The sequence below is a fragment of the Arthrobacter sp. AFG7.2 genome, assembly GCF_002892835.1.
Taxonomy (GTDB): domain Bacteria; phylum Actinomycetota; class Actinomycetes; order Actinomycetales; family Micrococcaceae; genus Arthrobacter.
Genome location: NZ_PJMB01000004.1, coordinates 1 through 56,113, shown reverse-complemented (window position 1 = coordinate 56,113; position 56,113 = coordinate 1). Strand labels below are relative to the sequence as shown.

55 protein-coding genes (1 of these 55 cut by a window edge) are annotated in these 56,113 nt (G+C 64.3%); 30 read left to right on the top strand and 25 right to left on the bottom strand.

Translation table 11 applies throughout. The annotated features are described in order from the left end of the window. Positions 1-664, top strand: partial view of an aldehyde dehydrogenase (NADP(+)) gene (locus tag CXX84_RS08695; protein WP_102976319.1) — the 3' end only. 917 nt of this gene lie to the left of the window's left edge; 664 of the gene's 1,581 nt are visible here — the last part of the coding sequence; its start codon lies off the left edge, out of view; the stop codon is at positions 662-664. Positions 665-758: 94 nt separating this feature from the next. Then, positions 759-1,544 carry a 2-keto-4-pentenoate hydratase gene (locus CXX84_RS08690; protein WP_102976318.1) on the top strand — a complete coding sequence of 262 codons (786 nt, stop codon included), beginning with the start codon at positions 759-761 and terminating at the stop codon, positions 1,542-1,544. A 201-nt stretch (positions 1,545-1,745) separates the two neighbouring features. On the opposite strand, the gene CXX84_RS08685 is transcribed toward CXX84_RS08690, so the two are convergent. From CXX84_RS08685 to CXX84_RS08650, 8 genes are all read right to left on the bottom strand, one after another. Beyond that, positions 1,746-2,159: a CBU_0592 family membrane protein gene (locus tag CXX84_RS08685; RefSeq protein ID WP_102976317.1), complete on the bottom strand. Its 414-nt coding sequence runs from the start codon at positions 2,157-2,159 to the stop codon at positions 1,746-1,748. 697 nt (positions 2,160-2,856) lie between these two features. Next, entirely contained in the window at positions 2,857-3,774 is a 918-nt protein-coding gene (locus CXX84_RS08680) for a shikimate dehydrogenase family protein (protein WP_223253036.1), read from the bottom strand. After that, positions 3,687-3,947: an SDR family NAD(P)-dependent oxidoreductase gene (locus tag CXX84_RS19285; RefSeq protein ID WP_223253035.1), complete on the bottom strand. Its 261-nt coding sequence runs from the start codon at positions 3,945-3,947 to the stop codon at positions 3,687-3,689. The genes CXX84_RS08680 and CXX84_RS19285 overlap by 88 nt, the downstream gene beginning before the upstream one ends. A 161-nt stretch (positions 3,948-4,108) precedes the next feature. Further along, positions 4,109-5,107, bottom strand: coding sequence for a Gfo/Idh/MocA family protein (locus CXX84_RS08670; protein WP_102976315.1), 999 nt, complete (start codon positions 5,105-5,107; stop codon positions 4,109-4,111). Continuing rightward, positions 5,104-6,009, bottom strand: a complete 906-nt coding sequence (locus tag CXX84_RS08665) for a sugar phosphate isomerase/epimerase family protein (protein WP_223253034.1) — start codon at positions 6,007-6,009, stop codon at positions 5,104-5,106. Before CXX84_RS08665 ends, CXX84_RS08670 begins: the two co-directional genes overlap by 4 nt. Continuing rightward, positions 6,006-6,590: a VOC family protein gene (locus CXX84_RS08660; protein WP_102976314.1), complete on the bottom strand. Its 585-nt coding sequence runs from the start codon at positions 6,588-6,590 to the stop codon at positions 6,006-6,008. The genes CXX84_RS08665 and CXX84_RS08660 overlap by 4 nt, the downstream gene beginning before the upstream one ends. Further along, positions 6,587-7,582 carry a LacI family DNA-binding transcriptional regulator gene (locus CXX84_RS08655; RefSeq protein ID WP_102976313.1) on the bottom strand — a complete coding sequence of 332 codons (996 nt, stop codon included), beginning with the start codon at positions 7,580-7,582 and terminating at the stop codon, positions 6,587-6,589. Before CXX84_RS08655 ends, CXX84_RS08660 begins: the two co-directional genes overlap by 4 nt. Beyond that, entirely contained in the window at positions 7,575-8,555 is a 981-nt protein-coding gene (locus CXX84_RS08650) for a Gfo/Idh/MocA family protein (protein WP_102976312.1), read from the bottom strand. Before CXX84_RS08650 ends, CXX84_RS08655 begins: the two co-directional genes overlap by 8 nt. A gap of 172 nt (positions 8,556-8,727) precedes the next feature. Here CXX84_RS08650 and CXX84_RS08645 point away from each other — a divergent pair, with 172 nt between their 5' ends. The 3 genes from CXX84_RS08645 to CXX84_RS08635 all read left to right on the top strand — a co-directional run bounded on the left by CXX84_RS08645 (position 8,728) and on the right by CXX84_RS08635 (position 11,679). Beyond that, the gene (locus CXX84_RS08645; protein WP_102976311.1) at positions 8,728-9,375 is read left to right on the top strand and encodes a bifunctional 4-hydroxy-2-oxoglutarate aldolase/2-dehydro-3-deoxy-phosphogluconate aldolase; all 648 of its coding nucleotides are present in this window, start codon (positions 8,728-8,730) and stop codon (positions 9,373-9,375) included. Next, entirely contained in the window at positions 9,372-9,920 is a 549-nt protein-coding gene (locus tag CXX84_RS08640; protein WP_102976310.1) for an AAA family ATPase, read from the top strand. The genes CXX84_RS08645 and CXX84_RS08640 overlap by 4 nt, the downstream gene beginning before the upstream one ends. Before the next feature lie 346 nt (positions 9,921-10,266). Further along, a complete protein-coding gene (locus CXX84_RS08635) occupies positions 10,267-11,679 on the top strand; it encodes an MFS transporter (RefSeq protein WP_102976309.1) in 1,413 nt (470 codons plus the stop codon). A gap of 214 nt (positions 11,680-11,893) precedes the next feature. Here CXX84_RS08635 and CXX84_RS08630 read toward each other — a convergent pair whose 3' ends face one another. After that, positions 11,894-13,063: a hypothetical protein gene (locus CXX84_RS08630; protein WP_102976308.1), complete on the bottom strand. Its 1,170-nt coding sequence runs from the start codon at positions 13,061-13,063 to the stop codon at positions 11,894-11,896. A 287-nt stretch (positions 13,064-13,350) separates the two neighbouring features. After that, complete coding sequence (locus CXX84_RS08625) at positions 13,351-13,737, bottom strand: CBU_0592 family membrane protein (protein WP_102976307.1); 387 nt, start codon at positions 13,735-13,737, stop codon at positions 13,351-13,353. Positions 13,738-13,958: 221 nt separating this feature from the next. On the opposite strand from CXX84_RS08625, the gene CXX84_RS08620 reads away from it, so the two are divergent. The 8 genes from CXX84_RS08620 to CXX84_RS08585 all read left to right on the top strand — a co-directional run bounded on the left by CXX84_RS08620 (position 13,959) and on the right by CXX84_RS08585 (position 23,251). Next, a complete protein-coding gene (locus CXX84_RS08620) occupies positions 13,959-14,405 on the top strand; it encodes a helix-turn-helix transcriptional regulator (protein ID WP_102976602.1) in 447 nt (148 codons plus the stop codon). After that, positions 14,402-14,821 (top strand): VOC family protein, encoded by a 420-nt coding sequence (locus tag CXX84_RS08615; protein WP_102976306.1) that lies wholly within the window; start codon positions 14,402-14,404, stop codon positions 14,819-14,821. Before CXX84_RS08620 ends, CXX84_RS08615 begins: the two co-directional genes overlap by 4 nt. 46 nt (positions 14,822-14,867) lie before the next feature. Then, a complete protein-coding gene (locus tag CXX84_RS08610; RefSeq protein ID WP_102976305.1) occupies positions 14,868-17,258 on the top strand; it encodes an ATP-binding cassette domain-containing protein in 2,391 nt (796 codons plus the stop codon). 440 nt (positions 17,259-17,698) lie between these two features. Next, positions 17,699-19,102, top strand: a complete 1,404-nt coding sequence (locus tag CXX84_RS08605) for a tetratricopeptide repeat protein (protein ID WP_146031856.1) — start codon at positions 17,699-17,701, stop codon at positions 19,100-19,102. Then, on the top strand, positions 19,099-20,289 hold the full coding sequence (locus CXX84_RS08600; protein ID WP_189337542.1) for an MFS transporter: 1,191 nt from the start codon (positions 19,099-19,101) through the stop codon (positions 20,287-20,289). Before CXX84_RS08605 ends, CXX84_RS08600 begins: the two co-directional genes overlap by 4 nt. Before the next feature lie 2 nt (positions 20,290-20,291). Next, on the top strand, positions 20,292-22,034 hold the full coding sequence (locus tag CXX84_RS08595) for an alpha/beta hydrolase family protein (RefSeq protein ID WP_146031854.1): 1,743 nt from the start codon (positions 20,292-20,294) through the stop codon (positions 22,032-22,034). Between the two features lie 34 nt (positions 22,035-22,068). Beyond that, the gene (locus CXX84_RS08590; RefSeq protein ID WP_102976301.1) at positions 22,069-22,641 is read left to right on the top strand and encodes an MOSC domain-containing protein; all 573 of its coding nucleotides are present in this window, start codon (positions 22,069-22,071) and stop codon (positions 22,639-22,641) included. Between the two features lie 211 nt (positions 22,642-22,852). After that, complete coding sequence (locus CXX84_RS08585) at positions 22,853-23,251, top strand: VOC family protein (protein WP_102976300.1); 399 nt, start codon at positions 22,853-22,855, stop codon at positions 23,249-23,251. On the opposite strand, the gene CXX84_RS08580 is transcribed toward CXX84_RS08585, so the two are convergent. Beyond that, positions 23,248-23,538: a hypothetical protein gene (locus CXX84_RS08580; protein ID WP_102976299.1), complete on the bottom strand. Its 291-nt coding sequence runs from the start codon at positions 23,536-23,538 to the stop codon at positions 23,248-23,250. The genes CXX84_RS08585 and CXX84_RS08580 overlap by 4 nt on opposite strands. A gap of 188 nt (positions 23,539-23,726) precedes the next feature. Here CXX84_RS08580 and CXX84_RS08575 point away from each other — a divergent pair, with 188 nt between their 5' ends. Further along, complete coding sequence (locus tag CXX84_RS08575; protein ID WP_102976298.1) at positions 23,727-23,993, top strand: DUF3072 domain-containing protein; 267 nt, start codon at positions 23,727-23,729, stop codon at positions 23,991-23,993. A 49-nt stretch (positions 23,994-24,042) separates the two neighbouring features. Here CXX84_RS08575 and CXX84_RS08570 read toward each other — a convergent pair whose 3' ends face one another. Continuing rightward, positions 24,043-24,252, bottom strand: coding sequence for a hypothetical protein (locus tag CXX84_RS08570; protein WP_102976297.1), 210 nt, complete (start codon positions 24,250-24,252; stop codon positions 24,043-24,045). Positions 24,253-24,548: 296 nt separating this feature from the next. On the opposite strand from CXX84_RS08570, the gene CXX84_RS08565 reads away from it, so the two are divergent. Further along, on the top strand, positions 24,549-25,913 hold the full coding sequence (locus tag CXX84_RS08565; protein ID WP_411266204.1) for a glycosyltransferase family 87 protein: 1,365 nt from the start codon (positions 24,549-24,551) through the stop codon (positions 25,911-25,913). Positions 25,914-25,974: 61 nt separating this feature from the next. Further along, entirely contained in the window at positions 25,975-27,198 is a 1,224-nt protein-coding gene (locus CXX84_RS08560) for a glycosyltransferase 87 family protein (protein ID WP_189337541.1), read from the top strand. Here CXX84_RS08560 and mptB read toward each other — a convergent pair whose 3' ends face one another. Both mptB and CXX84_RS08550 read right to left on the bottom strand, forming a co-directional pair. Continuing rightward, positions 27,199-28,818, bottom strand: a complete 1,620-nt coding sequence (gene mptB, locus CXX84_RS08555; RefSeq protein ID WP_102976295.1) for a polyprenol phosphomannose-dependent alpha 1,6 mannosyltransferase MptB — start codon at positions 28,816-28,818, stop codon at positions 27,199-27,201. Between the two features lie 173 nt (positions 28,819-28,991). Further along, the gene (locus CXX84_RS08550) at positions 28,992-30,143 is read right to left on the bottom strand and encodes a sensor domain-containing diguanylate cyclase (RefSeq protein WP_102976294.1); all 1,152 of its coding nucleotides are present in this window, start codon (positions 30,141-30,143) and stop codon (positions 28,992-28,994) included. A gap of 145 nt (positions 30,144-30,288) precedes the next feature. Between CXX84_RS08550 and CXX84_RS08545 the strand changes: the two genes are divergently transcribed. From CXX84_RS08545 to CXX84_RS08535, 3 genes are all read left to right on the top strand, one after another. Continuing rightward, a complete protein-coding gene (locus CXX84_RS08545; RefSeq protein WP_102976293.1) occupies positions 30,289-30,525 on the top strand; it encodes a zinc-ribbon domain-containing protein in 237 nt (78 codons plus the stop codon). Between the two features lie 275 nt (positions 30,526-30,800). Further along, positions 30,801-31,952: a ribosome small subunit-dependent GTPase A gene (gene rsgA, locus CXX84_RS08540; protein WP_102976292.1), complete on the top strand. Its 1,152-nt coding sequence runs from the start codon at positions 30,801-30,803 to the stop codon at positions 31,950-31,952. 134 nt (positions 31,953-32,086) lie between these two features. Beyond that, a complete protein-coding gene (locus CXX84_RS08535; protein WP_102976291.1) occupies positions 32,087-33,133 on the top strand; it encodes a LacI family DNA-binding transcriptional regulator in 1,047 nt (348 codons plus the stop codon). On the opposite strand, the gene CXX84_RS08530 is transcribed toward CXX84_RS08535, so the two are convergent. From CXX84_RS08530 to CXX84_RS08500, 7 genes are all read right to left on the bottom strand, one after another. Further along, complete coding sequence (locus CXX84_RS08530) at positions 33,114-34,157, bottom strand: arabinan endo-1,5-alpha-L-arabinosidase (protein WP_102976290.1); 1,044 nt, start codon at positions 34,155-34,157, stop codon at positions 33,114-33,116. The genes CXX84_RS08535 and CXX84_RS08530 overlap by 20 nt on opposite strands. A 1-nt stretch (position 34,158) precedes the next feature. After that, a complete protein-coding gene (locus tag CXX84_RS08525) occupies positions 34,159-35,709 on the bottom strand; it encodes an alpha-N-arabinofuranosidase (protein WP_411266203.1) in 1,551 nt (516 codons plus the stop codon). A gap of 67 nt (positions 35,710-35,776) precedes the next feature. Continuing rightward, on the bottom strand, positions 35,777-36,427 hold the full coding sequence (locus tag CXX84_RS08520) for a YesL family protein (RefSeq protein ID WP_102976289.1): 651 nt from the start codon (positions 36,425-36,427) through the stop codon (positions 35,777-35,779). Further along, complete coding sequence (locus CXX84_RS08515; protein WP_223253033.1) at positions 36,424-37,839, bottom strand: arabinan endo-1,5-alpha-L-arabinosidase; 1,416 nt, start codon at positions 37,837-37,839, stop codon at positions 36,424-36,426. The genes CXX84_RS08520 and CXX84_RS08515 overlap by 4 nt, the downstream gene beginning before the upstream one ends. Before the next feature lie 3 nt (positions 37,840-37,842). Next, entirely contained in the window at positions 37,843-38,796 is a 954-nt protein-coding gene (locus tag CXX84_RS08510) for a carbohydrate ABC transporter permease (RefSeq protein WP_102976288.1), read from the bottom strand. A gap of 11 nt (positions 38,797-38,807) precedes the next feature. Beyond that, entirely contained in the window at positions 38,808-39,713 is a 906-nt protein-coding gene (locus tag CXX84_RS08505; RefSeq protein ID WP_102976287.1) for a carbohydrate ABC transporter permease, read from the bottom strand. A 144-nt stretch (positions 39,714-39,857) separates the two neighbouring features. Further along, positions 39,858-41,192 (bottom strand): ABC transporter substrate-binding protein, encoded by a 1,335-nt coding sequence (locus CXX84_RS08500; protein WP_102976286.1) that lies wholly within the window; start codon positions 41,190-41,192, stop codon positions 39,858-39,860. A 302-nt stretch (positions 41,193-41,494) separates the two neighbouring features. Between CXX84_RS08500 and CXX84_RS08495 the strand changes: the two genes are divergently transcribed. Beyond that, positions 41,495-42,982 (top strand): arabinan endo-1,5-alpha-L-arabinosidase, encoded by a 1,488-nt coding sequence (locus CXX84_RS08495; protein ID WP_102976285.1) that lies wholly within the window; start codon positions 41,495-41,497, stop codon positions 42,980-42,982. A 39-nt stretch (positions 42,983-43,021) separates the two neighbouring features. On the opposite strand, the gene CXX84_RS08490 is transcribed toward CXX84_RS08495, so the two are convergent. Both CXX84_RS08490 and CXX84_RS08485 read right to left on the bottom strand, forming a co-directional pair. Further along, positions 43,022-43,159, bottom strand: a complete 138-nt coding sequence (locus CXX84_RS08490; protein WP_102976284.1) for a methionine/alanine import family NSS transporter small subunit — start codon at positions 43,157-43,159, stop codon at positions 43,022-43,024. Next, complete coding sequence (locus CXX84_RS08485; RefSeq protein ID WP_102976283.1) at positions 43,156-44,730, bottom strand: sodium-dependent transporter; 1,575 nt, start codon at positions 44,728-44,730, stop codon at positions 43,156-43,158. The genes CXX84_RS08490 and CXX84_RS08485 overlap by 4 nt, the downstream gene beginning before the upstream one ends. 229 nt (positions 44,731-44,959) lie before the next feature. On the opposite strand from CXX84_RS08485, the gene CXX84_RS08480 reads away from it, so the two are divergent. The 3 genes from CXX84_RS08480 (at position 44,960) to CXX84_RS08470 (ending at position 48,600) form a co-directional block, all read left to right on the top strand. Further along, positions 44,960-45,679: an alpha/beta fold hydrolase gene (locus tag CXX84_RS08480; protein WP_102976282.1), complete on the top strand. Its 720-nt coding sequence runs from the start codon at positions 44,960-44,962 to the stop codon at positions 45,677-45,679. A gap of 78 nt (positions 45,680-45,757) precedes the next feature. Beyond that, positions 45,758-46,867 carry an agmatine/peptidylarginine deiminase gene (locus CXX84_RS08475; RefSeq protein ID WP_102976281.1) on the top strand — a complete coding sequence of 370 codons (1,110 nt, stop codon included), beginning with the start codon at positions 45,758-45,760 and terminating at the stop codon, positions 46,865-46,867. Then, the gene (locus CXX84_RS08470; RefSeq protein ID WP_102976280.1) at positions 46,864-48,600 is read left to right on the top strand and encodes an amidase; all 1,737 of its coding nucleotides are present in this window, start codon (positions 46,864-46,866) and stop codon (positions 48,598-48,600) included. The genes CXX84_RS08475 and CXX84_RS08470 overlap by 4 nt, the downstream gene beginning before the upstream one ends. An 80-nt stretch (positions 48,601-48,680) precedes the next feature. On the opposite strand, the gene CXX84_RS08465 is transcribed toward CXX84_RS08470, so the two are convergent. Beyond that, positions 48,681-49,970, bottom strand: a complete 1,290-nt coding sequence (locus CXX84_RS08465; protein WP_102976279.1) for a glycoside hydrolase family 27 protein — start codon at positions 49,968-49,970, stop codon at positions 48,681-48,683. 153 nt (positions 49,971-50,123) lie between these two features. Between CXX84_RS08465 and CXX84_RS08460 the strand changes: the two genes are divergently transcribed. The 4 genes from CXX84_RS08460 (at position 50,124) to CXX84_RS08445 (ending at position 53,273) form a co-directional block, all read left to right on the top strand. Then, the gene (locus CXX84_RS08460; protein ID WP_102976278.1) at positions 50,124-51,380 is read left to right on the top strand and encodes a D-arabinono-1,4-lactone oxidase; all 1,257 of its coding nucleotides are present in this window, start codon (positions 50,124-50,126) and stop codon (positions 51,378-51,380) included. 103 nt (positions 51,381-51,483) lie between these two features. Continuing rightward, on the top strand, positions 51,484-51,819 hold the full coding sequence (locus CXX84_RS08455; RefSeq protein WP_102976277.1) for a hypothetical protein: 336 nt from the start codon (positions 51,484-51,486) through the stop codon (positions 51,817-51,819). Between the two features lie 105 nt (positions 51,820-51,924). Further along, positions 51,925-52,140 (top strand): hypothetical protein, encoded by a 216-nt coding sequence (locus CXX84_RS08450; protein ID WP_102976276.1) that lies wholly within the window; start codon positions 51,925-51,927, stop codon positions 52,138-52,140. After that, entirely contained in the window at positions 52,137-53,273 is a 1,137-nt protein-coding gene (locus tag CXX84_RS08445; protein WP_102976275.1) for a Vms1/Ankzf1 family peptidyl-tRNA hydrolase, read from the top strand. The genes CXX84_RS08450 and CXX84_RS08445 overlap by 4 nt, the downstream gene beginning before the upstream one ends. 177 nt (positions 53,274-53,450) lie before the next feature. Here the strand turns inward: CXX84_RS08445 and CXX84_RS08440 are convergent, their stop codons facing one another. Continuing rightward, entirely contained in the window at positions 53,451-53,981 is a 531-nt protein-coding gene (locus CXX84_RS08440; RefSeq protein WP_102976274.1) for a MarR family winged helix-turn-helix transcriptional regulator, read from the bottom strand. Between the two features lie 270 nt (positions 53,982-54,251). On the opposite strand from CXX84_RS08440, the gene CXX84_RS08435 reads away from it, so the two are divergent. The 3 genes from CXX84_RS08435 to CXX84_RS08425 form a co-directional block, all read left to right on the top strand. Continuing rightward, entirely contained in the window at positions 54,252-55,109 is an 858-nt protein-coding gene (locus CXX84_RS08435) for a hypothetical protein (protein WP_102976273.1), read from the top strand. Beyond that, a complete protein-coding gene (locus CXX84_RS08430) occupies positions 55,106-55,537 on the top strand; it encodes a phage holin family protein (RefSeq protein WP_102976272.1) in 432 nt (143 codons plus the stop codon). Before CXX84_RS08435 ends, CXX84_RS08430 begins: the two co-directional genes overlap by 4 nt. Continuing rightward, the coding region (locus CXX84_RS08425; RefSeq protein ID WP_102976271.1) for a DUF3618 domain-containing protein at positions 55,534-56,113 on the top strand (580 nt) is incomplete at its 3' end. The genes CXX84_RS08430 and CXX84_RS08425, both read left to right, overlap by 4 nt.

Here is a 56,113-nt window from a genome sequence, read left to right as displayed (position 1 = left end):
GCTGCTGTTCGCCCCCGAAGGTGAGGCAGGGGACAAACTCGCTGCCGCCGTCGCACGCGCTGTTTCCGCCTGTTCCGGGCAGACCATGCTCACCGAAGGCATCGCAGGTTCCTGGAACGCAGGAACCGAAGCACTCGGCAGCGCAACAGGTGTCGACCTGATCGGGAAGGGGCTGGAAGGTGCGACCAGGAACGCCCCGGCGCCTGCCATTTTCGGCACCCAGGTCAGGGACTTCGTGACCAACCACGTCCTGCATGAGGAAATCTTCGGCGCTGCGTCCCTGGTCATCCGCTATACCAGCAGCCAAGACCTGATCGAGGCCATCAACAGGCTCGAAGGTCAACTCACCGCATCGCTGCAACTCACAGAGCAGGACTACCCCACCGCCGCGCCTCTTATCCCGGTGCTGGAGCAGAAAGTGGGCCGCATCATCATCAACGGCTGGCCCACCGGCGTCGAAGTCGGCCATGCCATGGTCCACGGCGGGCCATTCCCCGCCACCTCAGATTCCCGGACCACCTCGGTCGGAACGCTCGCCATCAACCGCTTCCTGCGCCCCGTCGCTTACCAGAACATCCCCCAGGAACTCCTTCCCGCCCCACTGCAGGACGAGAACCCCTGGAAGGTTAACCGCCTCGTCGACGGCAAACCGGAACACGGCTAGGCCCCGCTTCCCCGTATCTTCCGGCCCCGGGCCTGCCTCCCGCAACGAGTCGCCCGGGGCCGGATCCCCAATCAACCCTCCAAGTAAGGGCCCCATGTCTGTCATCACCCTCGAAGCCGTCGCTGATACTCTCCGCGCTGCGCGGCTGCAAGGCCAGCCCGTCACCGCCCCCACCAAGACCTGGCCCGCGCTTGACGCCGAAACCGCGTTCCAGGTCCAGAAGATCAATATTGAGCATGCTGTTGCCGGCGGCGACCGGCTCGTAGGCTACAAGCTCGGGAACATCGCCAAGGTCATGCAGGACACGTTCGGCCTGGACCAGCCAGATTACGGCCACTTGCTGGCAGGCATTTTCGAGTTCGAAGGCACCACCCTGAAGCGGGACAACTTCATCGCACCACACGTGGAGCTCGAGCCGGCGTTCGTGCTCCGTTCCCGGCTGGGCGGGCGGAACACCACCATCGCGGACGTCATCAACGCCGTCGACTATGCACTGCCCGCCATCGAAATCATCGACTCCCGCGTGAAGGACTGGGCCATCGGCCTACCTGACACCCTCGCAGACAACGGTTCCACCGGCGCCGTCATCCTTGGCGGCACACCCCGGAAGATCATCGATCTGAACCTCCGCGACATCCGCGGTGTCCTTTCCTTCAACCAGCGCGAAGTCATCTCCGGCACCACCGGGAACATCCTCGGCAACCCGCTGGCCGCCGTCGCCTGGCTGGTGAACCGCCTCGCAGACTACGACGTGGAATTTGAACCAGGCCACGTCATCCTTCCAGGCAGTTGCCTCCAAGCCGTCCCCATGAACGAAGCCGGCCGCTGGTCCGGGACCTTCGAGGGGTGGGGCACCGTTGAATTCGACGTCGCGGCCTGACCATCCGGATGGACAATATTTTCTAAAACCGCCACGTCGCGATAGCGCATGAGGATGTCAACTATGTCGCGATGGAAACCGCCGGACATTTCCGTTCAACGAGCGCTGACAGAAGTCTCGCAGCCTGGCTTTCACTCCGAGGGGCCGCAGGGTCCCGAAGGTCCGCAGCACGCTTTCGTTGTAAGTCTTGGAGGACCGAGGTCAGCGGGGCACCTCAGCCTGCCTGAAAGCCGTCATGCATTCAGCGGAAAAGCATTGCCCGTTAGCCTCACGGTGCACGGCACCCGTGATGACCTCGACAACAGCGATCTGGCCGGTTGTGTCGGGGACACCAGGGAAATGAACCTGCGGGTCCTCAGCCGGCGCAATAGGCTGCGGGCTCGCCGCGCGCATGCGGAAAAGCGCGATCGCAGAAATAAGGAACCAAGCCACGTTCGTAACCACGGAAGGCCATGCCCCATGGACGGTACCGTTGATGATGAAAGCAACGGCGCCAAAAAGATTCGCGGTCTGGAATCCCTTGCCGGCCTTCAACCAGCCCATAGAAACGGCGAGGTAGGCACTGAGGATCGCAACCGCGCCAGCCCAGCCGGCGACTTCCCACAGCAGCTCCATGGTTTCCTTTCAGGGATGGGCCCGGGATGCCAGTGGCTGGCAGGGGTTTTAATGGTGCTTTTAGGAGTGTGTTTTCGCCGGAGTCCGGCGCAGACAATCCCTCCTGCAATAATGCCCCCATTGTGACATCACCGAACGCTCCGTTCAACAAACGAACGTAAGGTGATCGCAGTTCTATGCGATGCGCAGTTACTCCCGCCTTCGGTGGTGTGCGCACACACATTCTTGGCGACGGCAGCAGGGCAGTTTCATTGACCTACACCTCAACCTGACGTCGAGGCGTGCTGACAAGGGAGGACTCGTGCTGTGGGGTAGGGCTATGGGTTGTTCTCGACGTCCGACCAGTCACATCGGGATCGGGTTACATCGCCGCCGTTGCCCGAAACGGACTTCATAAGGTGCAATTCCATGGACTTACGGTGTTTTCGAGCTTCCGACGACTGACAGGGTGGATTCTGCGAACATCATGGAGCCACTGTCAGGGAAGCGAAACTTCGCTCTATTTTGATACCAGCGGGTAAAAGCGGCGCCTGCTCTCTCCAAAGCAATTTAAGACGATCGCCAGAACCGAGTAGGCCACCACTGTCGGGGTGGCCACCCTAGGCCGGCTTCGGGCGGTCATGCCGCAAAGGATCCTATCGGTTAAGGGATGCCTTGGATCGACTCACACCCACCTCATCGTCACGGAGGCCTTTCTTCATAAGGGTAGTTGCGCTGTTGTACGCAGTTCTTCGGCTGTCGCAGTGCCGAATCCGAAGAACTCGAGGTAAGCGGGGATCATCTCGAACAGCATGTCGCTGCCCACCTGAACGGTGCACCCCTTCTGCTTGGCGGCCTGCAGGAATGGGGTCATTCCAACCTTAAGCACGACGTCCCCGACATAGGAGCCGGGGGTGATCCGGTCGATGTCGACAGGCATGGGGTCACCGTCCCTCATACCGAGCGGGGTGGCGTTGACGATCAGGTCGTAGCCCTCGGGATCTTTGGACCCCATAGTGATCTGCACGTCAGGGTAGTGCGCGCTGATGCGCTGGGCGAGCGTGTCGGAGGCGCCTGTATCGGGGTCGAACAAGCCGATGCCGGCAAGTCCGAGCCCGGCCAGTGAGGCGGCGATCGGCGAGCCCACGCCGCCGTTGCCGACGACCAGGGCCCGCTTGCCGTGAGGGTCGAATCCTTTGCGCAGGGCGCCGCGGACGAAGCCTGCTCCGTCGAACTGCTCGGCCAACAGTGATCCGTCATCTCGCCTGAGGACGGCATTGGTGGCACCGGCGATCTGGGCGGTTGGGCTGACCTCGTCGACGAGGTTCATGGTGACCACCTTGTGCGGCATGGTGACAAGCGCACCTCGGATGTTGGTTAGCGTGAAGACGGAGCGGAAGAAGTCGGGGTAGTTCTCCGGTTTGATCCCCATGGGGACGACGACTGCATCGATCGCGTGCGTTTCAAACCATGGGTTGCAGATCAGAGACGACTTAAACGTGTGCGTGGGGTATCCCAGGTGCGCGATGATCGTCGTCGTTCCGCTGATCATCGGGTTCGCCCGTTTGCGCGGTGCACCCAGCTCGCGCTCGAGGCCTCGCTTGCACAGCCCGTCCTGCAAGAGATCGGGAGCCACGCGGACCTGGACGACTTCGATGACAAGAAGCCGGCCAGTTCCTGGCCCTCCTTCGGGCCACGGTCGGCACCTACGACGACGAGGGCCCCTTCGGCTGTGAGTGCGTCGACGACTGCATAGCCGATTCCGCCACTTGATCCGGCCACCAAAACGACTTGATCCGCTCGTTTCATCTTTTTAGGTCCTTACTTGAGGTGTTCCCCAAAGGGTGTGCCATGGCTCCGGGCGCGGCTGCTTCAGTGCGCATCGCTCCCGTGCCCTGACCTGCTGCTGCACTGTTGAAGCCTGTTGTCTGCAATCCCCCGGTCCAGGGTCGCGAACGTGCCCGGGCTGCCTAGCTGTTGTTCGCGCTGGTGGCGTGGCTTGCCCATTGCCGGCCTTCTTGTTCTTCTGTGGGCAGTCCGGAGGCGGCGAGGATCCGGTCTAGCAGCCGCTGGGTATGGACGGCTTCGCGGCCGGAGGTCAGCGGCTGGGCCCTGTCGGCGACCCGGTCCAGGAAATGGTGGACGGCGGCGGAGAATCCGAGCGTGTCGGTCGCTGTTGCCCAGCCGTAGGCCTCGGCGCTGAGCTCGCGTGAGGTGGTGACTCCCTGGACGGTGGTCGAGACGGTTTCCGGTGCCCTGACTTCCACGGTCTTGCCGTCGCCGTAGGCGTCGAGTTTTTCGCTCCAGGCACCTGCTGTCCGGGCTGCCATGAGCACTCCGGTGTTGCCGGTGCTGAATCGGATCACGGCTGCGACGCCGTCTTCCTCCCACGGGTCGTCACCGGCTGCGTGTGCGGCCACGTCCACCGGTTCGCCGCCGCAGTACCAGCGGAGCAGATCGACCATGTGGATGGCGTTCTCGAACGTGGCGCGGTATTCCGACCCGGGGCGGTTCTTTTGCGCGACGCAGAAGGTAGCGCCATTCGAGCCGAACAGCTCACGGCCGGCGGTGTAGACCGGGGCAAAGCGGCGGTTGAAGTCGACCATCAGGATGCGGCCGCGCTCGTCGGCCAGGTCCGCCAAACGTTCTGCCTCCTCGGTGGCCGGGGCCAGAGGCTTTTCACAGAACACATCAACGTCCCGGCTCAAGCACAGTTGGACCGCGTGGGCGTGTTCGGATCGGGGCGTCAGGACGAAGACTGCGTCCAGGTCCTGCGCATCCAGCATGTCCTCTACCGACGTGTATGCGGAGCCGAAGCCCCAGCGTCGGACCAGGCTGCCCGGATCCTCACGGCGGGACACCAGGGCTACCAGCTCAACGTCATCCCGCTGGACGAGTGTGGGCAGCTGGGCAATGGTTGCGATGTTTCCGGCGCCGATGACGCCGACGCGGAGGCGCTTGGTGTTCATCGGGCGTTCCTTACATGGGCGGGATCAGCGAGCATGGCGCGCAGGACGTCGGCTGATTTACGAAATCCGTCCTCGGGCTTGGGAAGGTCTTGCCGGTGCCAGCGGTATTCAAGTTCGATGCTGAGCACGTCGTCATAGCCGTGCTGCACCAGCCCGGCGAGAATTTGGGGCCAGGGAACGACGCCGCTTCCCACGACGCGGGACCGTACGGCCCGCTCGGAAGCGTTGACGCGCGCCGTTTCGGTTGCGCGGAAGGCCGCGTTGGGATCGGTGAAGACAAGGTCCTTCACGTGCACGTGGCCGATCAGGTCGCCTTGGACAGCGAGGGCCTGTTCGAATTTTTCGTCATGGGTGAATGTCAGGTTCGCCTGATCGTACAGAACGCGGATGGCCGGGTGCGCGATTTCGCGGACCAGGGCTGCAGTTTCGGCCGCGGACTGGGTCATGGTGCCGAAGTGGTTCTCAACGCACAGCCGTACGCCTGCCTGTTCAGCTTCGGGTGCAAGGGTTTGCAGCGCATCCACGAGTCTTGCCCATCGCGGGGCGTGGTCGGAGTCTCCGGCATGCCAGGATCCGGCGTAGACACGGACCCGGTCAGCTCCGACCAGATGGGCGGTTTCAATGGCGCCGCGGAATTCATCGACCGCGCCGCGCCACTCTGCGTCATCGAGGGAGTTGATGGCTGTGGTGTAGGGCGTAAGGCCTACGATCGGTACGCCTTCGCTGTCGGCAGCGTTCAACGCCTCCATCGCGGCGCGCCGGTCTCCCAGAGGCAACCCTGAGGTGTAGTCGTCCTGGTAGATGACTTCCGCGGCGTCGAGGCCGGCGGCTTTGAAGAGCGCCAGTGCCTGGGGAACCGTGTGGTCCGGGGTTCCGAGTGTGTGACCTGCAAGCCGCATCATTGGTTGTCCTTTCTGGAAGTGTTTGGAGCCGCTGTCCAGTCCGAGGGACCGACCAGCCGGGGTGGGGCGGCGACGCGGGACCGGTCGACGATCTCCATCAGCAGGCCCCAGGGGGTGAGGAAGTAGGTCCAGCGGTTGCCGGCTACGCGCGGGCTGTCGCCTGCGACTTCTTTGCGCTCACCGAGCACCCGTACCCCAGGTGTTTCCTGGAGCACGGTGATCGCTTCATCGACGTCGTCCACGACGAAGCACAGGTGGTGCCCGCCGGCATCGCAATGCCGTGGCGGGGTTTCGCGCCGCTCAGCGCTGCTCCACTCAAAGAGCTCAATATTGAGGTTCGGGGGCAGGCGCAGCATGGCGAGCGTGAGCTTCGCATCTGCCGGGACGTCGAAGTTTGTCGGCATGAATTCTTCGTCGGGACCCCGCTCTGAGCGGTACAGTTCCTCGGCCCCGAGCACGTCGACGAAGAACCGGATACCCTCCTCGAGGTTGGGGACGGTCAGGCCCACGTGGTCCGTGTGCTGGAGCCCCGGCAGCCGCCGCAGTGTTTCCGCCGGGGCACCGTTAGTCTGCGCGGTCATGTACGCGGTCCTGAAGTGGAGGCACGGACCAGAAGTTCAGGTTCGAGGACGATGTGGTCCACGGAGCCGTCGATGTTCTGCTTCTCGGCCAGTTCGATGGCGATGTGTCCCATGTCGGCAATGGGCTGCCGGATGGTCGTCAGGGGAGGGTTGAACCGCGCCCCCAACGCCAGACCGTCGAAACCGATGACCGAGACGTCCTCCGGTACACGCACGCCGCTTTTGCCGAGGGCCGAGATGACCGCAAAGGCCACCATGTCATTTGCCGCGATGATGGCGGTCGGCGGATTCTCCATCTCGAGGAAATGCTCGGCCCCGCGCGTGCCCGCATCCAGATCCGACCCGCTGTCCAGCACCACAGGTGCGCTGCCGCTCTCGGCGGACAGCTCCAGGTACGCGTCCATCCGGTCCTGGGCGGTGTGCGTTCCGGCGATGCCGGAAACATAGCCAATCGACGTGTGCCCCAGCGAATGCAGGTGGTCCAGCGCGAGCATGATTCCGCGGCGGCTGTCGACGGTAACCGTTGGGGCCGCATCGTCGCCGTCCACCCGGTCAATCACGACCACCTTGTGGCCAAAATCGAAGCGTTTCAGCGCCTCGGTATCGACCTTCGTGGAGGGCGCGACGACCCCGAAGGGGGCATACATGGCCTGCATGGCGATGAAGTATCCCTCAGTCTTGGCAGGGTCCCCATTGGTGACGCAGAGCAGCAGCTGGTAGCCGCGCTCGTCCGCCGCCTGCGTCATCGTCTTGGCAAGTTCTGCGAAGAACGGGTTGGTGATGTCAGGGACGATCAGCGGGATGAAAGTGCTGGTCTTTGTCCGAAGCGCCTGGGCGAGTGGACTCATCGTATAGCCCAGCCCCTCGGCGACCCGGAGGATGTGCTCGCGGGTTTCACTTTTCACCGCCTCCGGGCGGGAGAATGCCCGGGAGACCGTGGACCGGTGCACACCGGCGGCTTTCGCAACGACGTCGATACTCAGATCAGGCATGTTCTCTTCCTCCGTGCTGGTCGTCATAGGCCTGCCAAATGGGGCGCATAACGTCTTCGAGCTGGGCCAGCGTCGGCAAGCCCTGGAATCCATCTTCCAGCGTCTGGGCGACCCGCCGCACGAACGGATCGTAAAGAGGGTCGCTGTCCACGTCGATAGTGGCGGACTCCGTGATGCCATCGGCTGCGGTGAAGGTAGCAGAACCATCGGAGTCAACGGAGGCGTATCCTGCTTCACCGACCGAGGTGTAGCTGCAGTACCGCTTCAGCGGGGAGCCAGGGAAGGCGTATCCGACCTCCACGATGGCTTCGCGTCCCTCCGGCGTAGTAATGATGAGGCTGGCGTGGTCCTCCACATCTCCGCCGTGCAACGTTGACGAAAGCCGGGATTGCACACGAACCGAGGTCTCGTCACAGCCCTGCAGGAACAGGTCCACGAAGTGTGGACCCAGGTTCGCCAAACACCCTCCGCCGGCCTTGGCCGGGTCCAGCATCCACGCATTGCCGTTATCGAGGTAGCGGGAGGGCGGTCCGGCAATAAATGCGATCCGCTGATATGTCGGCCGGCCGGCTTTGGCGAGCCACCGGTCGGTGGGGCCGCCCCGCTGGATCAGCGGGACGGTGGCAGGGACACCGGCGGCCTCGGCGGCTTTGCGCACCGCAGTAAGTTCGGCAAGGGACGTTCCCAGTGGCTTTTCCACCACGAACGGGATACCGCGTTCGATTAGGGCAAGACACTTCTCTGCCATGCCATCGTGCGGGCCAAAAACGTAGGCCAGGCCAATATCGGGAAGGTCAACCAGCTTCCGCCAGTCAGCTTCCACCGGAGCTCCCCAGCCATCGGCTAGCCCCTGCACGAGGGACACGTCGTCGTCACTGACACCGACAACCTGGTGTTCTTCGCTGATTGCACGGGCATACAGCGGAACGTGCCAGTGTGAGGCACCGAGAATGATCGTGCGTGTTTTGCTCACCCTGCCAGCTCCTTTGCCAAGTGTGGGTCTTGCTAACGATCCCAGTGAGATCGATTGCTGAGATCGGTTGCAATAACAGTATGGATGGTGGGAGAGTTTGTCAACGACACTTCAACAGTGGCCCAGGTAACAAGGAACGCAACACGTCTGGGCCCCAAGAAAGGCCACCACCATGTACAAGAAACTCCGCACCCTGCAGACCATCGACGAATCCGGCGCCGTCCTCATCGTCCGCCTCGAGAACGCCGACGTGGCAGAACGCGTTGCTGAAGCTGCCATCGCCGGAGGCTTCCGCGCCCTTGAAATCACACTGTCGATCCCGGGCGCCGTCGAGGTAATCCGCCGGCTGTCCGCCAAACATGGGGCCAACGGAGTAGCGATCGGCGCCGGAACAGTGCTGGACGAGCACTCAGCCTATGAGTGCATCCGCGCCGGCGCTGAATTCCTGGTCAGTCCCCAGCTGAACCCGGCAATGATCCGGACAGCAAACCGGTACCAGATACCCACCGTGAGCGGCGCCTACACGCCGACCGAGCTCGTTAACTCCGCCGAGGCGGGCGCTGACATCCTCAAGCTCTTCCCCACCGAGGCCGGCGGCATCCCCTACGCCAAGTCCGTGCTCGCCCCGCTTGCACACCTGCCGATCATGCCGGCAGGCGGCGTAACCGTGCAGAACGTCGGTGAGTGGTTCGCGGCGGGCGTTGCAGGTGTCGGCGTCGGCAGCTACGTGACAAAAGCATGGCAGCCGGACGGCGACTTTACCCGCGTCACCAAAGCTGCCGAGGAGTTCCTGTCAGCCGTGGCAGAGGCCCGCCGATGACGGTCCACCGCGTCTATATTGTTATTGGCCCGGCCGGGTCAGGTAAAACGACGGTCGCGCAGAAAACAGCAAAAGAACACAACGCGGCATACCTGGACAAGGACCGGGTATGCGGACGCTTCGTCGAGTTCGCGCTGAAGGCAACCGGACACGACCCCACCGACCGGGAATCCAACGACTACTACCGCGACAACCTGCTGCCCCTCGAGTACGAGACACTCATGGACGTCGCCGGGGCGAACCTTCGCCTGGGCCGCTCCGTCGTGCTCGACGCCCCTTTCGGAGCCTACTTCGACGAACCGGATTTTCTGACACAGGCGGCAGAAAAGTTCCATTGGCCACCTTCTGCGACCACGGTGGTCCGGGTAAGGGTCCCCCAAGACGTCCTACGGGACCGGCTAACCCGCCGCGGCCTGGAACGGGACCAGTGGAAACTTTCCCACTGGGATGAGTACTGGTCCGTCTACGGGAGTTTGGAATGCGCGTGGTCCGGCGTGCAGTACCTGGACTTCAACAACGAAACACCCCTTCCGGCGGAGGGGTGACGGCTCAACCGGCAGAACAGCTCATTTCGGCCAGTTCCACGCGGGACGCTCCTACAGCCCGCAGCATGAATGGGCCACACAACCCCTAAATCGACCGCGGCAGCACGTCTGCCTCCAGTGCACAAAGTGGATGCCCTCCCCCGGAGGCGGCAATGCCAGAACCTGCGACGCGGCTCACAAAAAGACGTTGACAAGTCTCTTTTGTCGCCCTTAGTGTTGTTGCAACCGATCTCTGCAACCGATCTCAGCAACCGATCTTATTGGCTCCGGTGAAAGCCGGAAGACCGATTGCCTCCGGTTCAATCCCTAACCCCTCCGCAGCAAACGTGAAAGTATGGAGAGTTCAATGAAGACCTCAAAAGATGCGCTCGACAGCTCGGGCCTTCCTGAAGTGCCCGAGCCGCCCCGGCGCTCCGTCAACATGGTGGCAGGCACGATCGGCCACTTTGTGGAGTGGTACGACTGGTACATTTACGGACTGCTGGCAGCGGTGTTCGCGGGACAGATATTCCCAAGCGAGAACCCGTTCGCGTCCCTTGTCGCAGCGCTGCTCACCTACGCGGTCGGTTTTGTTATACGCCCGCTCAGCGGAATCATCATTTCGCCGCTGGCTGACCGCTACGGCCGCCGGCTCATCCTGACGCTGTCCATCTCCGGGATGGCGCTCGGCTCTCTGATCATCGGCCTCACCCCTTCATTCGCGACGATCGGCTACGCAGCACCTGTTCTCTTCCTGGTTGCACGCATCCTCCAGGGAATCTCGGCCGGCACCGAGCAGCAAAGCGCCATCGCGTTCATGGTCGAACACGCTCCCGCGAACCGGAGGGGCCTGTTCGGCTCGTTCTCCAACATGGCAAGCGGCCTTGCTACCCTCGCAGCGACCGGTTCGGCCGCAATCGTGACAGCATCCTTTGCTCCCGCCGAACTCGCAGCCTGGGGTTGGCGAATCCCGTTCGTCATCGGCGGCGTCCTCGGCGTCGCCGGTCTCATCCTGCGGGCCCGCTCGGATGAGACCCCTGAGTTTGAGGCAGCTGCCCTCGTCGATCAAAAGTCCGCCTGGACGCGGCTGAAGGACCTGCTCCGCGAACACCCGAAGGCTCTGCTCCAGGCAGCGGCACTCTCTGCCCCGGCGGTGGCCTACTACACCTGGGCCACGTTCCTCCCCACCTATGCCAAGCTGACCACCGGCCGGGACCTGTCCTCCACCCTGGCCGGAAGTGTTATCGGGCTGGTCTTGCTCGTGGTCATCGTGCCGGTCTGCGGATACCTTTCCGACCGCCTCGGCCGACGCAAGATCTTCCCCATCATCGGCGCCATCGGCATGATCGTGCTCTTCTACCCGTTGCTTCTGCTGCTGAACCAGCCAGGCTTCTGGGTCTACGTTCTGGTTTCGGCATCCGGGTGGGTAGTTCTCGGTATTTGGCAGGCCGTTTACCCGACAATCCAGGCCGAGCTGTTCCCGGCCTCAGTCCGGGTAGCAGGCATCGGTTTCGCGCACCAGATCGTCATCGCCGTCTTCGGTGGCACCGCACCACTTATCGCCGCTGCCTTCGTCGGCGCCGGACAGCCCATGTTCGTTGCGTACTACATGATCGCCATCGTCGCCCTCTCCCTCATCGTGTACTTCACGCTCCCCGAGACCGGCAGCAAGGGCGGGCGTGCCACCGTCGCACCGGCAGACCCCGAAGTACTGGAAGGCGAGCACCTGCTCTTCGAGGCTCCTCACGGCGGGACCCAGGCGAAGGGTTCCAAGCCGTAGACCTCCATCTCCTCCGCAACACTGCGCATGGGGAAAGCCCTCGACCCGCTCCGGTCGAGGGCTTTCCCCTTCCCGGCCGGGGGCCGGCTCCAAGATGAGGCACACCCCAACCTGACGTCAGGCAGTAGGGAAAAGAGCGTCAGAATAGGGCGGCGAAGGCAGTTCCTGGACGCGTCCGGGTCACGGTCTTAAACGTAAACCTGACATCGCCGGACTACCGTGAGTGGGTTTGCTCGGACAACGGTACGCTGCGTTTCACCAGCTGGTACGGGACCCACAGCAGGGCCGCGGCGAGGACGGTCACCCCAAGACCGATCATGGCCATTTCCTCGGCGGCTGGCCACAACGCCGCAGTGCCCACCACAACCGTAAAAGCGATGACCACCAAAAGCAGCCAGCACACCAGGGCGTGGTACCACCGCAGGCCGTGCCGCAGCGGCAGGAAGAAGAGCGCTGCCGCCGGCAGAACCACCAGCAATTCGAGCGGCCACGCGGCGACCGGCAGCACCCCGCGCTGCACGAGGTAGGGCAGGAGGTATCCGCTACCGCTCGTATACATGCCGGCGAACCAGGCTCCGAGAATCCAGTGGCGTCCGGTGGGCTTAAGACGGGCGGCCCGCAGCGCAGGGTCACGCTGCTCCGCCTCTTCCTGGAGCCGCTTGGAGTTGTGGTGCCACCGGTTCTCCGCCCGGGCGGTGTTCTCCAGCCAGCTGCCTTCGGAAGGAAAGTCGATAATCTCCTCGGTGGCAGCAAAGTACTCGAGGCGGGCCTCGTCGCTGAGGTAGTCCTCCTCCTTCCACAACAGCGGCCGGGCGGTGTAGCCCAGCTCAACGCCGTTTGCCCGCAACTGCCTGATCCACGTGTCCACTGCGGGGTCCTCGTGTGAGGTGAAGGGGACGCTGCTGATACGGCGGCGTCCGTCGTCGTCGTCAAACAGGACGTGCAGGACAGGTGCCGTCTCGGTCAGGATTCCGCCGCCAAATCGAGTCCGGAGGGTGCGCCGCACGATCCGGTAGGAGGCGACCACTCCGGCCACTGCCTCCAGCGGGATCACCCGCCGCAACGGAGCTTCAGAGCCCACAGTGTTCCACTCTGTCGTCTCGATGCCGGTCTCATGCAAAACGAAGAGCGAGCGGTGGCGCCCGTACCAGGCCCCCTTCCGCAGTGCGGCCACGAACTTGACCAGGAGCAGGACGCCGGCAGCGACGAAGATCAGCGTGAACAACAGCCAGGGGTTCCAGAACTTCACCATCAGCACGGCCGGGACACCGATGAAGACCGCGACGATCGCCGCATTAAAGAGGATGGCGAAGACCAGGGCCCCCCGCCAGAACAAATCCATCCCCTGCTCGCGCTGTACGTGGATCACGGGGCTGTCAGTCACAGTTGTCTGCGGCGCGGGACGGGAGTCCGGTGTCATGCGGGGCGCTCGATCTCGTCGTACGGATGGAGCGTTCGGGTGCTCCAAGGGTCGTCGAGAGCCTATCAATCGTTTGACCGCAAGATGAGTGGGGCCGGCGGCGGCTGGGGGGTGGTGCACGTGGTCTCAGCCGTACACCCTCGCCGCCGGCTCCGGTGTCCACAGTACGGCCGTAGGCTGAACGGCACCCGGGTAGCGGGTACCTGTTTCCCGGAATGGCCTTTACCTGCGTACGGCGAATGACCCATCCCTCAGTGGGCCAGGCGCTGCCCGTCCATGACAGGCAGGGACGGCACGGCAGGCAGGGAACCGGTGAGCACCTCGACGACGGCCATCTGCCCAGTGCTGTCCGGCACCCCGGGGTATTGGACCTGGCCGGCGTCAGCAGGCACGGCGGGAGCCTCGGCAGCGCGCATCCTCACCAGCGCGACGGCGGAGATCAGGAACCACGCCACGTTGGTCACCACAGACGGCCAGGCGCCATGGAGTGTGCCGTTGATGATGAAGGCGACGGCACCGAAGAGATTAGCCGTTTGAAATCCCTTGCCGGCCTTGAGCCAGCCCATGGAAACCGAGAGGTAGGCGCTGAGAATCGCAGCCGCTCCCGTCCAGCCGGCGATTTCCCACAGCAATTCCATAGCGTCCTCTCAAGGGTCCCGGCACAGTATCCGGGCAGGGGGTTGGACAGTCATTCAAGGGTTTTTGCCGGGTGCTGCGTTGACTCGAGCCCTGTTCGGGCGAGGACCTTCTGCTGGCCGGCGGCATAATCATACCCCGCTGCGAAGTGCGGTTTTGACCCGGGAAGCAGGACCCCGGACTCTGGACAAGACCCCCGCCAGGTAGCACGATCTGAGGTGTGATCACCACGTCCCCCACCGACCCCTACCTGCGCGAGCTGACCCAGCTCCGCCGCGTCAAAGACCGGATCGACAGGGAATACGCGCAGCCGCTCGACGTCGAATCCCTCGCCAGGGACGCCCACATGTCCGCCGGCCACTTCAGCCGCCGGTTCAAGGACGCCTACCAGGAATCGCCCTACAGCTACCTCATGACCCGCCGCATCGAACGGGCCATGGCACTCCTCCGCAAAGGCGGCCTCTCCGTCACGGAGGTGTGCTTCGCCGTCGGCTGCTCCTCGCTGGGAACCTTCAGCACCCGCTTTAACGAACTCGTGGGAATGCCGCCCAGCGTCTACAAACAGAAAGCGGAAAACTCGACGGCGGGCATCCCCGCCTGCGTGGCGAAACAGGTCACCAGACCGGTCAGGAATCGAGAAGCGCCCGCTCCGGAGCCGCAACTAGCATGACTGCCATGGACATCACCATCAGCTCAAGCTTCCTCCCCCACACCGATCCCGACGCCTCCCTGACGTTCTACCGCGACGCCCTCGGCTTCGAAGTCCGCAACGACGTCGGTCGCGGCACCATGCGCTGGATCACCGTCGGCCCTGCCGGCCAGCCCGGCGTTTCCATCGTCCTGCACCCGCCGGGCGTGGACCCGGGCATCACCGACGCCGAGCGCCGCACCATCGCCGAAATGATGGCCAAGGGCACCTACGCCGCCGTCATCCTCTCCGCCCCGGACGTGGACGAAGCGTTCGCCAAAGTTGAGGCTGCCGGCGTCGACGTCGTCCAGGAACCAGTCGACCAGCCCTACGGCATCCGTGACTGCGCCTTCCGCGACCCCGCGGGCAACACCGTCCGCATCAACCAGCAGGCCTAGGCTGATACCCAACGACGGCGAACGCAGCCCAACAGATGGAGACCCCATGAGCACGGACACGAATACGGATCCACAAACCAACGGGCTGCACGTCGCCGACACCCACGACCTGATCCGCGTGCAGGGCGCCAGGGAAAACAACCTCAAGAACATCACCATCGAGCTGCCCAAGCGCCGGCTGACGGTCTTCACCGGAGTTTCCGGCTCCGGCAAGAGCTCCCTGGTGTTCGCCACCATCGCCGCGGAATCCCAGCGGATGATCAACGAGACCTACAGCGCGTTCGTCCAGGGGTTCATGCCCAACCTCGCCCGGCCGGAAGTGGACTTCCTGGAGGGCCTGACGACGGCGATCATCGTTGACCAGGAGCGCATGGGCGCCAACCCGCGCTCCACCGTGGGCACCGCCACTGACGCCAACGCCATGCTCCGGATCCTCTTCAGCCGCCTCGGCACCCCCTATGTGGGCCCGCCCACGGCCTACTCGTTCAACGTGCCCACCCGGAAAGCCAGCGGCGTCATGTCCACGGACAAGGGCGGGCGTGTGGAGAAGGCCGTGGTCCAGCAGGCCGTCTACCTGGGCGGCATGTGCCCGCGCTGCGAGGGCATGGGCAATGTCAGCGACATTGACCGCACCGCGCTGTACGACGACGGCAAGTCCCTTAACGAGGGAGCGCTGACAGTTCCGGGCTACTCCATGGACGGGTGGTACGGGCGGCTGTTCGAGGGCATGGGCCTGCCGATGGACAAGCCGATAGCCAAATTCACCGCGAAGCAGCTGGACACGATGCTGTACGCGGAGCCCACCAAGATCAAGGTGGAGGGGGTCAACCTGACCTTCGAGGGCATCATCCCCAAAATCCAGAAGTCCATGCTGTCCAAGGACCCCGAGGCGATGCAGCCGCACATCCGCCGGTTCGTGGAGCGGGCCGTCACGTTCCAGATGTGTCCCGAGTGCAAGGGAACCCGGCTCACCCAGCAGGCCCTGTCCTCCACCATCAACGGCAGGAACATCGCCGAACTGTGCCAGATGCAGATCAGCGACCTCGCCGGCTGGGTCCGTGACCTGAAGGACCCGTCCGTGGCTCCCCTGCTCAAGGGCCTCCAGCACCTGCTCGACTCGTTCTCGGACATCGGGCTCGGCTACCTCAGCCTGGACAGGCCCGCGGGCACCCTCTCCGGAGGTGAGGCCCAGCGCACCAAGATGATCCGCCACCTCGGCTCCTCGCTCACGGATGTCACCTACGTCTTCGATGAGCCCTCCATCGGCCTTCACCCGCACGACATAGAGCGGATGAACCAGCTCCTGCTGCAGCTGCGGGACAAAGGCAACACCGTCCTGGTGGTGGAGCACAAACCCGAGATGATCAGGATTGCGGACCACGTCGTCGATCTCGGTCCCGGGGCCGGAACCGGCGGCGGCGAGGTCTGCTACGAGGGCACGGTGGAAGGCCTGCTGACCAGCGGCACCATCACCGGGCACCACCTGGAGGACCGGGCGGCCCTCAAGGCGAAGGTCAGGAGCGCCTCCGGAGCGCTCGAGGTCCGGGGCGCGTCCACGCACAACCTCAAGGATGTCGACGTCGACCTCCCGCTGGGCGTGCTCACCGTGGTGACGGGCGTTGCCGGTTCCGGCAAGAGCTCCCTGATCCACGGCTCCGTGGCCAAGCGCGAGGGCGTGGTGGTGATCGACCAGGGCGCCATCCGGGGTTCGCGCCGCAGCAACCCGGCCACCTACACCGGCATGCTGGAGCCCATCCGCAAGACGTTCGCCAAGGTGAACGGCGTGAAGCCTGCGCTGTTCAGCTCGAATTCCGAGGGCGCCTGCCCCACCTGCAACGGCGCCGGCGTCATCTTCACCGAGCTGGGGGTCATGGCCACCGTGGAGTCCCCGTGCGAGGACTGCGAGGGCCGCCGCTTCCAGGCGTCAGTGCTTGAGTACACAGTGGACGGGCGCAACATCGCCGATGTGCTGGCCATGTCCGTGACCGAGGCCGCCGCGTTCTTCGCCCAGGGTGAGGCCAGGACACCTGCGGCGCGGACCATCCTGGACCGGCTGGAGGACGTTGGCCTGGGCTACCTCAGCCTCGGCCAGCCGCTCACCACACTTTCAGGCGGCGAGCGCCAGCGGCTCAAGCTCGCCACCCAGATGGCGGAGAAGGGCGACGTTTACGTCCTCGATGAGCCCACAACGGGCCTGCACCTCGCCGACGTAGAGAACCTGCTGGGCCTGCTGGACCGGCTGGTTGAGTCCGGCAAGTCCGTCATCGTCATCGAGCACCACCAGGCGGTGATGGCGCACGCTGACTGGATCATCGACCTTGGCCCGGGAGCAGGGCACGACGGCGGCCGGATCGTTTTCGAGGGAACGCCGGCTGAGCTTGTGGCCGGCGCCTCGACGCTCACGGGCAAGCACCTTGCCTCCTACGTTGGTGCTTGAACCGGTTGACTCGCACCGGCTGGCGCAGCAGCAGCGCGTATTACGGGACACTGCGACGCGCCCTGACAGGACCATTCCGTTATATGACTTTGCCGGTAAATAAAGTTGTGTTACTTTCCTCATGGAGGGCGGCGCGAGGCTGTTCTCATTAATTGATTGGGGAAATTAATGCAGCTCAAGATCGAAAAGCCGAAGGAACAGAAGATCGATTTCGCCGTTCTTTACGGCGGTAAAGCGACCACTATCTAGTTCCGTTTCAGGGGTGCCGGTCACGGATCGGCACCCCTGCTTCGGCTACATTAAGGATCCGTTTGATCTGCGTTAAAGCCCCAGTCCACCCACTCTCATTCGGTGTTATAAAAACCGTTCTGCAACATTTCAACCTGACCCCGAATGAGCACCCCAACGACCTGTCCCTGAGCCTTCGGCTTCTTTACCCCTTGGATACCAAACTGGCCGGCAAAGTGCGGGCAGGCACCACCAGCCTTACTGATGCTGCGACGTCCAACGAGCAGATCCGGTTCTTCCAGCATCAGCGGGCCCGACGAAGCTATATCAAAATTGCCAAGTACATCCGCGAAAATTTTGGTCCCATAGATATCCAGGTGGCAGACGCCGGGGCTTTGGACCGGCCGAGCCGTGAATTCCTGGACGCAGCAGTCCGCCTGGGCGGCTGGTCAGTCCAACTCCGTTTCGACAGCGATGCCAATGCGTCCGGCCCGCGCTTCATGCCCGAGGAACAGGCCTTGCTGGCAATGCTTCCGGCGTCCTCGAGAAAGGACCACGCCGGACACATCGTCTCCGCGGCCTTCGACTACGTCAACTCGGGAGATGCATGGACAGCCTTGAATCTCGGACATCTGCTGCAGGACGTTGAACAGTCACCCAGGGTGTGGAACCTCATGGCCATTGCCCATGCCATGGTGGATGAGACAGTCCAGGCCGAGTATTACTATGACCGCTGGAGCACGTCCGAAGATCCCCTCGACGCAATACGGGCCCTTTACGGAAAAGCCATGCTGTATGCCCGCCACCACCCGGACGGTCTCCGAAGCCTGGATCGCAGCGAAGAGTTGCTGAACGAGGCCTATGCCTTGGTCCAGCAGCTGGATGCCCAGCAGCGCTCGGACGACCGCGTCGTCTTTGACGAGGTCTTCAACAGGAACGGCTATGCACTGATACTCTTCCGTCGCGGCCAAGTAGACGAGGCCATCCGACTCCTTCGCTGGGGCATCAAAAGACTCACGCAGACCGGCGAAAAAGTGGCAATTCACCGGTCCGTGCTCATCTACAACCTTGCTCAGTGCTACAAGCAAACCGGGAACTTGACTGCTGCCATTGCAACCTACACTGAGCTCCTGGACGTCGACCCCTACATGCCCGAATACCACTTGGAAGCAGCAAAATGCCATGCGTCAGCCGGTAACTTTGGTGCCGCACTGAGTGCGTGCAGAGAAGCAGTTGACCTGGATGACAACCTGGCCTCGGCGTGGGGCATGATCGGGGTATACGAAGGGGAACTCGATTCACACGGGGCAGCAGCGGAGGCCCATGCACGGGCCGCTGCGCTCGATCCCGGTTCCTATACGCACATCACCAATGTGGTGTACAGCCTTATCCTTGCGGAGCGCCTCGATGAAGCCAGGGATCACACTGCCGGCTGGATCCACAGTGCTCTGCTGAAAGAAGATGCCGAGCGCCGCGCATCCCTCGGAGCAGAGATTTCAGTACGGCAGGGCCGTTGCGCTGAAGCATTGGAACAAGTAGAAGCAGGACTGGCGTTATTCCCCGACTCGCAGGTCCTCATCGCAAACCGTAAAGCACTTTCGGACATGCAGGTATGAGGCTTGGACTGCGTGGGCAACTCGGAGTTTTCACCGTCCTATTTGCCGGTGGAATGTGGGTGTCAAAAGTTGCTCAACCTCTCTATTTCGAGCAGCTAAATGCGTTAGTGGCATTCGGCATTGGCTATGCCGTCATGGCGGTTGTGGGTGGTTTTTCCTTCGCTTGGGGTGCTTTTGCAGATCGCTTTGGGGGTCTTAACGCAGTTCGTCTGGGAACGCTCTTATATGCCATTGGAATTGCCGGCCGACTGTTGACGGATGTTATTCCGGTGATCATATTCTCCGGCGTTGCAGGAGCTGGGGCGTCCCTGGTCCTCGTAGCAATCAGGCCATGGGTGCGATCCATAGCCTCCGATGATGAAATCCCCAAAATTGTCGGATCCCGGAACCTCGGGAACCAGACTGGCCTCCTGCTGGGCACAGTCGGCGCTGCCTCCATCTTCGCGCTTTCGGCAACGCAGGCGGACGGGGCGAAGACAGCTTTGCTGATCGCCCCCGCACTTGTGGCAGCAGCGTTCGTGTGGGTCCTCCTCTCGCCGAATTCCCCAACCCGCAGCCTGCCACAGTCCGTGCCGGCAGGTACGGACTGTGGCGCCGATCGGCGGCGTTCCAGAGTCTTAGCCGTGAAGCTGGCAGCCATCGGCTTGCTCTCGGGCTTCTATGTCAGTCTCGTGGCACCGTATCTACCTTTGATTTTGACCAACGGCGGCGCCACTGCCGCACAGGCAGCCTTGATCATGGCGCTTATGAGTGTCGCCCAAATCGGCGCCACCTGGATCTTCTCCCGCTACAGCACCAACAGCCGGCCATTCGCGCTGTTTGCTGTGTCCGAGGTTCTTACCGGGGTCATTACGCTGGCTGCTGCGCTGGCTTTGGGGCTGGGAGCTCCGTGGATAGCGGTCATCTTCATCGTACGGGCGGCTTTTGTTTCGCTTGCGATCGCAGCAGAGGAAACGATCCAGTACGCTGTCGTCCCGGCGGGAGCAACAGGTTTTGTTTTCGGGATCTCGCAAACTGCGTTCCTGGTCGGAGATACGCTGGGTGGCGTACTCGGCGCCCCTCTTTGGCTCAACGCGGGTCCGGAGGGACTGCTCCTCACTGCCGGCGCCATCACACTGTTCAACGCCGTGCTTCTGCCCATGCTTCTGCGCAGTGTCCGCAGCGGATCGATGGTGAAGGCAGCCTAATCATGCCTGTCAAGTCCCTTTTCGATGAGGACCACCTCGTCCCAATCGCCCTTGTGGGCCCAACTCTCTTCACATTCAGTCAGCTCGATGGTTGCCTCTACCGGATATCAGGCCAGGGACAGGCAGGCACCGGCACTTATGAAGCGGTGTCGCTGTCCGGCCTGTCAGCTCCTTTTTGTGTACCAGGACACCCTTTCGTCTATGACCTCGGCCACGCTTCTGCGACCCTGACTGTCAGGCAGTTTCCCCTTGCCGCAATGGGCCTGGGTCAGCCCCTTGGACGTAATTTTCCATCCCCACCCCGTCAGACACACCGCGTTGCCGGCCTCATCCCGAATGCGGAAAAAGCGACACCGTGCGTGGTTTTCGAGCCGCTGGAGGAAGCGGATGAAACTCTGCTCATGGATATTCGGTGCGGTCGCTTGTGGCCCGCCACATCCGCGCACGGGGCACCCAAATGCATACTCAATGATGGGACCCTGGCCGCCGAATCGGAGTCCGGGTGGAGTTTGGTCCGCAACGGGAAACGGGTAAGGCACGGTGACGGATCGATCGTTGCCGTCGCATCCGAATTCATTGCCATCAAGCGGTCGAATAAGTCCGGTGCCTGGTTCTCCATTATCCGCAGCACATGCGAGGCAGAACTTCCCGCCCCCACCGGCTGGTCCCTGATTTCTTTCGGCGCGTCCGACACCCGCATCACCGCTTATGGCATTCACGCGGAAAAGGGTCAACGCCTGCTGCAGATGGATCCCGCTGACGAGCACTTTCGAATACCCGGGACCCACTGCGGAACGTCGCAGGTTTTTTCGATGGGAGCGGGCGTTGACCCGGTCATCCGGTCCACGGGCCTCGCAATCGGATCGTCCTGGCAGACCCCGCACGGCGTTATCGCCGGGATCGCCGCCGAAAGAAGTGACCTATCGGTCCGCCACATCACACCGGTTGGCCTGCCATGTATTTATGTGCGTAGCCAACAGTCGCGCTGCCAGGAACTTGTGGTGTGTCTTCACGGTGGCCCAGACAGCCACGAGCTCGACGACCTCAGATATGGCGGCACCTACCGAACTGTTCTTGACGCAGGCTTTGACCTGCTCATTATCAACTATCCCGGCTCGGCAGGCTTTGGTTCCGCTTTCCAAGAGCGCGCATGGCACAACTGGCCGGCCGCAATTCGGGAAACGGCAGGGGCAGTTGCTGAGATCATGGACTCATACGGTACGTCAATAGTCTCTATTCTCGGCGTCAGCTTCGGGGCGTGGATGGGACTGCAGCTTGCCGAGCGCGTCCACGCGAGCCAAGTGGTGGCCATGTCTCCCATATTCGATCTCCAAAGCCACCTTCAGCTCCACAGCGACGACCCGGAGTTCCGGCGGTGGGCGGCGGATCGTTTCGCACTGACGGCGGAAAGCCCTGACGACGGCGAACAACACATCGGTAACTTTACGGGGCGCGTCGTCGTCATCGCGCCTGTCGACGATGAAGTCGTGGTGCCCGGTTCCACCCTGCATTCCACGAATTCTGCAACAAGACTTGGACGGGAATGGTCTTTGGTGTCTGTCCCGGGCAACCACTACCCGAAGGCTTCCGCGGCAGCCGAACAACGTTGGGCTGCGTTGGAAGATGCCATCGCTGTACGCCCTGGAACACGGCGGTTCAGCGCGTCGCCACGAGTACCGGGTGATTCCGAACGCGGCCCTCTTTGCCTTCGACCGGTCTCCCTCCCCTACGTGCCGGATATTTGATCGTTCGAAGGGAAGACTGGCTTAGGCTGTGGACATGTCGGCTCACTACCGGTACAACGTCGAGATCCTGCACCTGCTCGTATCGCCCGCGCACGCCTACTTTGGCCGGGCGAAGGACGGAGCAGCGGACGTGCCGACGTCGGACGCCAGGTCTGCGAAAGTGGTGGCGGGCAAGGGCATCGTGGGCGACCGGTTCTTCGGGAAGGCCGCACATATGGATGCCGCGGTGACCCTGTTCGCCATTGAGGCCCTCGAGGCGATGGCCGCGGGACTGGGCGCCGGGCCGTTCAATCCCCTGGTAACACGGCGCAATGTCATCCTCCGCGGTGCCCACCTGGCTCCGCTGCTGGGGCAGGACTTTGCGCTGGAAGCGGGTGGTACGAGGGTTGAGTTCCACGGTGGACGCCCCGCCCACCCGTGTGCGTGGATGAACGAGGTGCTCGCCCCGGGCGGGCACGCGGCCATGCGGGGCCGGGGTGGAATCCGCTGCCGGGCGGTCTCCAGCGGGACCCTGTGCCGCGGCCCGGCAGTCCTGGTCAGCCCTGTTCCGCTGGATCCAGGGCAGGCGGGCGTCCCCACCCTGCTGCGGCCAAGCCGGCTGCCCTAGCTGCAATTCCCGCCTGGCTAGTCCAGCCGCACGCCGCGGAGCAGCACCACTGTCCCTGCCACCCCCAAGCCCTGCAGGCGCCATGTCCTGACGTCCGAAGCAGCAGCGAGCGGTCCACAACGAAGCCTTCCAGAACTAGCTCCTGGGCCACCTGGCCACTGTCACCGGCGAACACCTGGTCGGCGGGGTCCGCTGAGGCTACTGTGGGCGGATGGAGATGCGCCTTGAGGTTGTCCAGGTACCCGTGTCGAATGTGGACCGGGCAAAATCCTTTTATACGGAAAAGCTGGGCTTCGTCCTCGACCACGACGTGGAGCATATTCCCGGGATGAGGGTGGTCCAGCTGACGCCGCCCGGTTCTGCCGCCTCGATCGTTATTGGCACAGGCATGACCGCCATGGCGCCGGGCAGCCTGGAAGGGCTCCAGCTCGTGGTGCCGGCCCTGGGCACCTTGAGGGAAGAACTCGTGCGGCGGGGTGCAGACGTGAGTGAGATCCAGGACGTGGGAGGCGTGTTGTTTGCCCACTTCGCCGACCCGGACGGCAACCGGTGGGTCCTCCAGGAATCAACACGCCCCGAGGTCAGGGACGCACACATCCCAAGCACCTAACGGACCAACGGACCCGAGCCCCCATCAGCAGCCAGCAGGGCATCAAGCTGCACCGCCTGATGTTCCTGGAAAGCTTTGTCGGCGTTCACCTTGGTGCTGGCGAGCAGCGGTATGTCCAGGCTGGCGTTGCACCCCCGGCAGCGGATCTCGTCCGTCCACACCCAGCTGTACGCCGCATGCTGTTCCCGTACCCTCTGCATCGCGGAGGTGATTGCTTCCGTCGTGGCCGCTAGGTGCGCCGCGTCCCCATTGTTGAGGCTTGTACCAAATTCGATGTCGATGCTCATCGTGCCTCTTCCGTCGTGCCCGGATTGGTGCTGTCGACAGTAGTGGGCAATGCACCTGGAGGGAACTACTCGAAGGTCACGGTTGCCTAACCCTTCGGGCTGCTCCGCCGCAGTCATGAAATCCGGCTCCCGGTTCCGACGGCGGGGCTGCACTGCAGAATGTCAGCGCCTGACCCTAGAATTTCTGCATGGACAACAACAATGACCAGGAAACACTCGGCAGCCCCACACCTGAGCCGGATACGGGCCTTAACCGGGATCCGGAAGACTGGGTCACGGGCGACGAGCCAATGACGGCAGCGCAGCGAAGCTATCTCGACACGCTGGCGCGCGAAGCTGGTGAAGAACTTCCCGCTGACCTGAGCAAGGCCGAGGCCTCAAAGCACATCGACCGGCTGCAGGAGCGCAGCGGAAGGGTGTCCGGGAACGGATCCGGCAACAGCGGGGACAGCTAAGCCGGCAGGGGACCGCCAGGCGCCGGTTACAAAAACGGGGCGGACGCGGTTACCAGGCCTGCTGTTCGCGGGTCAGGCCGAAGGGGACCGTATCGCTGAGGGCCACCGTGAACTTGTCCACGTCGTGCCGCGTGACCAGAATGCCGTGGCTCTTCCCGGCGAGCGCATGGGCTTTGGCTGCGGTGACAGCGGCGTCAAGCTCGCTGTCCATGCTCGCGCGGTCGGAAACGGTCAGGGTCAGGGGGAAGTCAGCGGTCATGGGTCTAGCCTTAGTGGTTCGTGGTGCAGGAATAGTGGTCGGCACCGGCCCGCTCCCCCAAGCTGCCGGCGCCAAGGCATTCTAATGCCCAGTTCATGGTGCCCTAGCAAAGGACCACCAGCAACTTTAGAAATCTACTGCCAAGTAACCGCAGGTCAGGTGCGCGGGCGCAAGATGCCGGACGGCGGGATTACAGGCCCCAAGGCGCCGTGAATTAGAGTTGACCCGGGCTGGAAGCCGTTTTTTGTGGCATTCAAGGCCCCAAACACCCGCCCCGCGGCCCGGCCCACGCGCTCTTGCGCACCCTTGGCCGCGCCCCACCCGATAAGGATCCCGCCATTTCTACGGACGCATTCTTCGGCAGACTGACCCGGATCCGCAACACCGTTCTCCCTGCCGCCGCTCGGGAGAAGCTGAACACCGGCCGCGGGCTGCTGGGCGGATTCATCGTGGTGCACCTGGTCTTCCTTGTCTTCGCCGCCTCGCTCTCACTGCGCGGGGAGGCCTTCAGCGACACCTTTATCTACCGTAACTGGGCCATGGCCGGGTTCAACGAAGCCAACCTCAGCGGCGGCCCCAGCCCCTGGGTCTACCCAATCCTCGCGCTGATCCCCATGGCGATCGCCGGCGTCGCCGGTCCTGAACCGTTCTTCTTCCTGTGGGTCCTGATGACCACGGTTCTCAACGCCTGGGCCCTACTGAAACTCACCAACCGCGGCCGGGACCGTCACGCCATTCCCGCCGGCTGGTGGTGGCTGGTTTTCACCTTCCTGATGGGCTGGCTCGGCTTCGCGCGCGTGGACGGCCTCACCGCGCCGCTGGTCCTCGTGGCCCTCGCCTACGGAGTGGGCCGGCCGTTTGTGGCCTCCGTGCTCCTGGCCATCGGCACGTGGGTGAAGGTCTGGCCGGCGGCCGTCATGCTGGCCCTGTTCGCCGTCGTCAGGAACCGGGTCCTGGTGGTACTGGCAGGACTTGCGACGACGGCGGTGGTGGTTGCGCTGGCCGCTGCGGTGGGCAGCCTTCCCAAGCTACTGAACTTCCTTACCCAGCAGGGTGACCGGGGCATGCAGCTCGAGGCCACCTTCACCACGCCCTGGCTTTGGCTGTCCGTCCTGAATATCGGCGAGTCCCGGATGTACATGAACACGGATATCAACTCCATGCAGGTGGACGGCCCGGGCACGGCTGTTATGTCCGTGCTGATGCAGCCCCTCCTGATCCTGGCGGCCCTGCTCGTGGCCGGCCTGACGTTCTGGGCGCTGCACAACGGAAACCAGCGGAACGGCGGGCTCAGCGGCGGAGTGGACCGCACCGAACTGCTCCTCGCCGGCGCCCTGAGCCTGGCCACCGCGTTCGTGGTCTTCAACAAAGTGGGTTCCCCGCAGTTCATGGTGTGGCTCGCCCCGGCGGTCGCCGTCGGCCTGGCCCACAGCTGGCGCGAATGGCGTGTCCCCGCCGCCATGCTGATCGTCATCGCCATAGCCACCTACTTCATCTATCCCCTGTTCTACGACGCCCTCAGCCACAACAACCCGTGGATGGCCCTGGTGCTGACCCTCCGCAACGTCCTCCTGGTGGTCCTGTTCCTCTGGAGCGTCCGGCGCCTCTACCTGCTGGGCAGGAAAGCACCAGCAGCCGCTCCAGCGCTCAAGGAGTCCTAAGATTTCCACGAGGTTCTTCGACCGCCTTGTCAGCGTCCGCACCAAAGTCCTTCCCGCCAGAGTGGTGGACTGGTTCGCCCGCCCTTCCAGCGTGTGGTGGGGCTTCGCCGTCGTCCACCTCTACTACCTGGGCTGGATGGCGTCCTTCTTCCTGCACGGTGACACGTTCAGCGACACCGAGCAGTACCGCCAGTGGGCCACAGACGGGTACAACCCCGCGGACCTGGACGGGAAGATCAGCCCCTGGGTCTACCCGGTGCTGGCCCAGATCCCCATCTTCCTGGCCAACCTCGCCGGGCCGGACCTGTACCTGCTGGTCTGGTTCCTGGTCATCACGGCCCTCAACGCCGTCGGGCTCGCCTTCCTCACCCGCGGGCCGCGGAAGGTGGGCGGCATTGCGCCGGCCTGGTGGTGGCTCTTCTTCATGGTCTTCATGGGCTACCTCAGCTTCGCCCGCGTAGAGGGCATCACAGCCCCCATTGTGCTGATCGCCCTCCTGTACGCTGCCCAGCGGCCGGTGGTGGCCGGCATCCTGCTCAGCATCGCCACCTGGATCAAGGTGTGGCCGGCGGCCGTGTTGGTACCCATCGTGATTGCCAGCCGGAAGCGGGTCCAGGTACTCCTTTCCGGCGTGGCCGTGACGGCATTTGTCGCACTGGGAACCTGGCTGTCCGGCGGCCTGCCCCACATCCTGAACTTCCTGCTGAACCAGGGCGAGCGCGGCATGCAGCTGGAAGCCACGTTCTCCACCCCCTGGGTCTGGCTGAGCGTCTTCAACATCGCCGGCTCGAGGATGGCGGACAACACAGCCATCAACTCCACGGAGGTCTACGGCCCCGGCGCGGACACGGCCGCCTTCCTGATGCAGCCGCTCCTCATCCTCGCCGCCGTCGTCGCCGCCGTCCTGCTGGTCCGTGCGCTTAACCGCGGTGCCGAACGAGAAGAGTTGTTCCTCGAGGGCTCGCTCATGATGGTCACAGCGTTCATCGTTTTCAACAAGGTGGGGTCCCCGCAGTTCATCATCTGGCTGGCCCCGGTGATCATCGCCGGCCTAACCCACGACTGGGACCGGTGGAAGGTGCCGGCCGCGCTGCTCATGGGCATCGCCATCACCACGTTCGTGATCTATCCCCTGTTCTACACCCCGCTCATCCACGCCCATCCCGTCATGGCCGCCATCCTCACCACCCGCAACGTGCTCCTGGTGGTGCTGCTGTGGTGGTCGGTAAAACGGACGGCAGAGCTGGGCCGGAAGCACGCGGCCGCAATACCTGCCGGGGCGTAACTAGCGGCTTCCCAGCTGCTCGCGGCCAGGCTGTTCCGCCTTGGTGCGCCGCGCGTCACGCTTTGCCAGCAGCCATTTCCAGCCCCGTTTGGCCAGGTCCAGAGGCTTGCCTTCGATCAGCAGTTTCCGTGTATGCGCGTCGAGGAATAGAAGGTAGAACGTGAACGCCAGGGCCGTAATGAACGCCAGCGAGGAAGCGTCGATAGGCAGCTCCACGAAGGACCACACGGAGAGCTGATCCTGCGCGCCGAACACCACAAAGAACGTCACGCCCACGTACAGCGACCTGATCTGCCAGTCATCCCGGATGCCGGTGACGGCCAGGAACGGCAGGAACCAGAGGATGTACCAGGGCTGGATGATCGGGGAAAGCATCACGACGGCGGTGAACGCCAGCGCCATCCGGCGCACCGCCCGTGAGTAGTCGCCGCGGAACATCAGCAGCAGGACCAGCCCGATGGCGGCCCATTTCATGCCCGTCCGCAGCAGCGTGGCAAACGTCCCGCCGGGGAGCCCCAGCACGTTGGCCAGGAACTCCACCTGCTGGCCCAGGAAGCCGGACGGGGAGTATCCCGTGTAGCCCGGGGTGGGGTCCATTATGGCCCAGGTCCAGCCGATCCCGAGGTTGTAGGGAATGCCGCTGAGGGCCAGGACGCCAAAGCTGATGCCCGCCGTCGCACCCCAGATCAGGAACTTGCGCGGCCAGGAGGCGGCCGGGCCCGCCCACATCACGCCGATAAACGGCAGCAGGAGCACCGTGATCGGTTTGATGCCGATGGAGGCGGTCACCAGGAGGATTCCCAGCACGTAGCGGCGGGTGGCCGCGAAATAGACACCGGCAACGGCAAGCCCCACCATGAGGGCGTCGTTGTGGGCGCTGGCAATAAAGCTGATCAGGAACAGCGGGTTGGCCACGGAGATCCACAGCGCCCTGGCCCCATTGATGCCGTGCAGCTCCGCCAGCTTGGGCACGTAGATGACGCAGAGCAGGACTCCCACGCCGGCCAGCAGCCGGAAGAGCAGCACGGACACGTCGGGCTGGGCGCCTGTCAGCCCCACGATTCCGCGGGCCAGCCACAGAAAGTAGGGACCATAGGGTGTCCGGTTTTCCGCCCAGGCGGGGTCCGCACCAAGCGAGAACCAGTTGCTGAGGCTGGAGATCCCCACCTCATAGGGGTTCTGGCCCTCCATCACCAGCCTGCCCTGGCCGGTGTAGGCGTACACGTCGCGGGAAAATACGGGCACGCAGAAGAGCAGGGGCAGTGACCAGGCGGACACCGCGATCACCACCGACCGCAGCGAGGTCCGGCCCCACTCCGCCAGCCGTTGGCCCAGCCGGAGCCAGGAGCGGATCAGCACCATGGCGCCCACGGTGAGGAGCACGGTGGAAACCGTGACTCCCCAGCCTTCGGTCCGGAGGGCAATGACCACGGGCTGGCGGATCATTGGAGAGCCGTTGGCGATCCACCCCGTCCCGATGGACCCGACGAACATCATGAGGGAGCCGATGAAACCTTCAATGATGGCAAGGTAGGCACGGCCGGTAGCCAGGCCCGGGGTTTTGGCGGGCGCGCCCGGCAGGGCCTCTGAAGTCCCGAGGTGTGACCCGCCTGCCGTCATGAGTGTCTGGTCCCTTACTTGGTTACGGCGCTGGTTGGACCAGCAATAAGGCCGCCCTGCAACCCCGCCATTTTATCAGCAGGGTTTCCCGCTGCCCTTGGGTTACGGCCCGCCTGGAAGCCACAGTTTGGCAACGGGCGCCGGAGTCCGGAGCGAGGCCGGTCCGGGCCCGGCTACAGCATCCGGTCGCTGCGGGCCGTCCGGTTCCGGCCAAGGGACTTGGCCATGTACAGGGCGGCGTCAGCCGAGGCGATGAGGCGCTCCACATCCGCTGCGGGCCCGGCGTAGGTGGAGATCCCGTAACTGACCGTGGGCATCTCCATTCCCTCCGCCGTGGCCGCCTGGGCCAGGCGCTGGCTGATGGCCTCAGCAATGATTTCCGCGCGTTCAGCGCTGGCACCGGGGATCAGGAGGACAAACTCCTCCCCGCCGTAGCGCCCTACCAGGTCCGTGGAGCGCAAAGTTGCCGTACAGGCGTCCGCGAAGGTTTGCAGGGCGACGTCCCCGGCAGCGTGTCCGTACGTGTCGTTGATGGACTTGAAGTGGTCCAGGTCTGCCAGGACAAGCGCGCCGGAGCCCCTGGTGATGGAGAGGTCCGCCAGCTGCTCCGCAGCCAGGTCAAGGAAGGCCTTGCGGTTGAGGAGCCCGGTGAGGTCGTCGCGGGAAGCCACCACCCGGAGGGCCCTGGTCTGCTGTTCGCTGCTGAGCGCAGCCATGCTGAAGGAAACCACCACCAGCAAGACCATGGTCACCAGGGTGGTGACGGCAGAGCCGAAGACGCTCTCGAAAATCTGCCCACCCGGGCCTTCCAGCATGAAGGCACCCCAGCGGAGCAGGTAATACACGGAGAGGCCGCCGGCAGCGGCGGCCATGGGGATCCGGACCCGGGAATATCCGGGTTCCAGGCGCCAGAGTTCACGGGACGCCAGCCCGATGGTGAGGCTCATGGCACCGAGGAACACAGGCCCCCCGGACCAGGTGTTGGTGGCCGGGTTGTCCAGGACCGAGGCAACCAGGGTGGTCAGGGGAATGCCTGTGAAAGCCCAGGTTGGCGGTGGCACGGTCCGCAGGGAGCGGGCGCCGGCCCACACGGCTACACCACCGTGCACCAGCAGCACGTTTCCCAGCGGGTTGGCCCACACCTGGTGCTGTGTGCCGTCCAGCAGGAAGGACGCTGAACCCGAGAGGAAAAACAGCAGCGCCAGGCACCACCAGCCGCTGTACGGCGAGCGCGTCACCCGGTAGGCGGAGAAATAGAAGAGAAACACCAGCACCAGGGCCATCAGACCGAAGGCGATCCGAAGGGTTGTGGTGTCCAGAACCATGTTTCCGAAATCCCCCTGATACCGAAAAACGCGCGAACCCTCAGTATTGCACCGCTCCGGGAGCCTGTCAGGATGGCACTATCGGTTAGGCCAGCGCCTAAGGTTGTTCAGGACAGCCAGCAGGACTACCCCGGGAGGCTAGACCATGTTCCTTCTCTTTGGTTTCAAGACGGTGTTGAAGGCCTTGCCCGGCAAGCCGGCCACCTGCCAGTACTGCCGCTCCTTTGTCCATCACCATCTGGAAGAGCGCGCCACCAAGTTCACGCTGTTCTTCATCCCGGTGTTCACCACGTCCCGGAAATACCACATCACGTGCACCAACTGCGGGTACGTCTCTTCCATTACGGCACGGCAAAAGCGGGCGCTGGAACTGCAGCGCTGAGCTTTTTCTTTCGCCGGGCTCTGGTTCCCGGCGGCGGCCGGGGCTAGAGTGGGACCCGGTCCCCCTGCTGCCGCCTGGCAGAGGAGTGGACATCTGAGGGAAGGGAGGTGGTTTTGATGACTGCAGTTGCCGCGCGCCCGGCGCGCCCCGCACCCATCAACCAGGCCATTTCCCCCGACCGCACCCGCCCCGCCTGACTCAACCCGCCAGGCCCTCAACAGCCTGGCCGGATCCGGCCTTTGTGGTGCATCGGGGACTTCCCCGAGGTAACTACAGTGAATAATCCTTCAGGCGACGCCCTGGAAAGCAACACAACCAACAACATCCCAGCCGCCGACGGCCCGCTCCCCTACGGCTATTCTCCCGCCGTGGCGCAGCATTTCGATGCCCACCCCGTGCCGGAAGCTTCCGAACGCGGCCGGGTGGTGCGGGTGGACCGCAACCTGGTCCTGGTGGCGGCCGGCACCGACCTCCTGCACCTTCCCTACCCGCTGACCGGTGAGGCTGCGGTTACCGGGGACTGGGTATGGATCGGGCCCAACCGCGCCGGTGAACGCCAGATCCTTGGTGTCCTGCCGCGCCGGTCGGAGCTCAGTCGCAAGCGGGCTTTCGAGGATTCCTCCGCGGCGCAGGTCCTGGCCGCAAACATGGATGTCGTGGGCGTGGTGGTGCCGGTGGACCGGCCCCTCACGCACAACCGGCTCGAGCGCACGCTCGTGGCGGCATGGGACTCCGGCGCCACTCCCTTGGTAATCATCACGAAAGCCGACCTCGCCGAGGTGGCGGACGACGTCGTCGGGAAGGTGGCTCTGCAGGCCGCGGGCGTGGAGGTGGTCACTACATCCGCGGAAAGCGGTGACGGCGTCGACCACCTGCTGCAGCAGATCCCTCCCGGCGGCACCATCGTCCTGCTGGGTCCCTCCGGCGCGGGCAAATCCACGCTCATCAACGCCATGGTGGGGCAGGAGGTCCAGGACACGGGGCAGGTGCGGTCCGGCGACTTCAAGGGCAAGCACACCACCACGTCCCGGGAACTGGTGCCGCTGTCCAACGGGAGCGTCCTGATGGACACACCCGGGGTCCGGGGCTTCGGGTTGTTCGACGCCGGGGACGGCCTTGGTGAGATGTTCGGCGACGTGGAAGTACTGGCCGGCCAGTGCAGGTTCTCAGACTGTGCCCACCAGAGCGAACCGGGCTGCGCCGTACAGGAGGCCCTTGCCCGTGGTGCCCTGGAGGAACGGCGCTGGCACAACTACCTGAAGCTGCAGCGCGAACTGGCTGCCCTGGCACGCCGGAGCGACGCCGCGGCCCAGCGTGCCTACCACCGGGTGTGGCACCAGAAGGTGGTGGCCGCCGGAAAGTCGCAGCGGTCGGCGGAGCGCGACGCGGCTGAACGGAAGGAGCGGCCGGGGCGCAAGCGGCGGTAAGAGGGCGGGATGCCCTGCATTCAGTGCGTCCCGTCAGCAGGCCAGGGAGCAGGCACGGAACCGGTTGAGTCGATTCAACGTTGTAAACTGGGCGTACTGGCCTGCGGGCTGCGCTTCGATCAAGGGGGACAGGGGTGGCGGCAACTCTTCACGACGTGGCCCGCGTGGCAGGGGTGTCCTTCAAGACCGTGTCCAACGTGATCAACAACCACCCCCACGTGCGGGACACCACACGCGCCAAGGTGGAAAAGGCCATCGCGGAGCTGGACTACCGGCCCAACCTGACGGCCCGCAGCCTCCGCTCCGGGCACACCGGCGCCGTCACCCTGGCGCTGCCGCAGCTGAGCCTGCCGTACTTCGCCGAACTGGCGGATGCGGTGATCGAAGCCGCCGCCAAGCATGGGCTGGTGGTGCTGATCGAGCAGACCGGCGCTGACCGGAAACGTGAGCTTGAGGTGATGGCGAGTCCCCGCCTCAAAATGTCCGACGGCCTGATCTTCAGCCCGCTGGCCCTCGGCCAGGAGGACGCGGACCTGATTAAGGCCGATGTGCCGATCGTCCTCCTCGGCGAGCGCATCTTCGGCAGCACCTCCGACCATGTCACCATGCAGAACGTACCGGCAGCCCGCGCGGCCACCGAACACCTGCTGGACCTCGGCAGGAAGCGCATCGCCGTCGTCGGTGCCCACGAAGGTGAAGTTATCGGTTCCGCCGGGCTCCGCCTGCGCGGCTACAAGGAGGCGCTGGAAGGACGGGGCATTCCGTACGACGACGGCATTGTTGCCTACGTTGTGGACTGGCACCGGTCCAACGGTGCAGCCGCGATGCACGACCTGCTTGACCGTGGCGCCTCTTTCGACGCCGTCTTCGGCCTCAATGACACCCTGGCTCAGGGCGCCGTGCGCGTCCTGCAGGAGGCCGGCTTCCGCGTCCCGGGCGACGTCGCCGTCATCGGCTTCGATGACCTGGATGAAACCCGGTACACCCTTCCAACCCTGAGCACCGTGGATCCCGGCCGCAGCGAGATCGCCGAGACCGCCATCCGGATGCTGCTCGAACGCATCAAGGAACCGGCCGGAACGCCGCCCCGGGAAGTCGAGACGGCGTTCAGGGTGGTTCCGCGGGAATCAACGGTGGGCAGCGCGGCGGCGGGCAGCCACCCTAGTCCCACCGGGCAGTAGGCCAGCCGTCCTTCCATTCCAGCCCGGCGAGCCCCAGCCGGAAGGCGCCGTCGAGTTCTTCCGCGTAGTAGTGGAAGGCGAGGATGTTCCCGGAAACGGACTGTCCGCCCGGTCCCACCCGTCCGCCGTCTGAGGACAGCAGAGGGGTGCCGCCGCCGTCGAGCAGTTCCTTGCCCTCCGCGTCAAAGTAGGGACCGGTGATGCTGTCGGCCCTCCCCACGGCGATGTTGTACGTGCTCTCCAGCCCCTGGCAGCAGAAATCGCGGGAGAAGAACAGGTAGTACTTTCCGTCGTGCGGCAGGACGTACGGCGCCTCGATCGCATTGGGCGGCGCCTTCCGGTCCGCGATGGTCAGCGGTTCCGAACCGTCTGCGCGCAGGCCGGTGGGCCATTCGAGCTCCACCAGCTGCAGGCCGGTCCAGAAGGAGCCGAAGGACATCCACGGAGTGCCGTTTTCGTCTTCCGCGATGCCGGGATCGATCGCGTTGAACCGTTCACCCTCTGAGGAGATGACCTGGCCCTGGTCCACCCATTTGTATGCGGGGTCTGCGGGGTCCAGCGTGGTGTTGGTTGCCAGGGCGATGGCGGAGCGGTTCTTGCCGAACGTCGAGGCGGAGTAGTAGAGGTACCAGGTGCCCCCGTGTTCGTACAGCTCGGGTGCCCACAGGTTGTCCACTCCCGGCACCGCGTCGTTCAGCCAGCCGGGCTTTTCCTGCCAGACTTCCCCGGCGTACTCCCAGTCCACACCGTCCGTGGAGCGCCGCACCTGGATGTTGCCGTCCGCCACCTGCCCGTTCCCGGTGGAGTAGATGAACCAGGGCTCGCCGTCCTCCCCCTTGACCAGTGCGGGATCGTGGGTGAAGAAGTCGCCCGTGAGCTGGGCAGTCTTTGTCCCAGCCGCCGGTACTGCTGACCCGCAGCCGGTGAGGACAAGTACGACGACGGCGGCCAGCACCGCTGCCACCTGCGCCGCTGCCGGCCGGACAGGAGTGCGGCCGGCAGCGGGCCTGTTTGGCCGGGCCATGTCAGCCGAGCGCGACGGCGGACCAGGATACGGGCGGCAGCGTCACCGTGAGCGTGCCCTCGTCCAGGACGGCGCCGCTGAGCTGCTTCATGCCCACCCGGTCCTGGTCCTGGAAGGTGTTTTTGGCGTAGACGTCCTCATCGTGGAGGGTGACGGCTTCGGTGATCACCTTCGCGTTGAGTTCGGAGACGTTGATGGTGATGTCGATCGCTTCGGTCTGGCTGCGGTTCACGAGGAAGAGAGCGGATTCCCCGGTGGCCGCATCGGTGGTTGCCACCGAGTCCACCAGTGGGGCCTCGCCATAGACCGCCGTCGTGTAGGTGCCTGCTTCGATCCGCGGCTTAAGGACCTCGCCCTTTGCCAGGCGTGACGTGACGGAGAACGGGAAGAACGTGGTCTGGCGCCAGGTGTCACCGCCCGGTTCGGTCATGATGGGCGCGATCACGTTCACCAGCTGGGCAAGCGAAGCGGCGGCAACCCGGTCGTGGTTCTTCAGGAGCGTCATGAGCAGGTTGCCGAAGACCACGGCGTCGGCCACGGAGTAGGTGTCCTCCAACTGGCGCGGCGCGTGGGTCCATTCCTCGTTGACCTCATCGGAGGCCTGGTGCTCGTCCAGGTACCAGATGTTCCATTCGTCGAAGGAGAGCTGGATGGTCTTTTTGCTCTTGAGCTTGTGCTTGACGTGGTCAGCGGTGGCCACCACGGTCTCGATGAAGTACTGCATGTCCAGGGAGGATGCGAGGTAGGAACCAAGGTCGCCGTTGCGCTCCTGGTAGTAGGCGTGGCAGGAAATGTAGTCCACGTAGTTGTAGCTGTGCTCCAGCACCACGCGCTCCCACTCGCCGAACGTGGGCATGGCGGACCCGGAGGAGCCGCAGACCACCAGCTCCAGGTTCTTGTCCGCCGTCTTCATGGCCGACGCGGTGCGCGCGGCGAGCTTGCCGTAGTCCTCGGCGGACATGTGCCCGATCTGCCAGGGGCCGTCCATTTCGTTGCCCAGGCACCACATACGGATGTTGTACGGGTCCGGAGTTCCGTTGGCGATGCGCTGTTCGCTCAGTGCGGTGCCGGAGGGGTGGTTGGTGTATTCCAGCAGGTCCAGGGCTGCCTCGATGCCCCGGGTGCCCAGGTTCACGGCCATCATCAGTTCGGAGCCGGTGAGCTTGCACCAGCGGGCGAACTCGTCCAGGCCCACCTGGTTGGATTCGAGCGAGTGCCAGGCGAGGTCGCGGCGGACGGGGCGCTGGTCCCGGGGGCCGACGCCGTCCTCCCAGCGGTAGCCCGAGACGAAGTTGCCGCCGGGGTAGCGGATGGTGCTTGAGCCCAGCTCCTTCACCAGTTCGATGACGTCCAGCCGGAAGCCGTCCTCGTTGGCCGTGGGATGGTCCGGTTCGTAGATGCCGTCGTAGACGCAACGGCCCAGGTGCTCCACGAAAGAGCCGAAAATGCGGCGGTTGACGGGTGCCACAACGGCTGCCCTGTCGATGGTGATGACGGTGGGTGCCACGACAGCCAGGTCGGCCTGTTCAGTAGCGGCGGAGGTGATGGTCACGGTTCATTCCTGTTCTATATAACGTTGTACAAAAGTGGCGGACAAGTTCTCGGGGATGCTTTGGGGTCTAGGCGGGGGAAGGTACTGCGGGCTCCATCCCGGCGAGCCTGCGGCCCACCAGCCAGCCGGAGATGAGCAGCGGAACCGAGGCGCCAACCAGGGGCACCAGCACCGTCATTCCGGAGAACACGACGGCGGCTGCTGCCAGGGTGAGAAGCAGGGAGAGGCTCATCACGGGTGATACGAGCGGCAGCATAAAGGCTGTCCGCCACGTCCTGGCAACTGAATCACGGTAGCGGCTGCACAATGCAACGGCCGTGGCCGCGGCAGCGGCCGTACCGATGGCAGCGAGCGTTGAAAGCGCCAGCAGGACAGCGTGCACGGCGGGCGGCACCTCGTTTCCGGCCGGACCCAGCAGGGTGGCGAAGTCCAGGGCAAGCACGACGCCGGCAATCCAGAAGGCGCTCCCCACCCGGTTCGCGTGCAGGAAGTGGAACTTGTACGCGGTGAGGAAGTCCCGCACCAGGCTGTCCCCCGCGGAACCGCTTCGCAGCCGGCCAAGGACGGTGGTGGCAGCGACAGCGGCGGGAAACACGCCCAGGACCACCAGCCCGGCCAGTGCTCCGATCACAAAGAGCACGTTGACCAGGACAAGGCGGGTTGAAAAGCGCAGCCAGTCCATCAGCCTCCCGGCCCACCCGAGCGGAGCGTCGTTCACAGCAGCCCCTCCCGGGTTCCGCTCCACGCCACGCCATGCTGGTCAATGCCGCTGAAGGACAAGGCCGGGCGCTTTGCTGCCCAGTCCCACGAGCCGAACACCACAGCGTCAAGTTCAACGCCGGCGTCCGGTTCGGCGTCACCATGAGGGTTCACTGCACCGTCCGCCCTTACGGCACCGTCAACCGCAGGCGGGGTGGCACGAAGCCGCACTTGGGCGGGAGCGCCGTTGGAAAGTGCCTGTTCAGGGCTTGCGCACTCCAGCTGCATGGCAACCGCCGGGACAAGGTCCGCCGACTCCGGTGCAAAGCGGAGGACCTGCCAGCTGCCTGCCACCGGGAGGGAAGCGGGGAGCGTTTCCCGCTCTGCCCCCGCGAAGGGCTGGGGTGACACCACGGGCCATCCGGACGCAGTGAAGAAGACGCGCCGGAGCTGGACCACATGCTGGCTGGGATCCTCGGCAAAGCGGACGTGGTGGACTGCAAAGTACTCAGTGGATCCGTCGGCTGCCTTACGGGTGAGGACTGAATTGTGGCCGGGGGCCAGCCAGCCGGTGCCGCCGTCGAACTGGTAGCTGCCCAGCACCTTGGTCCCCACGGACGCGGGAGGCACGGCGAGGTCAGTCAGCTGGTTGCCGCGGAAGTCACGGTACGGCCCGGTGATGGACTCAGCTGTGCCCACCCTCATGTTGTAGCTGTTGAACAGGGAATCGTAAGAGCAGAAGAGGACATAGCGGCCATCTTCCGGACGGTAAAGAATGAAGGCACCCTCCACCGCCCCCTCCACGGACTTCGCGCGGCGGGCAATGACAGATCCCAGGTCACCCTCCACCAGCGGCAGCCCGGAGTTCCGGTCCAGCGGCAGGATGTAGATGCCGGAGAAGAAGGACCCGTACGTCAGCCAGGGGAAGCCATCGGCATCAAAGGTCACTGCCGCGTCTATGGCGTTTTGGGAATGTTCGCCCTTCCTCGTTGCCACCACCAGCCCCCGGTCCTCCCACGGGCCTGCCGGTGATGGCGCAACAGCAAGCCCGATGGCTGACGTGTTGGAGCCGAAGGTTGACGCTGAGTAGTACATATGCCAGTCGCCGTTCGGCCAGCGGACCACGTCCGGCGCCCACAGTCCCTGTGCGCCGGACCAGGTGGCAGCCACTTCAGGCACGCCGTCAAGGGCTGTCCCCCGGTAGCTCCACTCCACCAGGTCAGTGGATGTCCTGATATGTACTCCTGCGGGAATATCTTTCGAATTGGCTACAGCGTCGGTGGAGAACATGTAGTAGATGCCGTCGTCGTCCTGGACCACCGTGGGGTCATGGGCGTGGCGCGCTCCCCATGAGGAAGGCTCCTGGCCCGTGCCCGCGGGCAGCGGCAGCAGCTCCTGTGTGATGTTTACAGCTGTGTCAGCGGTTTGCACGGCTCAGCCCTTGGATCCGGAAAGCGCGATGGACTCGATGATCTGGCGCTGGAAGACCACGAAGACGACCAGCACCGGCAGGAGTGCCACGAAGGATGCAGCCATGATCAGCGGGTAGTCCGTCTGGATGGCGTACTGGGCGTTGAAGTTGGCGATGACCAGCTGCAGCGTCTGAGTGCCCGGTGAGTTCAGGTAGATGATGGGCGCCAGGTAGTCGTTCCACATTGCCATGAACCAGAGGATGAACTGGGCGGCGAGCGCCGGGCGGATGGCAGGCAGGATGAGGGTCCAGAAGATCTGCAGGTAGGAGGCGCCGTCAATCCGTGCTGCCTCCACGATGGAGTCCGGGATGCTGTTCAGGAACTGGCGCAGGAAGAAGATCATGATGATGTTGCCGAAGAGCCCCGGCACGATCAGCGGCAGCAGCGTATCCACCCAGCCAATGCTCGCGAAGATGGTGAACTGCGGAATCATCAGGGTGGGGAACGGGATCATCAGTCCGGACAGGAGTCCCAGGAACAGGACGTTCTTGAAGGGCATCCGCATCTTGGCAAAGGCGAAGGCTGCGAGCGCGGACGCGAGCGAGCCCACGATGGTCACCGAGCACGCCACGATCAGGCTGTTCTGGATACCTGTCAGGAGCGGGCCCGCCGTCCAGATGCGGGCGTAGTTTTCCCAGACGAAGGGGTCCGGGATCCACTGCGGTGGAAGCTCGAAAACGCCGTCCTTGGTCTTGAGGGAAGTGGAGAAGGTCCACGCGAGCGGGGCGATCATCACGATGGCCCCGACGCTGAGGATCAGGGTGGTGAGGATGTTGCCCAGCCGGAGGGTTTCCGTGGCGGACCGTGAGCTGCGGCCGCCCCGCGCGCGGCCGGCAGGCTTGCCGTCCCCCGGGCCGCCGGGGATTTCCTGGCTGGGTTCCAGGGGAGGGGTGGTGATGACGTTCTGTGCGGACATGGCTGCCTGCCTCAATCGATCGAGAACTGGTTGCGGCGGTTGAGCCGGAACTGGATGAAGGTGATGACGAAGACCAGCAGCCCCAGGACCACGGACATGGCGGACGCGTAGCCCATCTGGAGGTTGTCGAACGCTTTCTGCCAGATGTACCAAACGATGGAAGCGGACTCGAATTCAGGGCCGCCGGTGGGGGTCATGATGTTGATTTCGACGAAGATCTGGGATCCGCCGATGACGCTGGTGACGATCAGGAAGAACGTGACCGGAGCGACCATGGGAACAGTGATGTGCCGGAACTGCTGCCAGGCGGTGGCGCCGTCCAGGGCCGCCGCCTCATAAAGGTAGCGGGGCACTGACTGCAGGGCAGCCAGGTAGAGCAGCATGGAATAGCCCAGCCCCTTCCAGACCGCCATGATGATCAGGGCCGGCTTCACGGTAGCGGTGTCCTGCAGCCAGTTGGGGCCGTCGATGCCCACCAGGGCGAGGCCCTGGTTGATCAGGCCGAAGTCGCCGTTGAAGGCCCACTGCCAGAGAATTGCGACGGCGGCAATGGAAGAGATGACCGGCAGGTAGTAGACGGTGCGGAAGAACGTTGTGCCGCGCATCTTCCGGTTCATCGCCAGGGCCAGTGCCAGCGAGATGACCAGCCCGATGGGGATGCCGATCATCATGTACAGCGTGTTCCACAGCGACTTGAGGAAGTAGCGGTCGCCGAACATCTTGGTGTAGTTGTCCAGGCCCTTGAAGACCGGCGCTGAAATGCCGTTCCAGTTGGTGAACGACGCGTAGACCGAGAAAAGCAGCGGAAAGAGCGTAAAGAGGAGGAACCCGATCACCGGTATGGCAACAAAAGCAAGGGCGGCCTGGTGTTCCTTCCGGTGAAGCCGCGAGCGGCGGGGGCGCGTGATGGTGGACATCGCTGGATCCTCTTTGATTCGTGATGGTGGCGCTCAGGAAGTGCACCCGCGAAGGTGCGTGGGACAGGTGCCGCGGCCGCGCTGGCCGGAGCCGCGGCACCTGGTTCTTGAAGGGCTGCTGTCAGCCCTGCGGGTGGACCGGAGCTAGTTGCCGGCCTGCTGGTTGGCGGCGTCCAGGAATTCCTGCATCCTGGGCTGGGCTTCCTTCAGGTAGTCGGCAGCGGTCTGCTTGCCGTCGAGGACCGGCTGGATGTTGGTGAAGAGCTCGTCGTACCACTCGCCGTTGAAGGTGTTGCCGCCGGGCAGGGCACGGCCGTAGTCCTTGACGATCTGCAGGAACTCCGCCTTGTTGGCCGGTTTGGTGGTGGTGTCGGCAGCCCAGGTCTCGGCCATGTCCTTCAGGTTGGGGATCTGGATGCCCGCATCCACAAGGCTCTGCTGGGCTTCCTTGTTGGCCGTGAGGTACTCCACCAGCTTCACAGCTTCCTCGGGGTGCTTGGTGCTCTCGGAGACTGCGACGCCGAGCGTTCCGATCCAGCTTGCCGTCTTGCCGGTGTCTCCTGCCGGGTAAGGAATGACGTCCCACTCGAACCCAAGCTTCTGGTAGGTGGAGAGGTCCCACGGCGCGATGGGGAAGAACCCGATCTCGCCTTTCATCCAGCGCTGGTAGGTGTCAAGGGTCTGGGCTTCGGCCACCGAAGGCGTCACCCCGTGGACATTCTGCAGGTCAGCGAACCACTGCAGTGATTCAGCAAACTCCGGGGTGTCCACCGTGACCTTGGTGCGGTCCTCGTTAAGCCAGTCCCCGCCGTTGGACCAGACAAACGGCTGCAGGTTCCACTGGACGTTCAGGCCGGTGCCCCACTGGTCCAGGGTGCCGTCGCCGTTGGTGTCAGCGGTGAGTTTCTTGGCCGCGGCCACGAACTCGTCGAAGGTATAGGGCTTGTCCTTGTCCGGCAGTGGAATCCCGGCTTTTTCCAGCATGGTCTTGTTGTAACCGAAGGAGAACGGGCCGACGTCCTTGGGCAGGGCATAGATGGCACCTTCGCCCACCCGCTTGCCGTCATAGCGGTAGCTGTCCACGCCGTATTCCCAGATGTTCTCCAGGTCGATGGTGTCGGAGCCTTCCACGTATTCGGTGATGTCCTTGACGATGCCGTTCTGCACGTAGGCCTGGACGTCGCCGGGCCCGATGTAGAACACATCCGGGACCTGCTTGCCGGCAATGGCTGCCTTCAGCTTGGTGGTGTACTGGTCGGCGGTGGTCACAATGATGTCCACGTCCACACCGTTGGCAGCTTCGAACTGCTCAACGGCCTTCTCATAGGCCTTCTTCTCATCTTCACCTCCGCGGAACATGAAGGTGAGCTTCTTTTCGCCGCCGGCGTCCCCGCCAGAGGGGGCGGAGCATCCGCCGAGCATAAGGCCGGCGGCAGTAAAGAATGCCAGGGTTGCGGCCATGGGACGTGACTTCATCATCACGCAGTCCTTCCGGGGTTGGGTGGAGCAAACAAGTGTATTGGTGGGCGGTACCGGCTCCGCGGTCCGCGGTGGCGGCCGTCCTCGAAGCTGCTGCTTTGCAACGTTGTAAGAAACCTTCACACAGCCGGAGAAGAATCGTCAAGGGGCCGGGAACAATTACTTTTCGCCGCCCGGCACCCTTCTTGACGTGATCCAGGTCGCATGCCATATTCATCTCTTACAACGTTGCAAGCTTTTCAGCGCGGACTCCCCCGCTTACGGCCAGGGTGCCGTCCCACCTCTTGGAAGGACCATGTGTGATGACGACGTCACGTTCATGGGCAATCCGTGCTGCTGGTTTCGCTGCAGCGCTCGGCATCGCCCTCACAGCGGCAGCGCTCCCGACAGCGGCCGCTCCCCCAGCCGGCGCAACTGCCCCGGCCCCGGCAGTGCTCGAGACAAAAACACCACCCGCCAGGAACGGTGAGCCCCGGCTCACCGACCTCCCCGGTGGAAAGACCGTCGTGGGGCAGACCTCCCCGATCCACGATCCCGCCCTGATTATTGACGACGACGGCACGTGGTACGTCTATAGCACGGGACTGGTGAACCGGGAGAACGGTGGCACCATCCAGATCTGGTCATCGCGTGACCAGGGCACAACCTGGAGCTACACCGGAACGGTCTGGGACAAGATCCCGGCCTGGATCGATGAGCACTTCGCCGACGGCGAGCTCCCCGGCAGCCTCTGGGCGCCGGAAATCACGGAACACAACGGCACCTACTACCTGTACTACTCGGCGTCGCGCTTTGGCGGAAACAAGTCCCTGACCGCACTTGCCACCAACACCACCCTGGATCCCGGCGACCCGAACTACGAGTGGGTGGACCAGGGCCTGGTGGTCTCCTCCCCCGCCACCGGCCTTGACCCGGACAATCCCGGTAAAACATTCAATGCCATCGACGCCGGCATCATTGAGGACGCGGACGGCACCCCCTACATGGCCATCGGATCGTTCTGGTACGGAATCTTCCTGGTTCCCATCGAATGGCCGAGCGGCAAGCCCGTGGCGGACTGGCAGTCCAAAACCGTGAACATCGCGGACCGTTTCATGCCCGGAAATCCCGTTGAGGCTCCCTACATCACCAAACACGACGGCTACTACTACCTGTTCGTCTCCTTCGACTCCTGCTGCCGCGGCGGCGATTCCACCTACAAGGTAGCTGTGGGGCGCTCCACCTCCGTGAAGGGCCCGTACCTGGACAAGGACGGCCGCGACATGTTTGGCGGCGGCGGATCCGTCGTCCTCGACTCCCATGGTGCAGTCACCGGGCCGGGCGGACAGTCCGTCTTTGGTGACTACCTGGCCTTCCACTACTACGACGGCTCCAACCGGGACATCCCCTACTTCCCCACCCTGGGCATCCAGAAAATTGACTGGGTGGACGGCTGGCCATCCTTCGACCAGACAGTAGAGCTGCCCGTCGTTTCCAAGCAGCCCAGGGCCAGGACAGCCGGGGGCACGGCCAGTGTCACGGCCGCCGCAACAGGCACCCCGGGCCCGGTGGCAGTCTGGGAAATATCGTCCGACGGCGGTGCGGGCTGGCAAAAAGCAGTCCACCAGCCGGTCACCAAACGGACAGATGAAGGCACCTATACCTCGACGCTCGAACTGCCGGCGGCCACGGCCGGACAGCAGGGCGCCCTGGTGCGTGCCGTGTTCCATAACGCGCACGGCACGGCAGTCTCGGATGCCGTCGAGGTGCCGCCAGCCAACGGAAACGGCCTCGGAAAACGTACGCCCTGACCCACAGTTCTGGCCGCCGGGCCAGCTTAGCGGCCTGTCTCAGAGCTCCGGGGCGTGCTCTTCAGGCAGGGCGCCTTCGTCCTCCGGATGGCGCTGGAGGTTGACCAGTGCGAGCACCAGTCCGCCCCAGACGGTGAGGATGGCGATAATCATCATGGTGATGGCGATCGGTGTCACAGTGCTGTCTCCTTTGCGTCTTCCTCCACCACAGCGTCGTACTCGGGGTCGTCATGCGCCTTCGAGCTGCGGCTCCACGGGATGAAGGTCAGCACCAGCGCCAGGACAACCAGTGCCGCTGACATGCCCCAGCCAAACACGCCCACGAACCAGTCCGGATACCCCTCATACGTGGTGGAGATCTTGCTGATGAACTCATTGGCCACCATGTAGATCAGCGCGAGCGGCACCACGGCCGCGACCAGCACCATCCAGGTTCCGCGCATTTTGACCGTCGAGATCCGGTTCAGGTGGGCGGAGAGCAGCGGAAGTTTGCGCAGGAACCACGCAAGCACCACCACGGTCACCAGTGCTCCGAGGGTGATGCCGAAGCTGTTGACGAATGCGTCGGACGTGTCGAGCAGGTACAGGCCTGTGGCCGTCGGAAAGAATGCCAGCGAAACGGCGGCTACCAGGATGCTGACCACCAGGGAGGCCTTGATCCTGCCCCAGCCAAGCTTGTCCTGTACGGCGGCAACGATGACTTCGAGCACGGAGATCAGGGACGTGATTCCCGCGAAGACCAGGGATCCGAAGAACAGGACCCCCATCACCGCCCCGAAAGGCGCCTGGGAGACGATGGTGGGGAAGGCGACAAACGCCAGTCCGATGCCCTGGGTCACTACGTCGTTCACGCCGGTACCGGCTGCCTGCGCCATAAAGCCCAGGGCGGCAAAAACGCCGATGCCCGCCAGGATCTCGAACCCGGAATTGGAGAAGGCAACCACCATGCCGGAGCCGGTCAGGTCCGTCCTGCGCTTGAGGTAGGAGGAATAGGTGACCATGATGCCGTAGCCAACGGAGAGCGAAAAGAAGATGTGGCCGTAGGCTGCCGCCCACACTGACGGGTCGGCGAGCGCAGACCAGTCGGGCGTGAAGAAAGCGTTGAGGCCCTGGGCTGCACCTGGAAGGAAAAGTGCCTGGATGACCAGCAGGACGAACATCGCCACGAGCAGCGGCAGCAGGACGGCGTTTGCCCGCGAAATACCTTTGCGGATCCCGGCCACCATGATCAGGATGACCGCCGCCCAAATCAGCAGCAGCGGGAAGAAGACCGACGGGATGAAGTCGAACCCGAGGCCCGGCGCCTCGGCCACCCCCAGGAAGTTGCCGAAGAAGAAGCCCTCCGCGTCGTCGCCCCACGCCTCCGTGAAAGAGAAGATGGTGTACATCAGGGCCCACGCGATGATCACCGCGTAATACGCCGCGATGACGAAGCACACCAGAACCTGCCACCAGCCAAGCGGTTCAGCGGCCCTATGGAGCCGCCGGTACGCCAGCGGGGCCGACCCCCGGAATTTGTGCCCGACGGCGTAATCCAGGAAAAGCAGCGGAATGCCGGCTGTCAGCAGCGCCACCAGGTACGGGATCAGGAATGCACCGCCGCCGTTGTCGTAGGCGATGTACGGGAAGCGCCAGATATTGCCGAGCCCCACCGCCGAACCGATAGCGGACAGAATGAACAACCGGCGGGAAGAAAATGTTTCGCGTTTCACCGGCGGGGCCGGGCGGGCCGGGGAGGAACTGCTCATTTCACCGCCTCCCGCATCAGTGACAGGGCACCAAGGGCGGGCCCCTGGCAACAGCAGTGATGTGGCCGGTTCATGAGGTGCTCTCTCTCAGCTGGCGTTGGAGGTGAGTTCACGGGCTACTCCCGGACTTTACTGCTGCCTGCCACCTCGCGAAACCCCTGGTTGCTGCAGACCGGATTTATGGGCGACGCCCTGCCGGCTCCTGGTCCCCCAGGAGTAGGGTTCCGTCATGGACATCATTCTGGTTCCCGGTTTTTGGTTGGACGCTTCCTCATGGGATGGGGTGACGCCGGCGCTGAAGGCCGCAGGGCACCGCACCCATCCCCTCACCCTGCCAGGACTGGACAGCGTGGACGCCAATCGCGGAGGGATCGGCCTGCATCACCACATCACCGCCGTTACCGCTGCCGCCGATGCCATCGACGGCAAGGTTGTCCTGGTGGGACATTCGGGCGGAGGGGCGATTATCCATGGCGTGGTGGATGCCCGCCCGAACAAGGTGGAGCGGGCAATCTACGTCGACAGCGGCCCTCTCGGCGAAGGCGGGGTGATTAACGATGAGCTGCCTGCCGACGGCGACGATGTTCCGCTGCCGCCATGGGAAGCGTTCGAGGATGCCGATCTGGTGGACCTGGACGACGGCCTCCGCGAGGCCTTTCGCGCCCGCGCCATTCCCCAGCCCAAGGGCGTGGCCTACGACCAGCAGCACCTCCACGACGAGCGGCGCTACGACGTTCCGGCAACCATCATTGCGTGCGAGTTTCCGTCCGCGATGCTGCGCGAGTGGATCGCTGCCGGTCATCCCTTCGTGGCAGAGCTCGCGAAGGTCCGGGACGTGGAGTACGTGGACCTCCCCACCGGGCACTGGCCGCAGTTCACCAAACCCGGGGAACTGGCGCAGGCCATCCTTGACGCAGTGGACCGGAAGGGCCAACCCGCCACCCCCTGAGGAACTGACCCCGGGCCGCCGCGTAACCAGGATGTGCTGCCTCTTGCGCGGGGGCAGGACCTTCTTCATAATAAATGAATGTCATTCATTTATGCCCCCCTTCTTCCCCCGACTGCTCCTGCAGTGATGCCGGACGGCATCCCCGTACACATGCCGGCAGAGTGGGAGGGCCACCAGCGGACGTGGATGGCCTTCCCGCCGCCCAACGAAACGTTCGGGGCAGCAGGAAGCCGAACCCTTGACCGTGCCCGTGCTGCATGGTCGGACGTTGCCCGGACCATTGCCCGGTACGAGCCCGTCACCGTCCTGGCTGATCCGCGTGACGCCACTGCGGCCAAAGAGTGGCTGGGTGCCGGAATCGAGGTGCTGAAGGTTCCCCTCGACGACGCGTGGGTGCGGGACAGCGGCCCCACGTTCGTGCACCGGCCCGACGGTTCGCTGGCCGCCGTCGACTGGGTCTTCAACGGCTGGGGTGCCCAGGAGTGGGCCTCCTGGGGCAACGATCAGAACGTGGCACGCGCAGTGGCTGCCGAAGCTTCAGTACCCGTCCGGCCCAGTCCGCTGGTCAATGAGGGCGGTGGATTCCACGTGGACGGTGAAGGAACGGTGCTGCTGACCGAGACCGTCCAACTGGACCCCGGACGCAACCCGGGAGCGACGAAGGAATCAGTCGAAGCCGAAATCCACGCTGCCCTGGGCACCACCAAAGCCATCTGGCTGCCGCGCGGCCTGACGCGCGACTACGGCGAGTTTGGCACCCGTGGACACGTTGATATCGTGGCCGCCTTCGCTGGAGCCGGCTCCGTCCTGCTGCACCGCCAGGATGACCCCGGCCATCCTGACTATGAGGTGTATAGGGAACTCCGCACCGTCCTCGCCGGTGAAACTGATGCCCAGGGCCGCCCCCTGCGGGTCATTGATGTCCCGGCACCCACGACCCTGAAGGATGACGAAGGCTTCGTCGACTGGTCCTACATCAATCACTACGTGGCCAATAACGTCGTCGTGCTGTGCGCCTTCAACGACCCCAACGATGTGATAGCTGCCGGCATCCTCGAACGTGCCTACCCGGGACGAACCGTGGAACTGGTCGACGCACGCGACATCTTCGCGTTCGGGGGCGGCATCCACTGCATCACCCAGCAGCAGCCAGCGCCTGCGCCTGCAACGAATGGCTCCCCGGCGTGAGTAGCTTCAATGTTGTGGAAGCCGGCATCGGGCGGCTCAGGGCAGCGCTGGAGGCAGGCGAGGTCACCAGCGAGGAGCTTGTGCGCCTGTACCTTCAGCGGATCGAGAAGTATGACTCTTCAGGCATATGCCTCAACGCGCTTGTAGTGCTGAATCCCGATGCGCTTGCGGCTGCCCGGGCCTCCGACGAGCGGCGTGCCGCTGGAACCCCCCTGGGGCCGCTTGACGGGATTCCGTACACTGCCAAGGACAGCTACCAGGCGCGCGGCCTCACTGTCGCTGCAGGGTCTCCGGCGTTCAAGGACCTGGTGGCGCAGAAGGACGCCTTCACCATCGAACGGCTGCGGGCCGGCGGCGGGGTGCTGATCGGCCTGACCAACATGCCCCCGATGGCCAATGGAGGGATGCAGCGCGGCGTCTACGGGCGGGCGGAAAGCCCCTACAACGGCCACTACCTCACGGCAGCCTTCGCCTCCGGATCCTCCAACGGTTCCGGAACTGCCACCGCAGCGAGTTTCGCAGCGTTCGGCCTCGCGGAGGAAACCTGGTCGTCCGGTCGGGCGCCGGCGTCGAACAATGCCCTGTGCGCCTACACCCCTTCACGTGGTGTGATTTCCGTCCGGGGGAACTGGCCGCTGGTCCCCACCATGGACGTGGTCGTTCCGCACACCCGGACCATGGACGACCTTTTGGAGGTCCTGGACGTCGTGGTGGCAGACGACGTCGAGACCCGCGGTGACTTTTGGCGGGTCCAGCCGTGGGTCCAGCTTCCCAAAGCATCGGAAACCCGCCCGGACTCATACCTTGAGCTGGCGGTCCCCGGCCCGGCCGCGGCAGAACGGGTGCTCACCGGAAAACGCCTCGGAATCCCCCGGATCTACATCAACGCAGACCCGGACGCCGGCACCGCAGAAGCGCCCGGCATCGGCGGCCCCACTGGCCGGCGCATCGACACGCGGGCATCCGTCATCGAGCTGTGGAAGGCGGCCAGGCATGATCTGGAAGCCGCAGGCGCCGAAGTCATCGAGGTCGATTTCCCTGTCGTCTCCAACTACGAGGGGGACCGCCCCGGCGCCCCCACCATCGCCACCCGCGGCCTGGTCTCCCCGGAATACCTGCGCCGCGAGATCGTGGACCTCTCCGCCTGGGCATGGAATGACTTCCTCGATGCCAACGGGGACCCGCACCTCCACCGCCTCGCCGACGTCGACGGCGCGGAAATCTTCCCTGCACCGGACGGATCCCTGCCGGACCGCTATGACGGCTTCGACGATGACATCAGCGACTACCCCGCCTGGATCCGCGAACACGGCGTCCCGACGCTCACCGATATCCCCCACCTCGCAGAAGGGCTCAGCGGCCTGGAAGAGACCCGCCGGATCGACCTCGAGGACTGGATGGACAGGCTGGGCCTGGACGCGGTCGTGTTCCCTGCGGTTGCCGATGTGGGACCAGCCGACGCCGACCGTCATGAGGTGTCGGCGGACCTGGCCTGGCGCAACGGGGTGTGGGTGGCGAATGGGAACCTGGTCCCGCGGCATTTGGGTATCCCCACCGTCACGGTCCCGATGGGACTGGCCGCAGACATCAGCATGCCCGTAGGCCTCACCATCGCCGGCAGGGCTTACAGCGACACGGAACTGCTGCACCTGGCCGCGGCCTTCGAAGCCACCGGCAACCGACGTGTCCCGCCGCCGCGCACCACGTCACCAGGGGAAGCAAAAACAGCCTGACGTTCAGGTGCGGCGGCCCCCAACCGCTGTTTTTCAGGCGGAATCAGGCAAGCTCACGTAAGTGAGGCCAGCGCCGGGGATTAAACCGCGGTGCGTGAGAAGCGGTAGAACCGGACGCCGTGTGCGGGTGGGTCCACCACGAGCGCTGGGGCATCGTTTATTTCGGTGAGCACGACGCCGGCGCCGCTCCACGCCTCCCGGCCAACCCAGCCGCCGTCATCCGGCAGTCCCAGGTCCGCCAGCAAGAGTGTTCGGGCCTGGCCGGCCGTCCCGGTGTTGAAGGCTGCTGCGAACCTGTCGTCCGACGTCGTACTCTCCGCCGCCCACAGCACCAGGTTCCCCTCGCGCAGCAGTTCACGGTTGTTCCGGCTCTCTTTCAGGGCCGCGAGGAGGTCACCGTTGGTCAGCAGCTCGAGCGTTTCGGGAGGCGAGGACGGGAGGTCGCAGCCGAGCATGAGCGGAGAACGGGAGATACTCCAGAGGGACAGCATGGTCCTCTGCTCATCCAGGCTCAGTCGGGTCAGCCGCTCACTGCCCCGTTCAGCACGCAACGCGATCCGCCCCACCGGAAGCATGTCCGCATCGGCCCAGCTGCCGGGCCGCTGGTGCGGCGCCCAGCGGGCCATCCGGGTGAACTGCGCCTCCACGTCCTCCCACACGTCCCAGAGATCGTCGGACACCCTCCACATGTGGGCGTTCCCGCGCAGGTGCTCCAGCCTGCCGAGCGAGAGTGCCCGGCCCGGCGAGAGGCTCAGCACCATGTCCCGGCCCGAGCGGCTGATGGCCCGGCGGTAGGCTGCAATCTCCTCTGCGAAGTAGGGGCCCAACATGTCATCGGCCTTGATGAAGTCCACGCCCCAGGAGGCGAAAAGCCTCAGTTGGGAGTCGTAATAGGCCTGTGCGCCGGGGTTGCTGTGATCCAGGCCAAAGTTGTCAGTGTTCCAGTCGCAAACGGAGGACGTGTCGGCTACGTCGGCTGCCGTAAGGTCAGTGGCTTCCACGGGGAGACAGTCCCTTACCGCCTGCCGGGGAATGCCCCGCATGATGTGCACGCCGAATTTGAGGCCCAGGCCGTGAATCCGGTCAGCGAGCGGTTTGAAGCCGAGCCCTCCGGCTGACGACGGAAACCTGTTGGGTGCCGGGAGCTGGCGGCCATAGGCATCCAGTTGGAGCTCCGCGCCGTCGTTGTAGCCTCCGGCCCGGGCCTGCGGTTCGTACCACTGGATGTCCACCACCACGGTGTCCCATCCGGAAGGCAGCAGGTGCCGGGCCATGAACGAGGCGTTCGCCATGACCTCTTCCTCGGTGACGGACGTGCCGTAGCAGTCCCAACTGTTCCATCCCATGGGAGGGGTGCCGGCAGGTGTCATTTTGCCAATTTACAACGATATAGATTGCGGCACCAGCAGCCGGCTGCGAGGCGGGACGCGCCTTGTCCCGAGGATCAAAGCTGCCTTGACAGCAGGGTTGTTAGCGCTGACAGTTGAGGGAGCCATCTCCACCTCAACCGGAAAGCCACACTTATGAAGAACTGGGCAGGGAACCTTGACTATGCCTCGGCTGAGGTCCGCCGGCCCGCATCGGTGGAGGAGCTTGCTGCAATTGTGGCGGGAGCGGGCAGGGTCAAGGCCCTCGGGTCGCGGCACTCGTTCAACCGCGTAGGCGATACCGATGGCGTCCACGTGCTCCTGGACGCCCTGCCCCAGACGATCGAACTGGCCTCCGACCGCCAGAGCGTGCACGTCAGCGGCGGCGTCAGTTACGGAACACTGTGCCGCTCCCTGGAACAGTCCGGCGTCGCCATCCACAATTTGGCGTCACTGCCCCACATCTCCGTGGCCGGCGCCGTCCAGACCGGAACGCACGGCTCCGGCGTGGACAACCAGTCCCTGGCGGGAGCAGTCCAGGCCATCAACCTGGTGCGGCCCTCCGGCGAACTGGTCTCCCTCTCCCGTGCCGACGGCGATGAATTCCTGGCAAGCGTGGTGGGGCTCGGCGCCCTGGGAATCGTCACGGGCCTGGAACTCGCCGTCCAGCCAGGCTTCAGGATGCGCCAGCGCGTCCTCGAAAACCTGCCATGGGACCGGGCGCTGGGCAACTTCCAGCAATTGGTATCCAGCGCCTACAGCGTCAGCCTTTTCACCGACTACGCCGGCGATTCCATCAGCCAGGTCTGGCTCAAGGCACTCGATACTGAGCAGCCGCTCACTGAACTGTTCGGCGCCACCGCGGCCTCGGACCCCCGCCACCCGCTGCCTGACATGTCCGCAGAAAACTGCACACTCCAACTGGACGAGCCCGGTCAATGGCTGGACCGCCTTCCCCATTTCCGCCACGAGTTCACACCCAGCAAGGGCGAGGAACTTCAGAGCGAGTTCATCCTGCCGCTGGAGCACGGACCGGCCGCAATTGAGGCCGTCCGGAGCCTTGCAGGGAAGCTCGCTCCGCTGCTTTTCGTCTCCGAAATCCGGACCGGTGCCGCGGACGAGTTCTGGCTCAGCCCCTTCTACCGGCAGCAGAGCGTGGCCCTGCACTTCACGTGGAAGCCCCTGCAGGCAGAAGTGGAAGCAGTCCTGCCCGAGCTCGAGGACCTGCTGCGGCCCTTCGGCGCCCGCCCGCACTGGGGCAAGCTGTTCTCCACCGCAGGCCACGACTGGGAGTCGCTCTACCCGCGCTTCGCCGACTTCCGCTCGCTGGCCTCCGCACATGATCCCGACGGAAAGTTCCGGAACGGACTGCTGGACAGCATCCTGGGAGTTCGCGCGGCAAGCGCCCGGTAATCCACAGCGTAACGCGACAGGTAATCCAGGAAAGGGTGGCCGCCAGGTTCGGCAGCGTGAAGACCTATCCTCATGCGTGCGTGGCGACCGATAGGCTGGAGGGATGAACCGCCGCCTTGCCGCCCTGTGCGCTACCCCCCTGTTCCTGCTGCTCGCCGGCTGCGGCGCTGTTGAGGAAGCCGCCGGCAACGCGGCCAGTGACGCCGCCTCAAAGGTTGCCACTGCCGCTGCAGGGGAAGTGAAACGGCAGATCTGCACCGTCATTCAGGATGGCCTGGTCAGCGTTGAGGACAAGCAGGTGCTCGCGGGCCTCGTTTCCGCCGCCCGTACCGCTGGTGTTCCGGCGGAAATTACGACGCCGCTCGGCCAGATTGCGGAGTCCGGGGACCAGGTGCCGGCAGACTCCGTCCAGGCGCTGCAGGACGCCTGCGCAGCCTAGGAGCCCTTGGCAAAATTTCCCCTTTAGCCGCGTGCGCCTTGGTGCTACGGTGAAATGGCGAACTAGTAAGCCTGTGATACTAAATCACGCGCGAAGGAGATCGTCATGGCGGAACGCGGCAATACCAAACACGGCTCCAATCTGGACGACCAGATGAAGCATGAAACCCAGGGTGTGGTGCACGGAAACCAGCCGGCCCATGCCGAGGAATGGCGGGAAACGGAGCCTTTCCCGGATGACACAGATCCTGCCGAGGTCCGGGAGGCGCTTAACCCGGTTGCATCACCTGACCCCCTGACCGATGAGGAGGGGGAACAGTGACTGGCAGCCTGAAGGAATATGCGCATCTCTACCGGCTTCCCGGCCCCTGGTGCTCAGCGTACGTGGACGCCGGAACAGGCACGGTGGACACACTCGAAGCAGCCGATGTCAGGCCGGGAAACATCAAGGCTGCGCTGGAAGCCCAGGGGGCATCGCCAACGGACCTGGATGCCATGGAGCAGGCCCTGCAGCCTGAAACCGGGGTCCCCGCCCCCGTGTCCAGGTTCGTGCTGGTTCACCAGGGCAAGGCGGAACTCAACGAGGTCATGCCGGGAGACCGGGCCGGAGCTGAACGTATTTCGGTTGATCCCATCCCTGACCTGCTGCCGCTGGTCAAGCACCGCCCCGAGGACTTTCCCTATGTTGTGGCGGAAGTGAGCCGTGAACACGGCGAGATCCGGTTGCACTACGCCGGCGCAGGCGCTCCCGTCAGCATCGAGGAGGTGCAGGGGGACACTGAGCACATCAAGAAGTTCCAGGGCGGCGGCTGGGCCCACCTCCGGTTCCAGCACCACACGGAGGATGTCTGGCGCCGCAACGCTGATGAGGTGGCTGCCGAGATAGACAGGGTTGTCAGCAGCAGCGGTGCGCGGCTGGTGGTCCTCGCAGGAGACATCCACGCCCGCAGGCTGGTGCAGGAACAGCTGTCCAAAGCCAGCCAGGCATTGGTGTCCGTTGTGGATTCCCACACCCACACGGCAGGTGCTGACCCTTCGCTCCTGGAGGACCAGGTGAACCAGCGGGTCGCCGAGCAATGGGCCACAGAGCAGCAGGAGATCATGGAGCGGCTGGCCACGCAGGAGGGCCGGGCCAATCCGGAATCCGCCACCGGAGCAGGCGCCGTGTTGCATGCGCTCCAGCAGGCGCAGGTGGAGGTGCTGATCTTCAACGACGCCGCCCTTTCCGAGCGGACGCTGCTCGCCCTGGACGCGGAGCCCTGGATCGCCACCGCCGAGGAGGAGTCCCTGGCCGCAAACATCGTGGGGAAGGTTCCAGCCCCTGCAGCACTGTTGCGTGCGGCGGCGCTGACTGACGCGCGGGTTCTCCTGGTTCCCGGTCCCGTCCTGCCCAAGGGCGTAGACATTGCAGCCCTGCTCCGCTGGCCCACCGGACCGGCTGCGCCGTCGTCGTAGCAGTCCCGCGGCCGCCGACCTCGCACAGCGGGGCCTGCTGAACAGCCCGCAGGATACGTACACCGCCGAATAGGCCCTGGAAACCTGACGGCACGGCAAAAACCGGCCCCGCCCCTAACCAGGGGCGGGGCCGGGTCATATGGCGCCGCTTCTATATCTGGCAGGTCCGGATTCAGGTTATTGGCGGGGCTGGTCCACGCCACGGAGGCTGGGGGTGCGGCCGCCCTGCGGGCGTCTTGCCGTCCGGTGTTCAGGGGCCGCAAACGGAACCACGCCCTGGTCGCGGTCCGCCGGCAACGCGTTCACAAACTTTGTCAGCTCCTCGCTGAGGACCTTCCAGCCAATGCTTGGGTCCTGCGGATAGGCATTGATTTCTGCCCGGCGGGCGGCCTCCAAAATGGCGGCGCCGGCTTCCGTCAGCTCCACCTTGAACTGCCGGCGATCGGCGGACTGGCGCGTCCTGGTGATATGGCCCGCTCCTTCAAGCCTGATCAGGACCCGTCCCAGAGTCTGGCTCTGCACACGAATGGCTTCGGCGAGCTGCTCCTGGTTCAAGGGTCCGTCGGCGAGTCCTTCCAAGGCGATGACGGCGGCGCGGGTCAGGCCCAGGTGCGCCAGGGCATCGTCCTGCCGCCGTTGTACCAGCCGGGCCGCCACAGTGATCAGGCGGTAGCTGGTCCGGGCATCTGGATCGAGATTGCTGGTCATCGGGCCGTGGCCTTCCTGTGGGTGGCGAAGTGCAGGGCGTGATCACCTCTTTTTGCGTCGCTACGTTCTCTACAATAAGCATGCTTAGCATCAAATTCGCAAGTAGGCTTACTATCACCGGGCCAAAGGACCGCTTCAGCGCAGATTTATCAGCGGCCCCTTGCGCATCAAAAGGAAAGTGTGCTTAGTATCTAATTAGTAACCATGCTTACTACTAGCCAGCATTGCTGGTTCTTGATCGCCAGCTGACCCTTCATGAAAGAGAGCCCGATGACAGAGAACCAATGGCCCCAGACATCCAGCCCTGCTACCACCGATGCCTTCGGTGCAACCGAAGTAGGTGCTGACGAAAGCTTTGGCACTGCCCCCGCCGCCGGTTCTGCCGGAAACACCAAGAGCCAGGCTGCCAAGGAAGAGGCATCGAACGTTGCCGGCCAGGCCGCATCGTCCGCCCAGAATGTGGCGCAGACCGCGAAGAGTGAAGCCGCGAATGTGGCTTCCGAGGCGAAGTCCAGCGCCCAGGATCTGTTGCACCAGGCGAAGTCAGGCCTGACCACCCAGGCGGGCACGCAGCAGCAGAAGGCCGCTGAAGGCATCCGCACCATGTCCAGCCAGCTGCAGAGCATGGCGGACGCGCCGGACCAGCAGGGCATGGCCAGTGACCTGATCCGGCAGGCCGCCCAGCGCAGCGAGTCTGTCGCGTCCTGGCTTGAGAACAAGGAGCCGGGCGACCTGCTCGGCGAAGTCCAGAGGTTCGCCCGCAACAAGCCGGGAACCTTCCTGCTGCTCGCAGCAGGCGCCGGCATCCTGGCAGGACGCCTCACCCGCGGCCTCACCGCAGGCAACCAGGGATCTCCGGCATCCAGCACCGGGTCGCCCTCGCACCGCGCCGTGCAGCCGCAGCCCGTTGCACCACTGCACCAGGAGACCGTGTACGCGGCCGGAAACGATGACCTCTTCACCGAACCCGTGGTCACCGGCGGAGCCCCCGTATCAACATCTACCCTGCCGGGTGGCACGGCGGAAGACACTCCGCTCCGGTACGAGGACGATCCGTTCCGCGACGAGGACGGCTCCTACCGCACCACTGATGGCGGTTACCGGTCATCGGAAGGACGGCAGCTGTGAGTAGTTCAATTCCGGAACCTGCGCCGAGTGCGGCGCACCAGAAGGCTGATAACGCCTCATTGGGTGAGTTGCTCGGGGATGTGACCCGTGACCTTTCGACGCTGATGCGCCAGGAGGTCGAGCTCGCCAAGGCCGAAGCCAAGCAGTCTGCCACCAAGGCGGGCAAGGGCGCGGGCATGCTCGGCGGGGCAGGCGTGGCCGGACACTTCGTCCTGGTCTTCCTGTCCCTGGGCCTGATGTTCGCCCTGGGCGCCCTGATGCCGCTGGGCTGGGCCGCCCTGATCGTCGCCGTGATCTGGGGCATCATCGCCGCGGTCCTGGCCTCGATCGGCCGCAAGGAACTCAAACAGATCAAGGGCCTGCCGCAGACCGGCGAAACCCTGTCCGAAATTCCCCCAACCCTAAAACCAGGTGAGGTAAACCGATGAGCGATAACCCGGACGCAATCCGTTCAGACATAGAAGCCACCCGCGCACGCCTGGGCACCAACGTTGACGCGGTCGCGGACAAGGTCACCCCCTCCAACATCGTCAACCGCCAGACCGACAAGCTCAAAGACGCTGTCACCGGCGTGAAGGAGAAAGTCATGGGAGCAGCAGACAACGCCAGCACCACTGTCCAGGACAAAGTCCACTCCGGCGCCGGACACACCAGCGGTGCCCTGAGCTCCACCGGTGACAGCCTGCACGGGGCCAAGGACACCGCCGCCGCCAAGCTTTCCGATGCCGGCACCGCGATCTCCCAGGCACCGGACCAGGTCAAAGCCAAAACCCAGGGCAACCCCCTGGCCGCCGGGCTGATCGCCTTCGGCGCCGGAATGCTGATCTCTTCCCTGATCCCGGCCAGCCAGAAGGAACGCGAGGCAGCAGACCAGCTCAAGACCGCCGCCCAGCCCCTGGCCACCCAGGTTACCGATGCGGCGAAGGACATGGTCCAGGACCTGAAGGAACCGGCCCAGGAAGCCATGGAGAACGTCAAGGCCACGGCCACCGACGCATCGGTAA

What these genes read in the sequence shown, in the direction of transcription:
- CXX84_RS08690 (WP_102976318.1), top strand. Translation starts at nt 759, where the DNA reads ATGTCTGTCATCACCCTCGAAGCCGTCGCTGATACTCTCCGCGCTGCG.
- CXX84_RS08685 (WP_102976317.1), bottom strand. Translation starts at nt 2,159, where the DNA reads ATGGAGCTGCTGTGGGAAGTCGCCGGCTGGGCTGGCGCGGTTGCGATC.
- CXX84_RS19285 (WP_223253035.1), bottom strand. Translation starts at nt 3,947, where the DNA reads ATGAAACGAGCGGATCAAGTCGTTTTGGTGGCCGGATCAAGTGGCGGA.
- CXX84_RS08670 (WP_102976315.1), bottom strand. Translation starts at nt 5,107, where the DNA reads ATGAACACCAAGCGCCTCCGCGTCGGCGTCATCGGCGCCGGAAACATC.
- CXX84_RS08665 (WP_223253034.1), bottom strand. Translation starts at nt 6,009, where the DNA reads ATGATGCGGCTTGCAGGTCACACACTCGGAACCCCGGACCACACGGTT.
- CXX84_RS08660 (WP_102976314.1), bottom strand. Translation starts at nt 6,590, where the DNA reads ATGACCGCGCAGACTAACGGTGCCCCGGCGGAAACACTGCGGCGGCTG.
- CXX84_RS08655 (WP_102976313.1), bottom strand. Translation starts at nt 7,582, where the DNA reads ATGCCTGATCTGAGTATCGACGTCGTTGCGAAAGCCGCCGGTGTGCAC.
- CXX84_RS08645 (WP_102976311.1), top strand. Translation starts at nt 8,728, where the DNA reads ATGTACAAGAAACTCCGCACCCTGCAGACCATCGACGAATCCGGCGCC.
- CXX84_RS08640 (WP_102976310.1), top strand. Translation starts at nt 9,372, where the DNA reads ATGACGGTCCACCGCGTCTATATTGTTATTGGCCCGGCCGGGTCAGGT.
- CXX84_RS08635 (WP_102976309.1), top strand. Translation starts at nt 10,267, where the DNA reads ATGAAGACCTCAAAAGATGCGCTCGACAGCTCGGGCCTTCCTGAAGTG.
- CXX84_RS08625 (WP_102976307.1), bottom strand. Translation starts at nt 13,737, where the DNA reads ATGGAATTGCTGTGGGAAATCGCCGGCTGGACGGGAGCGGCTGCGATT.
- CXX84_RS08615 (WP_102976306.1), top strand. Translation starts at nt 14,402, where the DNA reads ATGACTGCCATGGACATCACCATCAGCTCAAGCTTCCTCCCCCACACC.
- CXX84_RS08610 (WP_102976305.1), top strand. Translation starts at nt 14,868, where the DNA reads ATGAGCACGGACACGAATACGGATCCACAAACCAACGGGCTGCACGTC.
- CXX84_RS08600 (WP_189337542.1), top strand. Translation starts at nt 19,099, where the DNA reads ATGAGGCTTGGACTGCGTGGGCAACTCGGAGTTTTCACCGTCCTATTT.
- CXX84_RS08595 (WP_146031854.1), top strand. Translation starts at nt 20,292, where the DNA reads ATGCCTGTCAAGTCCCTTTTCGATGAGGACCACCTCGTCCCAATCGCC.
- CXX84_RS08590 (WP_102976301.1), top strand. Translation starts at nt 22,069, where the DNA reads ATGTCGGCTCACTACCGGTACAACGTCGAGATCCTGCACCTGCTCGTA.
- CXX84_RS08585 (WP_102976300.1), top strand. Translation starts at nt 22,853, where the DNA reads ATGGAGATGCGCCTTGAGGTTGTCCAGGTACCCGTGTCGAATGTGGAC.
- CXX84_RS08580 (WP_102976299.1), bottom strand. Translation starts at nt 23,538, where the DNA reads ATGAGCATCGACATCGAATTTGGTACAAGCCTCAACAATGGGGACGCG.
- CXX84_RS08575 (WP_102976298.1), top strand. Translation starts at nt 23,727, where the DNA reads ATGGACAACAACAATGACCAGGAAACACTCGGCAGCCCCACACCTGAG.
- CXX84_RS08570 (WP_102976297.1), bottom strand. Translation starts at nt 24,252, where the DNA reads ATGACCGCTGACTTCCCCCTGACCCTGACCGTTTCCGACCGCGCGAGC.
- mptB (WP_102976295.1), bottom strand. Translation starts at nt 28,818, where the DNA reads ATGACGGCAGGCGGGTCACACCTCGGGACTTCAGAGGCCCTGCCGGGC.
- CXX84_RS08550 (WP_102976294.1), bottom strand. Translation starts at nt 30,143, where the DNA reads ATGGTTCTGGACACCACAACCCTTCGGATCGCCTTCGGTCTGATGGCC.
- CXX84_RS08545 (WP_102976293.1), top strand. Translation starts at nt 30,289, where the DNA reads ATGTTCCTTCTCTTTGGTTTCAAGACGGTGTTGAAGGCCTTGCCCGGC.
- CXX84_RS08530 (WP_102976290.1), bottom strand. Translation starts at nt 34,157, where the DNA reads ATGGCCCGGCCAAACAGGCCCGCTGCCGGCCGCACTCCTGTCCGGCCG.
- CXX84_RS08510 (WP_102976288.1), bottom strand. Translation starts at nt 38,796, where the DNA reads ATGTCCGCACAGAACGTCATCACCACCCCTCCCCTGGAACCCAGCCAG.
- CXX84_RS08505 (WP_102976287.1), bottom strand. Translation starts at nt 39,713, where the DNA reads ATGTCCACCATCACGCGCCCCCGCCGCTCGCGGCTTCACCGGAAGGAA.
- CXX84_RS08500 (WP_102976286.1), bottom strand. Translation starts at nt 41,192, where the DNA reads ATGATGAAGTCACGTCCCATGGCCGCAACCCTGGCATTCTTTACTGCC.
- CXX84_RS08495 (WP_102976285.1), top strand. Translation starts at nt 41,495, where the DNA reads ATGACGACGTCACGTTCATGGGCAATCCGTGCTGCTGGTTTCGCTGCA.
- CXX84_RS08485 (WP_102976283.1), bottom strand. Translation starts at nt 44,730, where the DNA reads ATGAGCAGTTCCTCCCCGGCCCGCCCGGCCCCGCCGGTGAAACGCGAA.
- CXX84_RS08480 (WP_102976282.1), top strand. Translation starts at nt 44,960, where the DNA reads ATGGACATCATTCTGGTTCCCGGTTTTTGGTTGGACGCTTCCTCATGG.
- CXX84_RS08475 (WP_102976281.1), top strand. Translation starts at nt 45,758, where the DNA reads ATGTCATTCATTTATGCCCCCCTTCTTCCCCCGACTGCTCCTGCAGTG.
- CXX84_RS08465 (WP_102976279.1), bottom strand. Translation starts at nt 49,970, where the DNA reads ATGACACCTGCCGGCACCCCTCCCATGGGATGGAACAGTTGGGACTGC.
- CXX84_RS08460 (WP_102976278.1), top strand. Translation starts at nt 50,124, where the DNA reads ATGAAGAACTGGGCAGGGAACCTTGACTATGCCTCGGCTGAGGTCCGC.
- CXX84_RS08455 (WP_102976277.1), top strand. Translation starts at nt 51,484, where the DNA reads ATGAACCGCCGCCTTGCCGCCCTGTGCGCTACCCCCCTGTTCCTGCTG.
- CXX84_RS08450 (WP_102976276.1), top strand. Translation starts at nt 51,925, where the DNA reads ATGGCGGAACGCGGCAATACCAAACACGGCTCCAATCTGGACGACCAG.
- CXX84_RS08440 (WP_102976274.1), bottom strand. Translation starts at nt 53,981, where the DNA reads ATGACCAGCAATCTCGATCCAGATGCCCGGACCAGCTACCGCCTGATC.
- CXX84_RS08435 (WP_102976273.1), top strand. Translation starts at nt 54,252, where the DNA reads ATGACAGAGAACCAATGGCCCCAGACATCCAGCCCTGCTACCACCGAT.